The following is a 55,328-nucleotide window of genomic DNA, read 5'->3' on the forward strand; positions in this document are numbered from 1 at the left end:
TTTCGATCATCAGCTGCACTGGCGTGCCGGTGGTCTTGCCCTCAAACACGCCGGACAGGATTTTCACCGCGTCAGGTTCGTTGCGCTGGGTGGTGTTTTTGTTCTGACCGGGGCGGCGTTTGTCCAGCCACACCTGCAGCATTTCGGGGGTTACCGGCACCTCTGGCGGGCAACCGTCCACAGTGGCACCCAGTGCGGGCCCGTGGCTTTCGCCCCAGGTGGTGACACGGAAAAGATGACCGAAAGAATTCATGCTCATGTGGGCGCCCCCTTTGTTCCCATTCCCTTTAGCGGGATTGTCGGGATGGGGAAAGCGTCGGAACGTGAAAAAAGGCCACGCGCAGTTGGGGGCGTGGCCTTTGTGGTGGATTTCGAACCGGCCCTAGCGGCAGCGATCGGGGTAGAGCGTGCAGAAATGCGGTGCGCTAGGGCCCGAGTGCAGACCAGTGATGGCATAGCCGTCCTGAAACCCAGAATGTGGGGTAAACCCGCTGCGATCAAACCGGCCATCGCCCTTTAGCGGCACATGCAGGGTAATCGCAAAGCTGTTGCTTTTGCGGCTGTCGATCTGGTGTTTGCCGATGCTAGCGCGCAGGATAACCGGCACCTGACCATTCGTGCTGACGCGCCAGCCGAGGTTCAGCCCATAGCGCTGCAATTTGGCCAGAGACAGCTTTTCATAGTCGTAGTACGCCCCAAGCATCAACCGATCAGAAACCCCATACTGCGCATCTAGGCCGAAATTATCCGCCTTATCCGCAACACCCAGTTCGTCATAGTCAGATTGCCCCAGATAGCCGCTGACTTGCCATGCGGCGTCACTGTAGCGCGCCTGTAGGCCATAGCTGTTGGTTTTATATCGCCCCAGCCAGTCAAATCGCGCCCAATCCCCGTAGGCGCCAATTTCGATCTTATCCGACACATCAAATGTCAGCGCCGTTGACAGGCGCCTAACATTGTTTGCGCCCCGCAGGCTATCGGATGGGTCGGCCGCACCAGCGCCGAGTTCAAAGCCAAGTCGCCCGACCAATGTGCCCGACGCATCGACGGTCACCTGTTTGTTGTCCAGATAAACGGTGCTGTCGTCCAAACTGTTGCCGTTGATCCGATTGGTGCTGAGGGTCAGGTCCAGCGTTTCCAGTTCAATGCTGTGGCCTGCTGTCGGGGCAATCATCAAACAAAGAAGCGCGGCGGTCTTAAAAAGGTGTTTCATATTGTCTTGATTCATTCCTGATCGCCGCCATTGGCTGCGGTGTCTATTTCGAATGCTGGACGGAATGCTGGGGCATCCCGCAGCGGTGCATGCGGTCTAGGGTTGAATACGTCTATACGGCAAAACCTTTAGGGAAATGTTGAATTATTTTAATAGGATGGCGGTATTTTGTGGTGTTTGCCGTATTTGTCCGGTGTTTCTTGATGGGTGAATTGCATCGTTGCACGGGTCGAATGCGCATTGTCTTTGTCTGGGGTGCGCACTAGGTTTTGCCTACCTCGGGGTGCCTTTGAAACAAGGCTGAGACGCACAATGCGGACCCGTAGAACCTGATCCGGTTAAGACCGGCGGAGGGAAGGTTGGGATCTGGTTTCCCCCCTCTTTGCCTGTCATCGAAATGGAGAGAAACCGATGAAATCCTTCGCCGTAGTTGCTGGCCTGCTGGCAGGCACCGCACTTAGCACAGCCGCCGTTGCCGACACACCTGTGTTGACCGTTTACACCTACGACAGCTTTGTGTCCGACTGGGGCCCCGGCCCGGCGGTAGAAAAAGCGTTCGAAGAGGTCTGCGGTTGTGACCTGCAACTTGTTGGCGCCGGTGATGGCGCGGCCCTGCTTGGTCGGATCAAGCTGGAAGGTGCGCGCACCGAGGCTGACGTTGTTCTGGGGCTGGATACCAACCTGACCGCCGCGGCCGCTGAAACCGGCCTGTTTGCGCCGCATTCGGTGACTGCAGACTACACCCTACCGATCGAATGGAACGATGCGACCTTTGTTCCCTATGACTGGGGTTATTTCGCCTTTGTTCAAAACGCTGATCTGGAAGGGCCTGCCAACTTCAAGGCGCTGGCTGACAGCGATCTGAAAATCGTGATCCAAGATCCCCGTTCCTCGACCCCCGGTCTGGGGCTGCTGATGTGGGTCAAGGCCGCTTATGGCGATGAGGCACCGGCGATCTGGGCAGGCCTGTCCGACAACATTGTCACCGTCACCAAAGGCTGGTCCGAAGCTTACGGCCTGTTCCTGGAAGGTGAGGCAGACATGGTGCTGTCCTACACCACCTCGCCCGCCTATCACCTGATCGCCGAAGAAGACGCCAGCAAATCCGCCGCCGCCTTTGACGAAGGCCACTATATGCAGATCGAAGTGGCAGGCAAAATCGCGGGCACCGATCAGCCGGAACTGGCGGACCAGTTCCTGTCCTTCATGACCTCGGACGCGTTCCAGTCGATCATTCCGACCACCAACTGGATGTATCCCGCCGTGACCCCCGCCGCTGGCCTGCCAGAGGGGTTTGAGACCCTGATCGCGCCGGAAAAGGCACTGATTACCCCCGCCGCGGACGCGCCTGCGGTGCGGGACGCCGCCCTGGCCGAATGGCTGGACGCGTTGAGCAAATGATCCGCAGCTGGCCCGTTTTTTTGGCGGCAGGTCTGGTCCTGCTGTGCCTGATCGGGCCGCTGATTGCGGTGTTTCACCGCGCGGGTGAGGCAGGGCTGACCAGCCTCACCTTCAGCGCCGCCGATGGGGCGGCGCTGCGCTTTTCCCTGCTGCAATCTGTACTGTCGGCCAGCCTGTCGGTGCTGCTGGCGATCCCTGTGTCGCGCGCCTTGGCGCGGCGGCGGTTTCGCGGGCGTGCAGCGCTGATCACGCTGCTGGGTGCGCCGTTTATCCTGCCGGTGATTGTGGCGGTGATGGGCCTGTTGGCGGTGTTTGGCCGCAACGGGTTGATGTCGGACCTCTTGGGCCTGTTCGGCCTGCCACCGGTGCAGATCTATGGCCTGCACGGCGTGGTTCTGGCGCATGTGTTTTTTAACCTGCCCCTAGCGACGCGCATTTTGTTGCAGGCGTGGCAGGATATTCCCGCCGAACGCTTTCGTTTGGCGGCCACGCTGCGCCTACATGGCTGGCAAAGCTTTCGTGTGTTAGAGGCCCCGATGTTGATGCGGGCGCTGCCGGGGGCGTGGCTGGTGATTTTTGCGCTGTGCCTCAGCAGCTTTGCCGTGGTGCTGGTGCTGGGCGGTGGGCCGAAGGCGACGACGCTGGAATTGGCGATCTATCAGGCGTTCCGGTTTGATTTCGATCTGGCCCGCGCGGCGATGCTGGCGCTGGTGCAAACGGTGCTGGTTGGGATCGTGGCGATTGTGGCACTGGGGCAGGACAGCGGGCAGGCGCTGGGCGCGGGGCTGGACCGTGTGGTGCAGCGCTGGGATGCGTCAGGCGTGATGGCCCGTGTGCTGGACGCGCTGGCGCTGGTGCTGGCGACGCTGTTTCTGGTGCTGCCGATTGCGATGCTGGTTTGGGATGGTCTGTGGGGGATTGCCCAACTGCCGCCGCAGGTCTGGCGCGCGCTGTGGGTGTCGTTGATCGTCGCGCTGTCCTCGACCGCGTTGTGCATGGCGCTGGCCTTGCCGATTGCGCTGGCCGCGATCCGCCATCCACGGATTGAGGGGATTGGGCTGATCGGCATCGTCAGTTCCCCCTTGGTGCTGGGCACGGGGCTGTTCCTGATCATCCATCCCTTTGCCAATCCGTTGAAACTGGCCTTTGTCGTCACCGCTTTGGTCAACGCGCTGATGGCGCTGCCCTTTGCGCTGCGCGTTCTGGTCCCCGCCCTACGGGAGGCAGAGGCGGGATATGGCCGTCTGGCCGACGCACTGGGGCTGACGGGCTATGCGCGGTTGCGGTTGTTGTTGTTGCCACGGGCGCGGCGCCCATTGGGGTTCGCTGCGGGTCTGACGGCGGCGCTGTCGATGGGCGATTTGGGGGTGATTGCGCTGTTCGCTGATCCCAACCGCGCCACACTGCCCCTGCAAATGTACCGCCTGATGAGCGCCTACCGGGTTGAGGCGGCGGCAGGGGCGGGATTGCTGTTGCTGGCCAGTTCCCTTGCCCTGTTCTGGATTTTTGACCGAGGAGGTCGCGGCCATGTTGAGGCTTGAGAATCTATCCCTGACCCAAGGAGTCTTTACCATGACCGCTGACATGGCCTTGCCTGCGGGCGCACGGCTGGCACTGATTGGTCCGTCGGGGGCGGGGAAATCGACGCTACTTAACCTGATTGCGGGGTTCACCCCGCCGGATCAGGGGCGCATCACATGGCAGGGCGATGATCTGACAGATGCCGCACCGGGCGCGCGGCCTGTGTCGATCCTGTTTCAGGACAACAACCATTTTCCCCACCTCACCGTGGCGCAAAACGTCGGGCTGGGCCTGCGCCCTGCGTTGAAGCTGACAGCGGCAGAGGCGGCAGAGGTTGACCGCGCCCTAGATCAGGTGGGGCTGGCGGGCATGGGCACCCGCAAACCCGGCACGCTGTCTGGTGGTCAACAAAGCCGCGCCGCGCTGGCCCGTGTTCTGGTGCAAAAGAAACCAATTGTGCTGCTGGATGAACCCTTTGCCGCCCTTGGCCCCGCGCTGAAGGGCGAGATGCTGGATCTGGTTGCCGAGGTGCTGGATCAAACAGGCGCCACGCTGATCATGGTCAGCCACCAACCCGAAGATGCCCGCGCAATTGCGAGCCATGTGTCCGTGGTGGCGGATAGAACAATAACGCCCCCGCAAGAGACGGAGGCGCTGTTTACAAACCCGCCACAGGCGTTGCGGGATTATCTGGGGGGCTAAGGGGCCAGCCCGCGATCAATCGAGCGCGCGTGCCTCATCCACCAGCATGATCGGAATGCCATTGCGGATCGGGAAGGCCAGATTGGCGGGCTTGGAGATCAGCTCTTGCGCCTCGGCGTCATAATCCAGACGGCCGTGGGTCACGGGGCAGATCAGCGCCTCTAGCATACGGCGGTCAAAGCTGTGGGTGTCGTCACTCATCATAGGCCTCATTGCAGGATTTCTTCGTCTTGGCCCCCGCGTAGCGCAAATTCGATCAGGGTGACAAGGGTTTCACGCCGTGTTGGCAGGCTGGGTGCCTCTAGCAGGGCCTGTTTATCCTCAGGGGCGAAATCCAAAATCATCGCCAGCGAGTTGATCAGCAATTCATCATCCGCCTCATCCAGACTGCCCCAATCGGTATCAAGGCCCATCTGGGTCAGGTAGCGTTCAAGTAGGGCCATGAACGATGGGCGATTGAACAGCATATCTTGTTCTTCCGGTCCTTGGTCCGCGGCGAAACTGTCCCAAGAGACCCGTGCCTGACGATAAGGGGTGTCGCATTGGATTTCTTCGCGGATGCGGAAGCGTGACACGCCGGACAGGGTGATCATATAGCGCCCATCCTCGGTCTCTGAGAATTGGCTGATGCGTCCTGCACATCCGATTTGGTGTAGGCGTGTGGGTGTCATGCCATGGTTTTCGCCCGGCCTTTGTTGGCAGGGCTGCACCATGCCAATCAAGCGTGAAGGCGTGGCAAGGCATGCCTCCAACATCGCGATATAGCGGGGTTCAAAGATATGCAGCGGCAGCCGAGCGCGGGGCAGCAACAGAGCCCCGGGCAAGGGAAACACGGGAACCGTGTCGGGGAGAGCGACCTTAAGTTTCATGTCGGTCTAATTAGGCCGCTGAATGCCTTAGGCAAATATCAGCGAGCTCAACTTGCGACGCCCGTTCAGCACAATCGGATCGTTGCCTGCCAGCGCGTCGAAAATGGTGAACAGCTGCTGTTTCGCAGCGCCGTCGTTCCATTCGCGGTCGCGTTTGAAGAGGTCGAGCAGTTGATCCACGGCCTCTTCGACCTGACCAGCGGCATGCAGCGCCTGTGCCAGATCGAAACGGGCCTGATGGTTGTTTTCATCCGCTGCCAGCGCGGCCTTCAATTCATCCAGCGGGCCGGAATTTGCGGCCTGACGGGCCAGTTCTAGCTGCGCGAATGCGGCCTCAATCGGGGCAGCGGTGGAAACCTCGGCGGGTACACCGTTCAACACGGCTTCTGCCTGATCCAGCTCACCGGCAGCGATCTGGCAGCGTGCCATGCCTGCGTAGGCGGCGGCATTTGCGGGGTCTTCGTCAATCACAGCGGCAAAGATCTGTGCGGCATCTTCAAACGCGCCATCGGCCAGCATTTCCTCAGCCGCGGCCAGTGCATCGTCCAAACCGCCAGAGGCATCGCCGCCACCTGCCTCGATCACCTTGGTGATGAAGGCATCCAGCTGCGATTGCGGCACCGCGCCCTGGAACATGTCGATCGGGCGACCTTTGACAAAGGCGACAACCGTGGGCACCGATTGCAGCGGCAAACCCTGCTGGGCCAGCGCGGCGGCAAGCTGTTGGTTCTGATCCACGTCGATCTTGGCCAGTTTCACCGCGCCTTTGGCCTTGGTCACTGCCGCTTCCAGCATCGGGATCAGGGTTTTGCACGGCCCACACCATGTGGCCCAGAAATCAACGATCACCGGCACCTCGTTCGAGGCTTCGACCACATCCGCCATAAAGTTGGCTTCGGTCACGTCATAGATCAGATCGCCCGCAGGGGCCGCGTTTTGTCCAAGTTCCAGCATGGTGCTATCCCGGCTAAATTCGTGTTGTTCCTTATATGAGGGGCGAGGGCACGAAATCAAAGGGGGAAAAGCGCCCGCGCCCCAATGGATCACAGATCAAAAGTCGCAAAGACCGGTGCGTGATCGGATGGTTTTTCCCAACCCCGTGCATCACGCAACACCCGGCTACTGTGCGCGGCACCAGAAATATCAGGTGTGGCCCAGACGTGATCCAACCGGCGGCCCTTGTCAGCAGCGTCCCAATCGCGGGCGCGGTAGGACCACCAGCTGTACAGTAGACCTTCGGGAATGTCCTGACGGGTCACGTCGACCCAATCGCCCGCCTGCATCACCTGCGTCAGGTGATCGACCTCAATCGGGGTGTGGCTGACGATTTTCAGCAGCTTTTTGTGATCCCAAACGTCATCCTCGCGCGGGGCGATGTTCAGGTCGCCGACCAGAATGGATTTTTCCGGCTTATTGGCGGCAAAGAAATCGCGCATCTCGGTCAAGTAGTCCAGTTTCTGACCGAACTTCTCATTGATTTCGCGATCGGGTTTGTCACCACCTGCGGGCACATAGAAATTATGGATCGTCACCCCGTTTTCCAACCGTCCCGCAATGTGGCGAGCATGGCCAAGGTTGGCGAAATCCTCACTCCCCGCCTCTTCAATCGGCAGTTTCGACAGGATGGCCACACCGTTGTAGCCTTTTTGTCCGCGGGCGATCATGTGGTGATACCCCAGCTCACGAAACGCTTCCATCGGGATCTTGTCCACCGGGCTTTTGCACTCTTGTAGGCACAGGACATCTGGCCCCTCTTCTGCCATCAGTTTGCAGACAATCGGTTCACGCAAACGGACCGAGTTGATGTTCCAAGTGGCAAGGGTGAAGGACATGGGCGGCTCCGCTTTCAGGTTCGGGCTGGTGATCTGTTGGATAGGGGTAGCACCCTGAAAAGAGCGTGAACAGGGGGCGGGTGTGCAGATTTTTCTTGCCAGACGGATGCGTTTTGGATCAGCGTGTGCGGACCATTCCATGAAAGGGTTCAGTGTGGCTGTTGTGATTGGGCGCCTGCCAGGGCACCCCTACAAGAAAGTCCATGACTGGTGGCCGCCGCCCGGGGCGTTTGCCGCCTAAATAGGCGTTTTACACCCTTACCTACATTTTGACATGGATGGAGTTTTCCCATGACGCAGGCACACCTCTGCGCCGATACGGCTGCAGTTAACGTAACCTTTGACGATGGTGCAAAGGGCACCTTTCCTTTCCTTTGGTTGCGCGACAATGACCCCACCGGGTTTCACCCCGATACGCAGGAACGGCTGACTGACCTGACGACCATTTCACTGGATACTGCGGTGACCGACGCTGCGGTTGACGGTGACGCGCTGGCGCTGACATTCGATGATGGCGCGGCAGTGCGCTACCAGCTGGATTGGCTGGCGGCGCATCGCCCAGGTCATGCGCTGGCAGATCCCGCAAAAACAGGCATCCGTACATGGCGTGCGGATATGGTGGCCGATGCGGTGCCACGGCTGAAGGCGGCAGATGTCCTGTCCTCTGATGCAGCGCTGAAGGATTGGCTGGTGGCGACGCAAGCCAGCGGGCTGTCCCTGATCGAAGGGCTGCCAGATGATCGTGAGGCGGGGATGGACGTTGCCAAACGGATCGGTTTCCTGCGGGAAACCAATTTTGGCGTGACGTTTGAGGTGAAATCAAAACCGAACCCCAACAATCTGGCCTACACCCCGATCGCGTTGCCGCTGCACACCGACCTCACCAATCAGGAACTGCCGCCCGGTTTCCAGTTCCTGCATTGTCTGGCGAATGAGGCGACGGGGGGCGGATCGCTGTTCAGTGATGGTTTCGCCGTGGCCGAAGACCTGCGCGCTGAGGATCCAGAGGCGTTTGAACTGTTGTCGACCATTTCTGTGCCGTTCCGGTTCCATGATGGGGAATATGACATCCGCTCGCGCAAGAAGGTCATCACACTGGATGAAGATGGCAGCCTGAAAGAGATCTGCTTTAACGCGCATATCGCAGGCATTCTGGACATCGCACCGGAGAAGATGCCCGCCTACTACCGCGCTTACCGCAAGTTCATGTTGATGAGTCGTGCTCCGGCATACCTTGTCACCTTTAAGTTGCAAGCGGGGGAAATGGTGATCTTTGACAACCGCCGCGTGCTGCATGGCCGCGAAGCCTTTGATCCCAATACCGGCGCGCGTCATTTGCGCGGGTGTTATGTCGATCGGGGGGAGTTTGAGAGCCGTTTGCGCGTCCTTGCGCGTTAACCGTTCGATTTTCTCGGGGCGCTGGTGCCGCTGGCGCCCCACATTCTATGGCATTTCCAATTGGCGATTCCCTAGCAAGACGTACTTTTCGCCCTAAAAGGTTAACAAAACCTTCAGAACTCGCGGGAACCGATGCGCGAAGAAATATGAAAGTTTTTTATTATTTTTTATGAAGCAGAGGGGCCGAGGCGATACCAGCGACGCCTTAATGCCCTGAATTCAAGAGGCAAATTTTATCGTTTGATTAATTTGGTGGCATACCTGCCACGAACCACGCTGCGATGCAGCGAATTCATTGCTTGAAATAGACCACAATGTTACCTTACGACCGTGTTGAGTGAAACTTTAGTATATTTTTTGTTTTTTGTTTTCGCGTTCAAGCTCGCACAAGTTGATTTTAGGAGAATGCAATGGATTTGCTTCATATTGCACTATCAGCCTACGTTGTGACGACCATCTTCGCTCTGGCGATGACTTATAAAGAGCAAAAGCAAAGCGGTCATGTGACCCCTGTTTTCGCTCTGATCGGTGCATGTTCCTGTATTATCTGGCCTTTGGTTGGCGCTTTTATGGCGTTCTGGCAATGGACCACGGCACGCAACGTCAGCCGCTTCTAAATTTCTCGTTGTTTTTTATCGCCTGCCGCTGAATTTCGCGAACGGCCAGTTACTGCGCGCCTGTCGTGCTTCGGATGATCAAATGTCCTTTATTGATATTAAAGAAAAACAAATTGATTTGGCTCCGCGCCGCGTTTCAGGGCGCCAGTTGGTTGGTTCTGATGCTGAGCAGTCGGGTGGCGCCGTGCCAAAGAAATCTGCGCAGCCTCAACATGGGATGTATGCTCGCTTTGGAAAACGGGCGCTTGATGTGTTTCTGATCCTGCTGGCCGCGCCTGCGGTGTTGTTGGTCTGCATTCCAATGGCGCTGATGATCATGATGGATGGCGGCAGCCCGTTTTACAAACAGGCGCGTGTCGGTCGGAATGGCAAGCTGTACCAGATGTGGAAATTCCGCACGATGGTGCAGGATGCAGACGTGCAATTGAAACGCTATCTGGAAGAAAATGCCGAAGCCGCCGCTGAATGGCAGCATTATCAAAAACTGCGCAAAGATCCTCGCATTACACCGGTGGGGCGTATCCTGCGCAAAACGTCTTTGGATGAGTTGCCGCAACTGCTGAACGTGTTGGTGGGGGATATGTCATTGGTTGGGCCGCGTCCGATGATGGATGGTCAGCAGGACCTGTATCCCGGTCGCGACTATTATGACCTGCGCCCTGGTATCACGGGACCTTGGCAGGTGTCCGTGCGGAACGAAAGCAGCTTTGCTGATCGTGCGGGGTTTGACAGCGGCTATGCCCGAGAGCAATCTTTGGCAACGGATCTGAAGCTGTTGTTCGCGACCGTGGCTGTGGTTGCCGGTGGATCTGGCCACTGACCTGTTCCTGAAGCGAACTGCAGACCTATATACTAGCTGCCCGGCCCGTTTGGCCGGGTTTTTCTTTGGTGGTGTATCGACATGGTCCCTGTTTCAAAAAGGAACCTATCTCAAAAAAGAACCCGGGCAGTGCCCGGGCTAGTCCAACAGGGAGGTTGCACAGCATAAGCCGGCTGTGCGGCGGCAACCGTGTCAATGGCAGTCATGGAGGGAGGAGAGTGCCATTGAAACTGGGTATTCGATACGCCGGATAAAACTTAGGCTACTAATTTATATCCGCCGGACTCGGCGATGAGAAGACGCGCATTCGTAGGGTCTGGTTCTATCTTTTGACGCAAACGATAGATATGTGTCTCCAAAGTATGGGTTGTGACTCCTGCGTTATAACCCCAGACCTCATGCAGCAGCACATCGCGCGGCACCACACCATCCGCAGAACGGTAGAGGTACTTGAGGATGTTGGTTTCTTTCTCGGTCAGGCGGATCTTGCGATCGTCTTCGGTCACCAACAGCTTCATCGAAGGGCGGAAGGAATACGGGCCCAGCTGGAACACGGCATCTTCGCTCTGCTCATGCTGGCGCAACTGCGCACGGATGCGGGCCAGCAGCACCGGGAAACGGAACGGTTTGGTGACGTAATCGTTGGCGCCTGCGTCCAGACCCAGAATGGTGTCGGCGTCCGAATCGTGGCCGGTCAGCATCAGGATCGGGCTTTTCACGCCCTGTTTGCGCATCAGTTTGCACAATTCGCGACCGTCGGTGTCGGGCAGGCCCACGTCCAGAATGATCAGGTCGTAGAGGCCCTCTTTGACCTTGGCCATGGCTTCGACACCATTGCCGCCTTCAAAGACGTCGAAATCCTCGGTCATGATCAGCTGTTCGCTGAGGGCTTCGCGCAGGTCCTCATCGTCATCGATCAGCAGGATTTTCTTCAACTGTGCCATGAGGTCCTCCGTTCGCCTCTATTGTCTTGCTATTAGACATGCGCTGCCCGGCGCCTCAGGACAAGATTTGCTGCAACTGTCTCACGCGGACGTGTTTTCGTCGCCGTTATTGTTTCAATCTGTTGCAAAAACGGCTAAATCAGGCCCTCAAGAAAGGGAAGATCGCCCATGTCATTTGCCCCGAATGTAACAGAAATCATCGCCCGTGCCCGTGCAGACCTGCGAATGGGGGTGCCTGTTGTCCTGATGTCTGGGGGCAAAGGCGCCATTATGATGGCGGCAGAAACGCTGGAACCGCAGCGGTTGGCGGATTTGCGGGCGCTGGGCGGGCAGCCGATTCTAACGATCACCGCGCGACGGGCTGAAACGTTGAAGGCACGTGCCTATGACGGTGATCTGGCCCGTGTGATGATCCCCGATGATGCGACCTGTGCCTGGGTTCAGTCGATTGCCGATCCCGCTGATGATCTGTCCAACCCGATGAAGGGCCCGCTGCGTACCGAACGTGATGGTGCGGCGGATCTGAACCGTGTGGCGATTGCGCTGGCGAAATCGGCGCGTTTGCTGCCTGCGGCCGTGTTGCTGGATCAGGCCAATCCGGCGGGTTTTGCCGCTGCGAACCTGTTGACCGCGGTGCCGGCCGATCTGGCGGGGCCTATCCTGTTGGCGTCGCCGCAGCCGCATCCCGTGGTCGCCGCCCGCCTGCCGGTAGAGGCCAGCGAGGCCGGACGCCTGCACATCTACCGTCCCGAGGATGGCGGCGAAGAGCATTACGCCTTTGAGGTCGGTGCGCCTGCGCGGGATGAGCCGGTTCTGGCGCGGCTGCATTCGGCCTGTTTCACTGGTGACGTTCTCGGCAGCCTGAAATGTGACTGCGGCCCGCAGCTGCGCGGCGCGCTGGCGCAGATGGGGGATGCGGGGGCCGGTGTCCTCCTCTACCTCAACCAAGAGGGGCGCGGCATTGGTCTGGCCAACAAGATGCGAGCCTATTCCTTGCAGGACCAGGGGTTCGACACGGTGGAGGCCAACCATCGGCTGGGTTTTGAGGATGATGAGCGCGATTTCAAACTGGGGGCAAAGATGCTGCGCTCGATGGGCTTTTCCAAGGTTCGGCTGTTGACCAATAACCCACGCAAGATTGCGATGATGGAAAAGAACGGGATCGAGGTGGTGGATCGCGTGCCGCTGAAGGTGGGCGAAAACCGTTTCAACACCGATTATCTGGCCACCAAGGCGCAGAAGTCAGGACATATGCTGTGACGCCGCAGGATCTGGTGCTGACCCCGCGCGGGGTGCGGTTTCAGGGGCGTTATTATCCGTGTTCCATTGGTAAGGGTGGTCTGCGCGCCGACAAGCGTGAAGGCGATGGCGCGACGCCTGTGGGTGCGCACCGGATTGTCGGGATGCTGTATCGGGCGGATCGCATCGCGGCGCCAAATGGCTGGGCGGAGCCGATTGGGCCAAACGATCTGTGGTCGGATGACTGCGGCGATGAGAATTATAACCTGAAAGTGCGCGCGCCCTACGGGTTCAGTCACGAACGCCTGCGTCGGGCAGATCCCCTGTATGATGTGGTGTGGATCACCGACTGGAATTACCCCTATGCGACGGCGGGGAAGGGATCGGCGATTTTCCTGCATCAGTGGCGCAGACCGCATTATCCGACAGAGGGCTGTATCGCCTTTCGCCGCGATCACCTGCTGGCGTTGTCGCGGCGGGTTGTCTTCGGGACACGGGTGATTGTGGGATGAGTTGAAGCGCGTGTCGTTTCGTTTTTCGCCTTAGTACGGGCGTCAGCCCGGGCCGCGCCCGACCCTCCCCCCGGGAGGGCGTATTGGAGATTTCTTGCACGATAAAGACGTGGTTGTCATTTGTGAGCGTTCTTCTGTCCATTGAAGTAGCGATGCGCCCACCCAGGGTCAGGCGCGGCCCTTATCGCTCAACCTCTCCCCAGAACCCCATCAAGGGCCGTCTGCAACTGATCCTGTTCTGCAATCTGCAAACGCACGGGTACGGTCAGCACCTTCATGCGGAAACTTTCTGGCAAGCGCACGGCGTCCTTTTCCGTCGTGACCATCTGAAGACCTCGCAGCGCTGCCTCTTTCTCCAGCCGCGTCAGCAGCGCGGGCGTCAGGGTTTGGTGATCATCCAGACCCTCGGCGCGCACCAGATCCGCACCAAGCTCGCGTAGGGTGCGAAAGAATTTCTCTGGATGGCCGATCCCAGCGAAGGCCAGAACTGGCATGCCAGCAAAATCAATGCCCATTTGCAACGGTTCCAGCGCGCCAGTCAAATGCGGCAGGTTATGCGCGCGGATCACATTACCCCAGCGGGCGTCAAAATCGGCCTGCGCCGCTGCCCCGCCAATGGACAGCACCAGATCGGCGCGGGCCAGTCCCACGTCCACCGGTTCACGCAAAGGCCCCGCAGGCAGGCAGCGGGCGTTGCCGAAGCCCTTGTGGGCGTCCACCACAATCAGCGACAGATCTTTGTGCAGGTCGGGGTTCTGGAACCCGTCGTCCATCACGATCAGGTCGGCGCCTTCTGCCTCGGCCAGTTTGGCACCCTCGGCGCGGGATTTGGCGACCACCACAGGGGCAAAGGCCGCCATCAACAGCGGTTCATCCCCCACCTCTGCCGCCGTATGGCGCATGGGGTCGACAAGGATCGGACCTTTCGCACTGCCGCCATAGCCGCGTGATACCACAATGGGTTTCACCGCCATGCCCATCAGCTGCATCAGCAACGCGATGGTGGTCGGTGTTTTGCCGGTGCCGCCAGCATTGATGTTGCCAACGCAGATCACCGGCACCTTGGCTTGGTAGGCGCCACCCTTGGCTACCCGTCGCGCGGTCAGATGGGCATACAATGCACCTAGAGGCGCTAGAAAATGCGCCCGAATGCCTGCGGCCTCAGGGGCGTTGTCCCAGAAACGTGGTGGCTGCATTAGCGTATCTCCCCAAGGTCGAGTGCGTCGTGCAGCATTTCGATAACCGCATCGGTGACCTCTGCCCCGACAGAGCTGACATCCCAACCCGCATGTGCCATCGCTGCAGCCTGATCGGCAGACGACAGCACAGCCAGTGCGCTGGCCAGACTGTCCGCATCTTTGACAATCCGCGCGGCCCCTGCGGCCACAAAACGGCTGTAGGCACTAAGGTATCTGCCGACATTTGGGCCATATAGAATGGCGGATCCCAAAGCGGCAGGTTCATAGGGATCACGTCCGCCGAAACCTGGGATGAGTGAGCTGCCCATGAATGTCACTGGTGCCAAACGATACCACAGCCCCATTTCGCCATATGTGTCGGCCAAAAGGACCTGTGTTTCCTCTTCGGGCTGTTGCCCTTTGGACCAGACCGCTGTGCGCCAGCCCCATTTGTTCAGTTTGCGCACCATTTCGGCCCCCTCGTCCGGATTGTCGGGAACAAGGATCAGCAGCTGTCGGTGGGATAGACGCAGCGCGGCCTTGTGGGCCTGACTGATCATGCCCAGTTCATCCAGCTGCGCCATCGCGGCCAGCCAAACAGGGCGGTTGCCCAATTTCTGCGCCAACGCTTCGCGTTTGGTTTCGTCGCAGGGCAGGGCGCGGCCGCCTTCCTGCATCGCGCCCAGGACATCGATATTGGCACGTGACAGACCAATGCGGCCTAATCGCTGTGCCGCCGCCTGATCCACCGCGACAACACGGCCAAAGCGCTGCAAAACGGATCGGCTGATGTCGGGTAGCCACCGGAAACGCGCGTCTTCCAGTGCCTCCGCTTCGGCATCTAGTAAGAGGAGTGGGATATCGCGTCGCGCGGCCAGTTCGATCGCCGCTGGTCGCAGATCACCGCCAGTCCACAGGCCAATGTCGGGTCGCCAGTGGTCAAAAAACTCGGTCATGTCGGCAATGGCGTCTTCTGGGATCACCTGCCAGATCATGTTTGATTTGATGTGATCTGGCTGCGCCACGCCCGGGGCTGTGGTCAACAAAAGGTTCAATCCCGGCCGCTGTGTTGCAAGCAGTGCAAACAGCTGCATAAGAGCGGCAGCTTTTTGCAAGCTGGTCGCGTGCGCCCAGATCAGCTCTCCCTCTGGGCGGGGGAGGTCATATTGGGCCGGCTTGCGGCTGCCGCGCCGTGCAAGAGCCATATAGGCAGCAAGACTTAGGGATCGCGGCATTGCCCGGTTCTTAGCCCAGTTCTTCGGTGGCGGAAATTTCACGTTCTTCATCGCGCAGGCGATGAATGTGGGCGATATAGTAACGCATATGGGCGTTATCTACGGTTTTCTGTGCCTCGGCTTTCCAGGCGTCGTAGGCGGACTGATAGTTGGGGAACATACCGACGATGTGAATGTCATCTACGTCCTTGAACACGTTCTTGGACGGGTCCACCAGTTCACCCCCAAAGACAAGGTGCAGGCGCTGGGCTGTTTTATCACTCATTCGGGTTGCTCCTCCGTTAGTTGGTGGCAACTTAGGCGCAGAGCTGATGCACCGCAAGGGAGCGGCAGCTATCAGGCAGGTCCGGTGGCAAAGGTGTGCCGTCGCTAAATCAAGATGCCTCGTTTTCGGGCCGTGATTGCGCGCTGACCAGTCGTGCGGTCAGGTTTGTGTGCAGCTCAGGACTGGCGGCAACCACGCCTTTGACCTGCGGGTGCGGGTTGTTGAACTGCAGCGCCTGCCCGTGCATGTCGGTCACGGTTGCGCCTGCCTCTGTCAGGATCAGTGCGCCGGCGGCGATGTCCCATTCCCAACTGTCGCGCAAGGTCAGCATCGCATCAAACCGCCCCTGCGCCACAAGGCTGAGGCGGTAGGCCAGCGACGGGCGATAGACCCGTTTCACATCCGGCACATCGCCATCCACCCACTTTTCCGGTGCGTAGTTTGGTTTCGCCGCCACGACGGAGGCACCGGTCAGGCCGGATTGCCCGCTCACCCGAACCGGATCATTGTTCAGTGTCGCGCCTTGACCCTTTGCGGCGGCATAGAGCCTGTTTTTGGCGGGTAGGTAGACCACGGCAGCGGTGACTTGGCCGCCTTCGGCAATGGCGATGGAGTGCGCCCAGCTTTTGGATCCTTCTATGAAGCTGCGGGTGCCATCAATGGGGTCGATGATGAACACACGCTCCTGCGTCAGGCGCGCTGCGCTGTCATCGCTTTCCTCGGATAGCCAGCCATAGTCGGATCGCGCGCTGCGCAATTCACGTTCCAGCACCGCGTTGACGGCCAGATCCGCCTCGGTCACCGGTCCCTGTTCGCCAGGCTTGTCCCAGGATTTGGCATCGGGTCCGTGAAAGGTCAGCGCGGTTTCACCGGCCAGACGGGCGGCGTGGATCAGAAGATCTAGGTCACTTGCCGGCAAGGGTCATCCCCTCCACCAGCAGCGATGGCACCACGCGGCTGAGGTGCGCGCGCGCGTCGTTGGCGGGAATGATCCGTGCCAACATGTCCAGCAGATTGCCCGCGATGGTGCATTCGTTGACGGGATATTGGATTTCACCGTTTTCCACCCAGAACCCGCTGGCGCCGCGTGAATAGTCGCCGGTGTTGGGGTTGATCGTCGATCCGATCATCGAGGTGACCAACAGACCAGTGCCCATCTGTTGCAGCAGATCCTCACGGCTGGCGTTGCCTTGGGTCAGGGCGATGTTCCACGGGCTGGGCACCGGCGGGGCCGATGTGCCACGCACCGCGTTGCCCGTCGACTGCAGGCCCAGTTTGCGCGCGGTGGCCAAATCCAGCGTCCAGCCGGTCAACACGCCGTCATCGACGATCTTGCGTTTATTTGTTGCCAGCCCTTCGGCATCAAAGGGGCGCGAACCAGAGGTGCGCGGACGATGCGGATCCTCTAGCAGGTCGATGCCCTTGGGCAGCACCTGCGTGCCTTCCTTGCCCAGGAGCCACGAAGACCCCCGCGCAATCGCGCTGCCGTTTGCGGCGGCCAGCAGATGGCCGATCAGCGACGAGGAAATCCGTTCATCAAACACCACCGGATAGGTGCCGGTTTGCGGCTTGCGCGCGCCGATGCGTTCAACGCAACGGCGGGCGGCGGTTTCGCCGATCTCTTCGGGGCTGCGCAGATCGGATTGGAAAATGCGCATGTCGCCGTCGTGGTCCCGCTCCATCCCCGTGCCGGTGCCGGCAATGGCGACACAGCTGGTGGCGCGGTCGCTGCGCATGTAGCCACCGCCAAAACCATTGCTGGCGGCCAGATACACCTCGCGCGCGCCATAGGCGGCGGAACTGGACTGTACCTGCGTCACACCCTCAACCGCCTGCGCGGCTGCTTCGGCGCGGCGCGCATCCTCTTCCAGTGCTGCCGGGTTAGGCTCCGGGGTGGGGTCATAGAGTTCCAGCGCATCCACGTCCCAATCACGGGCCAGCTGATCGGGATCAGCCAAACCCACATAAGGATCCTCTGGCGCCTCACGCGCCATCGCAACCGCGCGTTCTGCCATCGCAGCCAGCGTGTCGGGGCGCGTGTCAGAGGCCGATACATTGGCCTGCCGCTGCCCAACAAAGACCCGCAACCCGATGTCTGTCCCTTCCGAGCGTTCCGCCTGTTCCAGCACCCCGCCGCGCACGTCGATATTGATCGATGTGCCCGCCACTGCCATCGCATCTGCTGCATCGGCGCCTGCGTCTTTGGCCGCTTTCAGCAGGGCATGGCTCAGCTCTTTCAGGGATTGGGTCATCGGCTGCCTCTTGTTCTTTTGTCGCTTTGGATCTCTTATCCCCCATGAGGTAGACCGCCGCCCGCCGTTGCGCAAGTTTTGCGTCCCAATTTTGCGTGCCTGTGCACCCCAAAGGCTTCCCTTTTCAATGTTCTAAAAATACTCAGCCCCGCTCAAAGCCACAGGGGGCGCCGCCAGTATGGTGCGCAGATACGAAAAAGGCCGGGGCATGAACCCCGGCCAATTCAGTCTCTATTTCTGCGCATAGTGCCTTATTGCAGGCGCATGCCGTTGGCCAGAACGTGGCCTTCGCTGTTGATTTCCAGCTTGGATTTCAGGCTGTCCTCACCTTCGCCGGGAACGGCGAACATGCCCATCATCATGCGGGCGCCCATCACGTCCTCTTGGCTGACGAAGCCCATCGAAACGATGGTGTCCAGCAACTTGTTCGCGCCGGTCAACGACAGGTCGATTGCACCTTCGGGGCGCGGCATGCCGTCAAAGCTGGTCAGGTCGGTGTTGTCGAAGGTAAATGCGCCGGCGCCGGTCAGTTCTGCGCCAACCGCGCGTACAGTCAGGTTGTTCAGCGCAACAGAATTTAGCTCGCCGGGCATTTCGGCTTCGGCAAGGGTGTCTTCGTTGAAGATATCCGTCAGAACCTTGGCTTTGCCGGTGATGTCAAAGCTGATGGTCGCGGGATCGCGCGGCAGCTGACCGGCCGGATCAAACAGGCCCCACAGCATATCCGCCATGGTGAAATCGCCCAGCGTCATGGCCAGTTTGAAATCCTGCTCTTCGTCGCTCATCCCCAGCGGGACCATCAGGTCCAGCGCGGTTTTCCCCATTTCATAAGAGATGGGGAAAGGCAGGTCAGGCACCTGAACGGTTGCCTTGCTGTCGCTGCCGTTTGCAAAGAGGCGGAACGTTTCGGCATTAAAGGTCAGGCCAAAGTTGCCCATGCCGTAGCTTTGGGTGCCAGCGAGTTTGTCGCCGTCGATGAACATATCATAGTCCATGTCGCCACCGCCGTAGCTGATCGATCCTTCGGCCGCGAAACCGTTTTTCATCGCTGCGGACATGTCGTCGTAATTGATGTCTTTGGGGATCGCAGATGTGCCGCCGATGGTCACGTCGCGCAGGGTGCCGTTCACTTTTACATAGTCGTCGGTCGACCCTTCGGGTGCCTTGGCATCGACCGTGATCAGCATCTGCTCGGCGGTCATCGACTGTTCGGATTTCAGCAACATGGTACCCATGCTGAGCGTTTTGCCTTTGACGTTGATCAGGGTCGCTTTGACGGTGCCCACGTCGATGTCGCCCGTTTCATCCATCAGCTTGTCCAGCGACACTTCGATCGATGCGGCAGATGTGTCGTAGTTGATCGCATCAGGTTCACCCGAAGCGGTGGTCTTCAGGCCAACAGAGCTGTAGTTGACCTGGATATCCCCGCTATCCTCACCATCATCGATTGAAATGGTCATCGGGAACGTGGTGGGCATGATCAAATCAACGGTGCCATTCCCGTTATCGATCAGGTTCAGGTCGGGCATGGTGATTTCAACGCTGCCGTCCTCATTGCCGTCAATCTCAGGCACAGCAATCGTCATCTTCAGGTCTGAAATTTTCAGATCGTTCCCTTGCATCGTCTCAGTGGCCGAGACCGTCATGTCATTGGCCTGCATCTGCTGTGTCCAGTTGGCCCAGACGTCTTTGGGGGTCACGTCCGCAAAGACAGCGGGGGCGCCGATCAGTAGCGCGGCAAGGGCGGTCGAGGACCGTGCGAGGGTATGTTTCATAAAATTTGCCTTCCGTTTGGAAAATGATTTTTCCGATAGCTTCTGCCTTAAAGCGGGGCGGGTCAAGGCGCAGGACTGTAGACCGCAGCACCGGATCCGTTTACCACTTAGGGTCAAGAACGGAGGTAAAGATGCCTGATTTCAATAACAAGACCGTAATGATCACCGGCGCGTCGCGCGGGATTGGTGAGGCGGCTTCTCGCCTATTTGCTGCTGCGGGTGCCAATGTGGTGATGCTGGCACGCAGTGGTGAACGCATTGCCCAGATCGCCGAAGAGATTGGGGCGCTGGCGCTGACGGGCGATGTGGCCTCTTACGCCGATATGCAGGGGGCTGTGGCGCAGACGGTGGAACGGTTTGGTTCCCTCGACATTCTGATCAACAATGCTGGTGTGATCGAACCGATTGGCGCGCTGGGTGATGTCAGTCCCGAAGGCTGGGGGGCGGTAATTGATGTGAACCTTAAGGGCGTTTTCAACGGCATGCATGCGGCCTTGCCGCAGATGGTGGCGGCGGGTGGTGGCACGATCATCACTATTTCCTCCGGCGCGGCCCATCGCGGGTTGGAGGGGTGGAGCGCCTATTGTTCGTCCAAAGCGGGCGCTGCGATGCTGACCGAATGCGCTGATCTGGAATATCGCGGCAAGGGTGTGCGCATCATGGGGCTGTCGCCCGGCACTGTGGCCACCCAGATGCAGCGCGAGATCAAGGCAAGCGGTATCAACCCCGTGGCGCAGCTGTCGTGGGAAGATCACATTCCTGCCGATTGGCCTGCACAGTGTTTGATGTGGATGTGTGGTCCTGCCGGTGATGACCTGACCGGAACCGAGGTCAGCCTGCGTGATGAAGATGTACGCAAAGCGGTAGGACTAGTTTAAAATGATCGAAGTAATTGATCAGGGTGGGTGTCGGATTGTTACCATCAACCGCCCTGAAAAGGCCAATTCCCTAACCGCCGAAATGCTGGAACGCCTGTGTGAAATTGCCGAAGGTGCCGGTGATGTGCAGGTGCTGATCCTGACTGGCGCGGGCAAGGTCTTTTCCGCCGGTGCCGACCTCGAGGCGGCGAAGGCAGGTCTGGCGACCTCGCCCCTGTGGGAACGTCTGTCCGGTGCCATCGCGGCGCTGCCGGGGCTGACCATTGCCGCGCTTAATGGCACGCTGGCGGGGGGCGCCAATGGTATGGCATTGGCCTGTGATCTGCGCATTGCAGTGCCGGGGGCCAAGTTTTTCTATCCGGTGATGAAGCTGGGGTATCTGCCGCAGCCCTCCGATCCGGCACGTATGGCGGCGCTGATTGGTCCCGCACGGACCAAGTTGATTCTGATGGGCGGGCAGAAGATCATGGCCGATGAGGCGCTGCGCTTTGGCCTGATCGACCGGATCGTTGACGGTGATGTGGTGGCGGAGGCGCGCGCCATTGCCGAGGACACACTGAACGCCGATCCCGAGATCGCCCGCGGCATCAAACAGATGTGCGAGGGTAAAGCAGTTCGTGGATGATCGATTGAATGATCAAGACGACTGGCGTGATTGGCAAGACGAAGGCTGGCCGTTTGAAGACGCGCTGGCCGAGGCGATTGCCGCATGGGACGGCAAATCCAAAGCGATGATTGCTGAGGTGCATGATCAATTGGCAGAAGCGGATCGTGATTATCTGCCTCTGCTGATTGACTTCGTGGCCGAGGATGAGTTGTCCGATGGCGCCACATGGCTGCTGAAACATGCGCTGGAAAACGGGGTGAAGGCGAAGGATCTGCCATATATCGCCCCCGCCTTGGTCGCCGCCACGCAATCGGCCCGCTGGCCGACACAGCTACACATGTTGCAGATCCTGCCGATGCTGGACGTTTCGGACGATCTGCGTCCCGCGGTGCAGGGGCTGGTGTTTGGTGCGCTGCCTGCCAAAAGGGCGATGCTGCGCGCCTGGGCCTACGCGGGCGCGGATCAACTGGCGGTGCACCATGCCGATTTGCGTATGCGGGTGATGCAGATCCTTGACCGCGCACGGGAACAGGAAACCGCCGCCTCTGTTCTGGCGCGGCTGAAACACTGCCGGTTTTAACGCTGTCTAGCCTCAAACTGCGTTTGCGGGGAAGGGGGGCGTGTTCTTCCCGCTTGTCCTTGTGGGACTGGCGCGGCATGAGGGTGGTGTATTTCAAACGGCGTCGGGGGCGATTGGCCAATGAATTTTGATATTTCTCAGCAGCCGCAGATCGTGCAGCAGGCCTATGGGCTGGTGATGCAGGTCTGGGAGCTGGCGCAGGGCTGGCTATTGTCGCCCGCCGCATGGTCGCAATTCGGGCTGTTGCTGGTCGCGTGGTTTGCTGCGCGGTTCGCCAATCAGCGCCTGCAACCCTTCCTGAAGAAGTGGCTGACTCCCGAAAGTGCGGCGAGTTATCTGGATCGCGGGCGCCTGTTCGTCGGTCAGTTCCTGCCGCTGTTGCTGCCGCTATTGGCCTATGTGTTTACGGGGATTGGTGAAAGCGTCGTTCGCTCGCTGTTTGACAGTGGGGCGGTGATTGCCTTTGGTAAGCGCATTTTCTTATTCATCGCGGTACGCGCTATGGTGCGCGACATCATCAAGGACCCGCTGTTTGGCCTGATCGGGCGCTACGTGCTGTTGCCGATTGCCGGTGTCTACGTCCTTGGCCTGATGGATTTCGCCACAGCATGGCTGGATGGCGCAGTGGTGCCTTTGGGCAACCTGTCATTTTCACTGCTGGATCTACTGCGGTTTATCGTCGTAGGCGGCATCATCTTCTGGCTGGGGCGCTGGTCGAACGATCAATCCGCCACCCTGATCCAGAAACAAGAGGCGATGCGCCCTGCCACCCGTCAATTGGCGGTAAAGGCGGCGGAAATCGGGATTTTCGGCGTCGCCTTCCTGATCTTCCTCAATATTATGGGAATCCCGCTGACCTCTTTGGCGGTGCTAACCGGTGCCATTGGTGTGGGTCTGGGTTTTGGCCTGCAGAAGATCGCGTCGAACTTCATCTCTGGTGTGATCCTGCTGCTGGAAGGGCAAGCAACCGTAGGGGATTACGTCGAACTGGATGGGGGTGAGGCAGGCACCATCGTGAAAATGACCGCGCGTGCGGCGATTCTGGAAACCTATGATGGGCGCTGGATCGTTGTCCCGAACGAAGATTTCATCACCACCCGCGTCGTGAACTATTCCGATCAAGGCAGCGCCAATCGGTATGAGGCGCCGTTTTCCGTCAGCTATGACACTGACATCAACAAGGTGCCGGCGATTATCGAGGCAGCGGTGGGCAAGCTGGATTTTGTCCTTGATGATCCTGATGGGCCGGATTGCGAACTGCGTGGCTTTGGTGACAGCGGCATTGATTTCGCGGTGGAGTTCTGGGTCAACGGCATCGACGACGGGCGTAACAAATACACGCCGCAGGTGCTGTTTGCCGTATGGAACGCGCTGAAAGATGCAGGGATCGAAATCCCCTATCCGCATCGCGTGGTGGAAATCAAAGGTGGTTCCCTGACATGAGCCGCGCCCTGATTATCGGGGGCGGGCCTGCCGGATTGATGGCGGCGGATCGGCTGGCAGCGGCGGGGCATGCCGTGCTGGTGGTCGATGCGAAGCCGTCGCTGGCGCGCAAATTTCTGATGGCGGGGAAATCCGGCCTGAACCTGACCAAGGAGGAGCCGTTTGAACGGTTCCTCAGCGCGTATGACGAAGCGGCAGAGTGGCTGCGCCCGATGCTAGAGGCGTTTGGCCCTGATGAGGTGCGCGCCTGGGCCGAGGGGCTGGGGCAGGAAATGTTCACCGGATCCTCTGGCCGGGTGTTTCCGACCGTCATGAAGGCATCCCCCCTGTTGCGGGCGTGGTTGGCGCGGCTGGAGGGGTTTGGTGTTGAGGTGCGTACGCGCTGGCGTTGGGTCGGTTGGGATCGTCCGTCGGGTGCGTTCCGCTTTGATACCCCAGAGGGCGCGCAGGATTTGACGGCGGATGTCGTTGTACTGGCCTGTGGTGGCGCCAGTTGGGCGCGGTTGGGATCGGACGGGGCGTGGGCCGACATGGTGCCGGATACTGTGCCATTTCAGCCCGCCAACATGGGGTTTGAGGTCGCGTGGAGCGATCACATGCGCGCCCATTTTGGTCAGCCGCTGAAAAACATCGTGCTGCAGGCCGGTGAAAAGGCAGTACGTGCGGAATGCGTCCTGTCTGAACGCGGGATCGAGGGCGGCGGGATCTACGCCGTGTCCCGCGCCCTGCGCGAGGGGGCGCCGCTGACCCTTGATCTGGTGCCAGATCTGAGCGTGGATCAGCTGCGTGATCGCCTAAATGCCGTCAGCAAGAAGCAAAGCGCCAAGAATCGCCTGCGCAAAGGCGCGCGTCTGGATGATGCGAAACTGGCCCTAGTGATGGAGGTGGCGCGTCCACTGTCTGCCGATCTGGCGCCGCTGTTGAAAAACCTGCCCGTGCCATTGGGACCGCCACGTCCGATGGATGAAGCGATTTCAACCGCAGGCGGGCTGTCACTGGCGGCGCTGGATGCTGGTTTGATGTTGCGCGATGCGCCCGGTGTGTTTGCGGCTGGTGAAATGCTCGACTGGGAGGCGCCTACGGGTGGATACCTACTGACCGCCTGTCTGGCCACAGGGCGCTGGGCCGGTGATGCGGCGGTGAAAGATCTGACGAAATAAGGGAATCACGTGATCAACACGGCAAGCGGCTGAGCAGGTCGCGCAGCGGTTCATTAACGCTAAGTCGATGATAATCAGTGATTTTAGGGATGAAGTGGTGAGCCGTGAAGGATTCGAACCTTCGACCCACTGATTAAAAGTCAGTTGCTCTACCAACTGAGCTAACGGCCCACTCTCTCGTGTGGGGCGCTTCTAGATAGACTGGCGCTGAGGGTCAAGCGGATTCGGGAAATTTTCGGCAAGAAATTTGAATCTTTTTTGAAGGCATCAAAAACACCCTTAAAAACTTGTGTTTTCGGGGTTCGAATAAATTCACGCCTCGAAACAGTTTTTCAGCACGGGGCGTTGCGGGATCTTCATGGGGGCTATGCAAACGTCGTGATGCGCCCATATCTGGATTGATCGGGGAATCAGGCGTATAGGAACGCGATGGAACAGAACCGCCAAACCGCTTTGCCTTTCATGAAAATGCACGGGCTGGGAAACGACTTCGTTGTCGTGGACGCCCGCGCGCGCGCCGTGCCGCTGCCAGAGGCGCTGGTTGTTGCTATTGCCCATCGTCAGATGGGGGTGGGCTATGACCAGCTGGCAGTGATTGAACCGTCTGATAAGGCCGACGCGCATCTGGTGTTTTACAATGCCGACGGTTCGACCTCTGCCGCCTGTGGCAACGCCACCCGCTGCATTGCGCGTCACCTGATGGATGAAAGCGGCAAGACCGCACTGCATCTGACCACCGATCGCGGCGATCTCTATGCAGAGCATGCGGGCAATGGCCTGACGTCTGTGAATATGGGTCACCCGCAGCTTTCGTGGGATGAGGTGCCGCTGGCGCATGAGATGGATACGCTGGAACTGCCGATTGACGGCGCGCCGACCGCGACCGGCATGGGCAACCCGCATTGCACCTTTTTCGTCGCGGATGCAGAGGCGGTGGATCTTGAAGCGCGCGGGGCCGAAATTGAACATCACCCGCTTTATCCGCAGCGCACCAATGTGCAGTTCGCCAGCGTCATCGGTTCCGATCATCTGCGTATGCGGGTGTGGGAACGTGGGGTTGGCGTAACGCTGGCCTCTGGCTCCTCCTCCTGCGCGACGGCGGTGGCGGCGGCGCGCCGTGGTCTGACGGGCCGTAAGGTGCAGATTGAACTGGACGGTGGCACCATCTGGATCGACTGGCGCGAGGATGGCGTTTGGATGACTGCTGCGACGATGCATGTGTTCACCGCTGAATTGACCGCCCAGTTTCTGGAGTCTGCGTCATGAATAAACCCACTGCCGTGAAACCGCCTGTCTTTGCCACCCTCGGCTGTCGCCTCAACGCCTATGAGACGGAGGCGATGAAAGACCTCGCCGCGCAGGCTGGGGTCGAAGGTGCCGTTGTGGTCAACACCTGCGCGGTCACGGCAGAGGCGGTGCGCAAATCCCGCCAAGAGATTCGCAAGCTGCGCAAGGAAAACCCCGATGCGCGGATCATTGTGACGGGCTGTGCGGCGCAGACGGAACCGGACACCTTTGCCAAAATGGGTGAGGTGGATCTGGTCATCGGCAACACCGAAAAGATGCAGCCGGAAACCTGGGCCAATATGGGCCCGAACTTCATTGGCGACACCGAAAAGGTGAAGGTGGACGACATCATGTCCGTTACCGAAACCGCCGGTCACCTGATTGATGGGTTCGGCACCCGGTCGCGCGCCTATGTGCAGGTGCAGAACGGCTGCGATCACCGCTGCACCTTCTGCATTATTCCCTATGGCCGTGGCAATTCGCGGTCTGTCCCTGCCGGTGTGGTTGTCGATCAGATCAAACGGCTGGTGGACAAGGGTTATAACGAGGTGGTGCTGACAGGTGTGGACCTGACCAGCTGGGGCGCCGATCAGCCGATGCAGCCGAAACTGGGCGATCTGGTGATGCGGATCCTGAAACTGGTGCCGGACCTGCCGCGTCTGCGGATCAGCTCGATCGATTCGATTGAGGTGGACGAAAACCTGATGCAGGCCATCGCAACAGAACCACGCTTGATGCCGCATCTGCATCTGTCGCTACAGCATGGCGACGATATGATCCTGAAGCGGATGAAGCGCCGCCATCTGCGCGATGACGCCATCCGTTTCGCCGAAGAGGCGCGCAAACTGCGCCCGGACATGACCTTTGGCGCCGACATCATCGCCGGTTTCCCGACCGAGACCGAGGCGCATTTTGAAAACTCGCTCAAGCTGGTGGAGGAATGCGATCTGACTTGGCTGCATGTCTTCCCCTACTCCAAACGTGAAGGCACGCCAGCGGCCAAGATCCCCAATCAAGTGAACGGCAACGTGATCAAGGAACGCGCCGCCCGTCTGCGCGCCGCAGGGGAAGCACAGGTGGCACGCCATCTGGCGCAGCAGATTGGCCAGACCCATCAGGTGCTTATGGAAAACGCACATATGGGCCGCACCGCACAGTTTACCGAAGTAACCTTTGACCTGCCGCAGGTAGAAGGCCAGATTGTCGAGGCGGTGATCAAGGGCATCAAGGGGCAACAGTTGACGGTATGAGTCGTGTGATCTTCCTCCACGGGGCGTCAAGCGCGGGCAAGACCACGCTGGCACAGGCCATTCGCGCCGCTGCAGAGGATGGGTTCATGCACCTGTCACTGGATCATTTTCGCGATAGCGGGGCTGTGGACCGCACGCATTATCGCGATTGGCCCGCGCAGCGACCCGCGTTTTTTGAGGGCTATCACCGTGCGGTTTGTGGCTTTGCCAAGGCCGGCAATGATCTGATCATTGAACATATTCTGGACGACCCCAATTGGTTGCCTCAGCTGCAGCGCGGGCTGGCGCGGCAGCAGGTGATGTTTGTGGGCCTTCACACCCCGTTGGATGTATTGAACCACCGCGAGGTTGTGCGCGGGGATCGTGCCATCGGATCTGCGGCGCAGGATTTTGCCAATGTGCATCGCGGGCTGCGTTATGATCTGGAACTGGACGGTACAGCCGCCCCTGATCTGAACGCGCTGAAGGTGCTGGCCGCAATGCAGGCACAACGCAAACCATCGGCGCTGTTCGCGTCATGATGCCCGTTCTCTACTCCTTCCGCCGTTGCCCTTATGCGATGCGCGCTCGTTTGGGCGTCGCGGCGGCAGGTCTTTCGGTCGAGTTGCGCGAGATTGTTTTGCGCGACAAAGCGCCAGCGTTTCTTGCTGTCAGCCCCTCTGCCACGGTGCCGTGCCTGGTGACGGAACAGGGTGTGATTGACGAAAGCCTCGACATCATGATCTGGGCATTGTCGCAGAATGATCCTGAGGGTTGGCTGGATATGCCAGCGCTAGGCCATGACTTGATTGCCGAGGCGGACGGCCCGTTCAAAAAGGCGCTGGATCGCACCAAATACACCACCCGCTATCCTGATTGCGATCCGGAGGCGGAGCGGGGCAAGGCGCATGCCTTCCTGCACCGTCTGAACGATCAGATTGGCGATCAGGCGTTTTTGTTTGGTATTAGACCCTCGTTGGCAGATACGGCGATCCTACCGTTTGCGCGCCAGTTTGCCTTCATTGATAAGGCCAGATTTGACGCCGAGGATTGGCCGAACCTATCGCGATGGCTTGAGGATTTCCTGCAATCGCAACGCTTTACCGCGATTATGCCGAAGCTGGCGAAATGGCAGGACGGGGACGATCCGGTGATGTTTCCCTTCGATCAGGGTTGAACTGACGCGTCCGTGCTAGAAAGCTGGCCCCAGCCACGGACAGGAGCCAGCCCCATGCACCCCAACCCCATCTTTCGCACCGCAGAGGCGGCGCAAAACCTGACCTTTGCCGCCGATCAGGGGTTCGGCATGGTGGCGGTCAACGGCGCGGATGGCCTGCCGCATTTGGCCCATGTGCCGTTTCTGATCGAGGGCGACAGGGTATTGTTTCACCTTGTCCGCTCAAACCCCATTGTGCGCGCATTGAAGGATGGTGCGATGCTGCGCCTCGCTGTGCGGGGCGCGCATGGGTATATCTCACCTGATTGGTACGGTGTGCCCGATCAGGTGCCGACGTGGAATTATGTGGCGGTCCAGATCGACGGGCGGGGGCAGATCCTGGATCAGGATCTGTTGCTGGCGCTATTGAATCGGTTGTCAGATCGTTTTGAGGCGGTGCTTGCGCCAAAACCGGTGTGGAAGATGTCCAAAATGGATCCCGATGCACTGGCCCGTATGATGCGGATGATTGTCCCGGTGGAGATGCAGATCACTGACGTGACCGGCACATGGAAATTGTCGCAAAACAAAGATGATGCCGTGCGTTTGGCTGCCGCAGATGGTGTGGCTGAGGCGGCTCTGGATCCCCATGCGGCAGCTTTGGCGGCCTTGATGCGGGATCTGCCGGTGCAGTCCTGAAATCACGGCGTTTTTGGAGGCAGATCATGGACAGCCTGATCCGATCCGCCTAGCGTCAGCGCAACACCGAACCGAAGGGGATCGTTCGATATGAAACTGATTTATGCACCAACCTCACCTTATTCTCGCAAGGTACGGGTGCTGCTGGCAGAGACGGGCCAGAGCGATGATATTGAAATGGCGCAAATTTTCGCCACGCCTGTTGATACCCCAGATGAGGTGCAGGCAGCGAACCCGATGGGGAAAATTCCGTCACTGGTACGCGAAGAGGGTACATCGCTTTATGATAGTCGTGTGATCTGCCAGTTCCTTGATGAGCGCGCGGATGCAGGCCTTTACCCAGCGGGCAGCCGTTGGGAGGTGATGACGCTGGAAGCCACGGCAGATGGTATTTTGGATGCCGCGATTTTGATGGTCTACGAACGCCGCATTCGCCCGCCACAGTTTGTTTATCCAGAATGGGAAGAGGCGCAATGGGTCAAGGTTGCCCGCGCTGTGCAGGCAGTCAATGATCGCTGGATGTCTCATCTGGCAGGGCCGCTGACGATGGGTCATATCGCAGTCGCCTGTGCGCTGGGATATCTGGATTTCCGCCATCCCGACCGAAACTGGCGCAAAGGATGTGATGCGCTGGATGACTGGTATGCGGTCTTTTCCGAGCGCGACAGCATGAAAGCAACCGTTCCACCAGCTTGATTTGCAGAATCATGATACGTGATCGTGTTATGCAAAAGGGCCCCGCGGGGCCCTTTCGTTTATGTTTTCTATGTCTCGCGCCGGGCGAGTAGGTCAGAAGCTATAGCTGACACCAACGTTGACCGAGTTGGTGATGATTCGGGTTTCCAGGTTGCCGCCACCGTCGAGGTCCACTTTGTTGTCAGACCAGGTGAACTGGTATTCGCTGAAAACACTCCAGCGGTCGTTCAGCTCATAAGAGGCGCCAGCGGTCAGACGCGCGGCGGGGCCGGTCAGCTGATAACCGAAGGTACGGGTGCCGCCACCTGCGGGCTGTGCGTCTACGTGGGGCAGTGCGATACCGATACCTGCGCCAACGTAGGGGGTGAACTGATTCCACTGGCCGGGCCAGCGTTTGGTGTAGTTCACGGTGATGATGTTGTGGCCGTCCGAAAACTCCAGCCGATCAAATAGTGCCGTTTCGTCAGCGCCGTAAACCTTGGCGTGGGTCAATTCGACACCCCAACCCCAGTTGTTTTCGCCCCATACAGTGACGCGCGCGCCGTAGTAGGGCGGTGCAGCAAAAGAATCACCGTCCCAGCCGATCAGTTCGCTGAAATCACCGCCACCGGGCAGCGTGCCGTCAATACGGGAGTGGGGCGAGGTTTGGTAACCACCATATGCGCTCACTTCGATTTCGGCGGCTGCGGTGGTGGCAGCACCAGCAGCGATCAAGCCAGCCAGTGCGGTCGACGTCAGTAGCTTTGCGGGCATGACCGTCATCCTTTGTAATGTTCGAACAGGGGTATTTAGTGGCGCAGGATAGTCTGGGTTTTGCTGTGCCTCAACCGCGACACTTAGGCACTTGTGGCCATTGTGCAACCCCTGCGCTGGATTGTCCGCTGGACTGAATTGGATTCGCCCGCTAAACAGCGCCTCGGAAAGGCTGCGTTTTGCGCGGCCCAGAACCGTGTAGGCCCACATTGGGTTGTAGAATGGAGAGAACCTCGTGTCCCACGCAGAAGATCACGAAGGCACCCGCAGGGACTTCCTGTACTATGCCACCGCTGGTGCCGGTGCTGTAGCGACAGGTGCCGTAGTATGGCCGCTGGTCAATCAGATGAACCCCGCCGCCGACGTGCGCGCGCTGGCGTCGATCCGTGTCGACGTTTCCGGCGTAGAGCCCGGCACCCAGCTGACCGTGAAATGGTTGGGTAAACCGGTGTTCATCCGTCGTCGTACCGCTGAAGAAATCGAAGCAGGCCGTGCCGTTTCGGTTGAAGAGCTGACCATCGACAAAGGCGCCCAAAACGCCAACAAACCCGATGCAGATGCGGCCGACGAAAACCGCACACTGGATGAAGCTGGCGAATGGCTGGTGATGATCGGCGTTTGTACTCACCTCGGCTGTGTTCCGATCGGTGATGGCGCAGGCGACTTCGGCGGCTGGTTCTGCCCCTGCCACGGTTCGCACTACGACACCGCTGGCCGTATCCGCAAAGGCCCGGCGCCGCGCAACATGGATGTGCCGGTCGCTGTCTTTGCTGACGAAAACACCATCAAACTGGGTTAAGGAGCGTAGGTATGTCCGGAATTCCCCACGACCATTACGAACCGAAGACCGGTTTCGAAAAATGGATCCACACCCGTCTGCCCGTCGTTGGACTGGTATATGACACCCTGATGATCCCCACCCCGAAAAACCTGAACTGGTGGTGGATCTGGGGCATCGTACTGGCATTCTGCCTGGCGCTGATGATCGCGACCGGCGTTGTCATGGTGATGCACTACACCCCGCACGTTGATCACGCGTTCGCATCCGTTGAACACATCATGCGTGACGTGAACGGCGGTCACATGATCCGCTATATCCACATGAACGGCGCATCGCTGTTCTTTGTTGCGGTTTACATCCACATCTTCCGTGGCCTGTTCTACGGTTCGTACAAGGCGCCCCGCGAAATCACGTGGATCATCGGCATGCTCATCTACCTGATGATGATGGGCACCGCGTTCATGGGCTACGTTCTGCCTTGGGGTCAGATGTCCTTCTGGGGCGCGACCGTGATCACCGGCCTGTTCGGCGCGATTCCCTTCGTTGGTGAACCGATCCAGACTTGGCTGCTGGGCGGCCCGGCCGTGGACAACGCCACGCTGAACCGTTTCTTCTCGCTGCACTACCTGCTGCCGTTCGTAATCGCCGGCCTGGTAATCCTGCACATCTGGGCGTTCCACCACACTGGCAACAACAACCCCACCGGTGTTGAAGTACGTCGTGGTTCCAAAGAAGAAGCTGAAAAAGACACCCTGCCGTTCTGGCCCTACTTCGTGATCAAAGACCTGTTCGCGCTGGCCGTTGTTCTGCTGGTCTTCTTCGCGGTTGTTGGCTTCATGCCCAACTACCTCGGCCACCCCGACAACTACATCGAAGCAAACCCGCTGGCGACGCCTGCACACATCGTTCCGGAATGGTACTTCCTGCCGTTCTACGCGATCCTGCGTGCGTTTGACTCCGAAGTTTGGGTTGTGATGTTTGCAGGCTGGATCACCGGCGGCATCATCGACGCGAAATTCTTCGGCGTACTGGCCATGTTCGGCGCAATCGCTGTGATGGCGCTGGCCCCTTGGCTGGACACCTCGCGCGTGCGTTCGGGGCAGAACCGTCCGATGTTCAAATGGTGGTACCGTCTGCTGGTTCTGGACTTCATCGTTCTGATGTGGGCCGGTGCAATGCCTGCTGAACCGCCGTACTCGACCATCTCGCTGATCGGTGCGACCTACTGGTTCGCCTACTTCCTGGTCGTTCTGCCCATGCTGGGTGTGATCGAAAAGCCGACCGAAGCGCCGGCCACGATCGAAGACGACTTCAAAGCCAAAGTGGCCAAATCGGCCAAAGCCGCCAAGTAAGAGGAAACAGGATAATGCTTAAGAAAATTGCGATCTCCGCAGTTGCGGCCCTGACCCTCTCGGCGGGTGGCGCGCTGGCTGCCGGTGGTGGTGAACAGCATATCGAAGACATCGCCTTCTCGTTCGAAGGCCCCTTCGGTAAGTTCGACCAGATGCAGCTGCAACGCGGCCTGCAGGTTTACACCGAAGTATGTTCGGCCTGTCACGGTCTGAAGTATGTACCGATCCGCACCCTCGCGGACGAAGGCGGCCCGCAGCTGCCCGAAGATCAGGTACGTGCCTACGCCGCTGAAATGTCGATCTATGACGCTGATCTGGATGATGACCGTCCCCGGACCCCGGCGGACAAGTTCCCCGAATCCGGTCTGGAAACCGCCCCTGACCTGAGCCTGATGGCGAAGGCACGTGCTGGCTTCCACGGCCCTGAGGGCACCGGCATCAACCAGCTGGTACGCGGCATGGGTGGCGCGGAATACATCTACTCGATCCTGACCGGCTACACCGGCAAGGAAAAAGAGCAGGCCGGCACCACCTTCTACGAAAACACCGCCTTCCCGGGTGGCTGGATTTCGATGGCACCGCCGCTGGCAGGTGAAGATGTGGAATATGCTGATGGTCACTCCACCAGCCTGCACCACGAAGCAGAAGATGTTTCGGCGTTCCTGATGTGGGCCGCAGAGCCCAAGATGATGGACCGTCAGCATTCTGGTTTCGTTGCGGTTCTGTTCCTGACCCTGCTGTCGGTTCTGCTGTACCTGACCAACAAACGTCTCTGGGCACCGGTCAAACGCGCAGCCAAGGAAGCCGCGAAAGAGGCCTGATCCCTGCGATCACCTAGACATTAAGAAGCCCCGCCTAGATCAGGCGGGGCTTTTTCTATGGGCGCTGTGCAGCGAAAGTTTTCAGGACACCAAAGCCATGCGTGCGCCCAAGGCTGCAATTAGTGCTTTTGCTTCAACGGGCGGGGCCTGCTCAATCCGCCGATAGCCACTGCCATCACGGTTGCGGGTCAGCAGGGTGCAGGAAATCATCGTGCGGCGCAGGGTGGCAGGATCGTTGAATAGGTGCGCTGCGTTGAGGTGGGCGTTGATGGTTTTCTCATCCATCTCCACCTCTGCTGGCAGCCGCGCCCACAGAGCCCAGAGCGCCAGCGTCTGGATGGCGCGTTTGGCGGGCCACTGGATCAGGCGCCCACCCTTATCAAATTGGTGCAGGCAACGTTCGACCGTGCGACTGTCAGCTTGGGTCGCGGCCTGCGGGCGATCCAGACGTTTTTGCGCGGCCTGCGAGGCGCGCATGTGCTGCACGTTTTGAAATCCGGCCGCGCGGGCCAGCATGTTCATCAGGCTGAGGTGAGAGGGGGCGTTTGCGCCCAATTCCTTTGCCAAAGCGCGGGTGAAAGGAGTCAGATCCGCCACCGTCAGGGGGAGAGGGGATTTTGTCATCGTGTTTCCAAACAGGGCGTTTGCACATCCGTTGGTCGCTGACTTGACGAACCGCGCCCTTTGTTCATGAAACGATGGCAAGGTGTCTGGTGGTGTGGCAGGTTTAGCACCCCCAATGGGGGCAGCGACGCCTCGGTGTCTGCCGACCGTGGCCCCAGCCTAGCAAGGCCAGCGTCACGGTGCCAGTAGAATTAGCGCATCAGATCAGGCAGATCGCCGGTCAGCCCCGCCGCTTCGCGCATGAAGTTGCGGCGCAGGCTGGGCATGGCGTTCACCGCGCCCATCCCCAGATCGCGGGCAAATCGCAGCAGCGGATTGTCGTTGGAAAACAGCTTGTTCGTCAGATCGGTGGTCAGTGCCAGCGATGCGGTGTCAAAGCGGCGCCATTCACTGTAGCGGTCCAGAACCAACTCGCTGGCGAAGTCCTCGCCACGCTGGCGGGCCTCGACCAGCACCTGGGTCAGCGCGCCGATGTCGCGCAGACCAGCGTTCAGGCCTTGCCCCGCAATCGGGTGCATGCCGTGGGCCGCATCGCCGATCAGCGCCATACGCTCGCCGGTGATCTGATCGGCCAGCGTCAGGTTCAGCGGGTAGGTAAAGCGTTTGCCGGCAAGTTCGATCCGGCCCAGAAAATTACCGAAGCGCGGGCGCAGCACCTGCATGTATTCTTCGTCGCTCAACGCATGGATCGCGGCGGCGTTATCGTGGGTTTCGGACCAGACGATCGACGACATATTGCCCGGCAGCGGCAGGATCGCCAGCGGCCCCGGCGGCATGAAGAACTGATGCGCGATGCCATTGTTGGGTTTTTCATGCGAAATCGCGCAGACCAGCGCGGTCTGGCCGTAGTCCCAGCCGGTGCGCTTGATCCCTGCGCGTTCTGCGGTGCCGGATTTGCGTCCGTCGGCGCCGATCAGCAGCTTGGCGGTGATGCAGGCGCCAGTGTCCAGCGTTAGGGTGACGCCCTGCGCATCTGCCTGCTGCGCCACAACGGTGGTGCCATCCAGCACGGTGATCCGATCCGACGCCTGCATCGCATCCGACAGCGCGCGGCGCAGATAGCGATCCTCCAGCATGTAGCCCATCGGGCCTTCTTCCAGCTCTGTGTGGTCAAAGTGCAGGAAAAACGGGCTGAGCGGCCCTTCACCCGCGCGGCCATCCGTGACCTTGATATCGCGCATCGCCTGCGCGTTGCCGGCCACCTGATCCCAGATGCCGATCCCCGCCAACAGCCGTTGAGAGGCCAGCGCCAGCGCATAGGCGCGTCCGTCGAAATTATCCGATTGCTGCGCGCTGCGCGCCAAGGCGTCGATCACCGTGACGGTGAAGCCTGCGTTTGCAAGGGCAAGAGCCTGCGCCGGACCGTTCAGCCCGCCGCCAATGATCACAATATCGCTGTCATGTTTCATGCCCTTCAATATGCGTGGGTTCACGGGATTGTCCATGCGCCCCGTGGTCGCTACGGTCCTGAAAACGCGATTTTGGAACACCGCGAGTTGGAGGGTGCGCAATGCAAGAATGGTTGAAATCCAGTGCCGCAGATCTGGGGCGGGGCATTGCGGCGGGGCAGATTGATCCGGTGCCCCTGACGCAGACCTATCTGGACGCCATCGCGGCGCATCCCTTCGCAGATCGCATCTATGCCCGCGTGACCGCAGATCGCGCATTGGCCGAGGCGGAGGCAGCGGCGAAGCGCGCACAGGCCGGTCAGCGCCTGTCGCCTTTGGATGGGGTGCCCATTTCGTGGAAAGACCTGTTTGATTCGGCTGGCGTCGCGACGGAGGCAGGGTCGGCCCTGTTGAAAGGCCGTGTGCCTGCGCAGGATGCGCCTGTGTTGGCAAACGCGACCGCGCAGGGCATGGTCTGTCTGGGCAAAACACATATGAGCGAACTGGCCTTTTCCGGCCTTGGCTTGAACCCCGTGACCGCGACGCCGCCTTGTGTGAATGATCATGATGCGGTGTCGGGCGGATCGTCGTCTGGTGCGGCGACCTCAGTGGCGTTTGATCTGGCGGCCTGCGGCATCGGGTCGGACACAGGCGGGTCGGTGCGGATCCCTGCGGCGTGGAATGATCTGGTGGGGCTGAAAACCACATCGGGTCGTATCCCGCTGGATGGGGTCGTGGAACTGTGTGCGCAGTTTGACACCATTGGGCCGCTTGGCCGCACGGTCGAGGATGCGGCGCTGATGCTGGCGGTGCTGGAGGGTGGCAAGCCCGCCGATCTGCGCGGCGCAACGTTGAAAGGGCGTCGTTTCGCGGTGCTGCAAACCGTAGTGATGGAAGACACCCGCGACGTGCCGATGCAGGCGTTTAACACAGCGGTTGAGAAATTGGCTGCAGCGGGTGCCGAGATAGTGAAGATCGACGCGCCAGAGGTTGCAGAGGCGATGACGCTAACTGGCCCGCTTTATACTGGTGAGGCCTATGGCATCTGGCGCGATGTGATCGAGGCGCAGCCTGATCTGATGTTTGACCGCATCCTAGACCGCTTCCGTGGTGGACGGAACGTCAGCGCGGCGGATTATGTGGCGGCTTGGCGTAAACTGCACGCGCTGCGGGCGCGGTGGTATCAGCGGGTTGCGGGCTATGACGCCGTTCTGTGCCCAACGGCTCCGATTCTGCCGCCTAATGCCGAACGGTTGATGCAGGATGATCAGTATTACGTCACCGAAAACTTGCTGGCGCTGCAAAACACGCGGGTGGGCAATCTGATGGGTAACTGCGGTGTGACCCTACCCACAGGCACGCCCAGCTGTGGTATCCTGCTGAACGGATTGCCCCATCAGGAAGAGCGTTTGCTGCGCATCGCAGCGGCGGCAGAGGCAGCGTTGAACGCGGCCTAACTGTCCGCACCCCTTCGTCAAAAAGGTCACATCAGCCCCCGCGTTCAGGTAAGGGAACTGGACGGCGCGGGGCATTTTCGCTAGTCTCAATCCAAACGGGGCGTGAATGATCCCGATATATTGAGGCAAAATCGGATGTTTCCTGAGCGGTTTTCTAACCTTCCCGCTTATGCGTTCCCGCGTCTGCGCGCTCTGCTTGATGTGCATGAGCCGGGCGGTGAGGTGATGCATATGACGATCGGCGAACCCAAACACGCGTTTCCGGCGTGGGTGGGCGATGTGATTGCCGAAAACGTCGAAGGTTTCGGTAAATATCCTGCAAACGATGGCACACCAGAACTGCTGGGCGCGATTCGCGATTGGGTGCAGCGCCGCTATGGTGTTGGTCTGGATGAGAACCAGATCATGGCGCTCAACGGTACGCGCGAAGGGCTGTATAATGCCTGCATGGCGCTGGTGCCGGAGCAGAAGGGCGGCGGTCAGCCGGTGATCCTGCTGCCGAACCCGTTCTATCAGGTCTATATGATCGGCGCGATTTCGGTGGGGGCAGAACCGATGATGGTGCCTGCGACCGCTGAAACCGGCCATCTGCCCGATTACACCAGCCTTCCGCCCGAGGTGTTGAACCGGGTTGCTGCCGCTTACATCTGTTCGCCCGCTAACCCGCAGGGCGCTGTGGCCAGCCGTGACTATTGGGTGCAGCTGATCAAACTGGCCGAACAGTATGATTTCCGCATCTTCGCGGATGAATGCTATTCCGAGATTTACCGCAACACGCCCCCCGTTGGCGCCCTGCAAGTGGCGCAAGAGGTGGGTGCAGACCCAGAACGGGTGGTGATTTTTCATTCGCTGTCGAAACGGTCGAACCTGCCAGGCCTGCGCTCTGGCTTCGTGGCGGGTGGACCTGACAGCATCCAGCGTATCCGCCAGCTGCGTGCCTATTCCGGTGCGCCGCTGCCGCTGCCCCTACAGGCCGCCGCCGCGAAGGTTTGGGCGGATGAGGCGCATGTGGTGGAAAACCGCACGCTTTATCAGCAGAAGTTTGACATTGCCGACCGTATCCTTGGCGATCTGCCCGGATACCTTAGCCCAGAGGCAGGGTTCTTCCTGTGGCTGCCGGTTGAGGATGGCGAAGAGGCAGCGCTTAAACTGTGGAAAGAAACCGGTGTACGTGTTCTGCCCGGTGCCTATCTGGCACGGGATGTGAACGGCTTTAATCCGGGCAAAGGTTATATTCGGGTGGCTCTCGTCCATCCCAACAACGATGTGGAACGGGCGCTGACGGCGCTGCGCCACACACTCTACCAGTAAGGAAAGAGGGCAGCGATGGCATATCAGGCACGCGGACGCGATCCCCTATTCGGCAGCGACATGCAGGCCGCACTGGAAAAACGCGGCAAGGAACTGATCGGGATCGGGTTGATTCTGGTTGGGTTGCTTTTTGCGGCGATGATCTATTCGCATACGCCCGAAGATCCTTCCTTCCTGTCCGCCACTGACGCACCGGTGCAAAACTGGTTGGGCCGCCCGGGGGCGTCGTTGTCTGCCCTCTTGTCGGTGATTCTTGGCAATGGTGCCTGGGTTCTGCCGCTGACCATTCTTGCCTGGGGTGGTCGGTTGATGATGCATCATGGACTAGACCGTGCGCTGGGACGGCTGATTTTTCTGCCGATTCTGATTGCAGTTGCGTCTGTCTATGCGGCCACTTTGGTTCCCGGCGAAGGCTGGACCATGGGCTATGGTTTGGGGGGGCGTTTTGGCGACGCGATCCTTGGCTTTATTCTGACCATCGTACCGTTTTCGATGGGGTTCGCCCTGAAACTGATGTCCCTGTTGAGCGCGGGCGCGATGATCGCATTGGCGGTTTTCGTGCTGGGCTTCACCTTGCCAGAGGTAAAGCGCGCGGGCCGTTTCCTGATGATGGGATTGGTATTGTCCTATGCTGTTTTGCTGGCGTTGCTGGGCCGTGGTGCCAAGGGGGCATTGGGCGCGGCCCTGACCATGCAGGCGAACCGTGCTGAACGCCGCGCCGAGCGGGTGCGTCAGGCCGAAGAAGACGAATGGCAGGTCACGGACGAAGATGATTTCGATTTCATGACCGAAGAAGAGGCAGCCGCGCAGCACTACGCACCTGATCCTACGCCTGAGCCAGAGGCCAAGCCTAGTCTGTTGAAACGCATGCCCACTTTGATCCGTCGTGCGGAGCCAGTCGAAGATGTTGAAATGCCAGGTCCAGAACTGGTCCCACAGGGCATGGCACCAGATGTTGAAGCACCGGGCGAAGACCGCATCAAATCCAAGATTTCTGACGCGATCAAATCGCGTGTCCGTTCGAACCCTGCCGTTCAGGTAGAGGCGGTTGCACCGCTGACCAAGGGGCGTGGTCGTGGGCCGGATCCATTGGTTCTGAACACCGATCCTCATGCGCAGCCCGCGCAGGCGCATGGTTTGCGCGCAGAACCGCCGCTGACCGCTGGCGCGCGGGTTGAGCCGCCGCTATCTGCCGCGATGCCGTCTGCTGCGCCGATGGCCGCCGTGCCGCCAGTTGCTGCGCCGCATGTTGATCCTGCGCCGCACAACATCTTTGCCGAAGGTGTCCCGCATGAGGGCATGCCTGCGGAGGCGATGATGCAGGCCGCCCCGATGGCTACGCCTGAGTATCCCACCGCGCAGCCTGCCTATGTTGAAACGCCTGTTGCGTCTGAGATCCCTACCGAAGTTCCCGCGGCGATTGCGGAAATCGCAGCCTCCGTCGGGGAAGTGGTTGAAGATGCCCCGCAGGTTGCCGCACCTGAACCCGTTGCACCCGCGCCCCGCGCTATCCCGACGCCGGAGCCGCGCAAAGTGGTGCAGCCGCTCAACCGCAAACCGATCCAGCCTTCGACCCGTGCGAAGGCAGAGGCGCAGCCGGGCCTGCAGTTCGACGATAAAGCCCCCGCCTATGAATTGCCGCCTCTTGGCCTCTTGGCCAATCCGGCCGCGATCCAGCGTCATCATCTGAGTGATGAGGCGTTGGAAGAAAACGCGCGCATGCTGGAAAACGTATTGGATGACTACGGCGTGAAAGGTGAGATCGTCAGCGTTCGCCCCGGTCCTGTTGTCACCATGTACGAACTGGAACCGGCGCCTGGTCTGAAGGCGAGCCGTGTGATCGGCCTGGCAGATGACATCGCGCGGTCCATGTCGGCCCTGTCGGCGCGTGTGTCCACCGTGCCGGGGCGCAGCGTGATCGGTATCGAACTGCCCAATGAAAACCGCGAAAAAGTGGTGCTGCGTGAAATCCTTGCGGCGCGTGACTTTGGCGACGGCAATCAGAAGCTGCCGCTGGCACTGGGTAAGGACATTGGCGGTGACCCTGTGGTCGCCAATCTGGCCAAGATGCCCCACCTGTTGATTGCGGGGACCACCGGTTCCGGTAAATCGGTAGCGATTAACACCATGATCCTCAGCCTGCTGTACAAGCTGACGCCAGAGGAATGCCGCCTGATCATGATTGACCCGAAAATGCTGGAACTGTCGGTTTATGACGGCATCCCGCATCTGTTGTCGCCGGTTGTGACCGATCCGAAGAAGGCAGTTGTCGCGCTGAAATGGACTGTTGGCGAGATGGAAGATCGCTATCGCAAGATGTCCAAAATGGGTGTGCGTAACATCGACGGCTATAACAGCCGAGTCGAGGATGCGCTGGCCAAGGGCGAAACCTTTAGCCGTACCGTGCAGACCGGATTTGATGATGAAACCGGCGAACCCGTGTTCGAGACGGAGGAAATCACCCCCGTCAAAATGCCCTACATCGTCGTTATCGTCGATGAAATGGCTGACCTGATGATGGTCGCGGGGAAAGAGATTGAAGCCTGCATTCAGCGTCTGGCACAGATGGCGCGTGCGTCGGGTATTCACTTGATCATGGCCACGCAGCGTCCGTCGGTTGACGTGATCACCGGTACGATCAAGGCAAACTTCCCGACCCGTATCTCCTTCCAGGTGACGTCGAAAGTGGACAGCCGGACGATCCTTGGCGAAATGGGTGCGGAACAGCTGCTGGGTATGGGCGATATGCTCTACATGGCGGGCGGTGCGAAGATCACCCGTTGCCACGGCCCCTTCGTGAGTGACGAAGAGGTCGAGGAAATCGTTAACCATCTGAAATCCTACGGCCCGCCGGATTACATCGGCGGCGTGGTTGATGGCCCAGAGGATGACAAGGCCGATAATATCGACGCGGTACTGGGTCTGGGTGGGAACACCAACGGCGAAGATGCCCTGTATGATCAGGCGGTTGCGATTGTGGCGAAGGATCGGAAGTGTTCCACCTCCTACATCCAGCGGAAACTGGCGATCGGCTATAACAAAGCTGCCCGACTGGTGGAGCAGATGGAGGATGAAGGCGTCGTCTCAGCCGCTAACCATGTTGGCAAGCGCGAAGTTTTGGTCCCCGAAGTGGGCTAATCCAGCCAAGATTAAGAAAGCGGTCCATTTCCATGGGCCGCTTTTCGCCATTTGACATCTTTGTGAGACAGCCCCACCTGTTGCGGGGCCCAAAAGTGTTTAGGTTTATTGTTATGAAACGACTTTCTTCCTCTTTGGTGGCGGCTGCCACCCTGTGCTTGACGGCATTGCCCGCATTTGCGGAGCAAATACCGCTGAACCGCCTGTCTACATATTTGCAGGATCTGAAAACCGCGCAGGCCGCGTTCACCCAGATCAGTGATGATGGCACCATCATGACCGGACAGCTGATGCTGAAGCGGCCGTGGAAAATCAGGTTCGAGTATGATCAGGACGATACACTTGTTCTGGCCGAGGCCCGCGCGGTAGCTATTTTTGATCCACGTGGGAATCCGCAGCCGGAAACTTATCCGCTGGGCAAGACCCCGTTGAAGTTGATCCTGGATCGCAACATTGATCTGGGCCGCGCGAATATGGTTGTGGGACACAGCTACGATGGTACCTCGACTTCGGTGTTGGCACAGGATCCCGAACACCCCGAATATGGCACGATCGAATTGGTCTTCACTGACAATCCCGTTCAGCTGCGCCAGTGGGTTGTCCGTGATGAGGGCGGCAGCGCAACCACCGTTGTTCTGGGTGAACTGGACGGAACTGTGACCTTGTCCAACCGCCTGTTCGACATTGGCGAAGAGAAGCAACGCCGCAGCCGATAATCGATCCGGAATATTAAAAGCGCCGACATTTCTGTCGGCGCTTTTTTGTTGGCGGTTCTTTTATGCTGATTGTTTAGTAACGCGAGCAGCTGCGCAGCTGTGCCTGATACATGCTGGCGCGCTGGCCGACTTCGCTAGATACGCGCTGCAGCCACGGCTTGCGTTTGTAAGTGCCGCGGCGATAGCCCGTCTGGCCTTCGTGATAGGCAAGGTACTGGTGCTTGGCGTTGTTCAGCGCGATGCCGTTGCGATCGCGTGAATTGTTCATGTACCAGCCCATGAAATCAGCGGCGTCAAAGATGTTGTCGCGCCGTGCGCCATAGCTGCGCGTGGCGCGCTGGTATTCGGCCCAGGTGCCATCCAGCGCCTGACTGTAGCCATAGGCGGAACTGACGCGGCCCATTGGGATCACGCCCAGCACATAGCGATACGGCGTTCGGGCGTTGCCGATGAACTTGCTCTCTTGGTAGATCGTTGCCATCTGCACATGGGTCGGCACGCCCCAACGGCGTTCCGTCGCGCGGAAGGCGCGGGCGTATTTCGGGCGCTGACTGAGGATCGAACAGGCGTTGTCCAGATTGCGCGGGGCTGAATAATTGCCACCACCGCAAGACGCCAGAACCATCATCAGCACCATCAAGCGAAGGAGTCTGCTCATCTGCCTCGTGCTCACTATTTTTATTTTGAGGACAGCTTAACCCAAAGCGCTGCGCCTGCAAACGATGCAGTTGCTGCGGACGGTCACATTTCGCTTATTGGCGGCGGATTGCCCAGCCCCCGTGCGGGGGGGGGGGGATCAGATCAATAGGGCCAGCATGAGGGGCAGGGCGATGATCGACATGACGGTCGATACAACCACCAGACCCGCGACCGAGTCAGAATCAGCGCCATATTTTTCCGCCAGCAGGTAGGACGACACAGCCACAGGCGTGGCGATCTGGATGATCAGCACCGCTGCCGCCACTGGATCCAGCTGGAACGCCTGCGCAATGGCCCAAGCGATGCCGAAGCACAGCGCATATTTCACCGCCGAAATCCACGCAGCCTGCCCGATCTGCCCCGGTGACAGCCGCGCCACCGCAACGCCCAGCGTGATCAGCATCAACGGAATCGCCATTTGCCCGATCAGATCCAGCGTGTTGGTCAGAAACACTGGCGTTTCCCAACCCTGCCACAGGAACAGACCGCCCAGCAGAGTTGCCGCCACCAAGGGTTCGCGCAGAACCTTGCCAAAAGCACCTTCGCCCGCGACCAGCCACACCCCGAAGGTAAAGGACCACACGGCCATCACCGCAAAGACCACCACCGCGTAGCTCAACCCTACCTCACCAAAGGCAAACAGCGCCAAGGGCAGGCCAAGGTTGCCGGTGTTGCCGAAAATAACGGGGGGCAGATAGGTCTGGATGTCCAGTTTCGCGACCTTCACTAGCAGAAATCCCGCCACCGTCATTGCGCCATAGGCCGCGATCGCCGCAAGCGTCAGATCGGCCAGCGCCTGCGGTTCGATCTGGGTTTTCATCAAGGCGGTAAAGATCAGGCATGGGATTGCAAGGTTCATCGCCAGCTGGATCACAAAACGCAGCGGAAACTCCAGCCCTGCCTTGATCCAGATAAATCCGATGGCCGCCAGCAAGAACACGGGCGCTGTGATTTCCAGCACTGTCAGGACAAGGTTCACAGACTGTTTCCTCTCATTTTGGTGTCCAGCAATGGACAACCCCCCCAAGAAAGGTCTATCTCTGAGGTATGGGGGCCGCAAGTTGATGCTACGATCACGCGCAAAATATCATCTGGGACAGGTTGTCCGTCACAAAAAACACCCGTTCCGCGGTGTGGTTTTTGACGTCGATCCAGAGTTTAACAACACCGAGGAATGGTATCGCTCCATCCCCGAGGATAGCCGCCCACGTAAGGAACAGCCGTTTTATCACCTGCTCGCTGAAAACGAGCAGAGCTATTACGTCGCCTATGTGTCAGAGCAGAACCTTGTTGCTGACTATTCTGGTGAACCGGTCAGCCATCCCGACATTCCCGACCTTTTCGGCCCGTTTGAGGATGGGCATTATCCGCTGCACTTCTCGCTGAACTAAGTTTCTAGCCAGTACGACGTATAAGGCCCCGGATTTGGATCCGAGGCCTTTTTTGTTCGTGGTGAGCGGAGTTAATACCCCAGCGCACAGCCGTCCTTGCGCGGGTCTGATGCGCCGATCAGCAGATCATCCTCAATCCGAATGGCCTGTGCGCCACCAATTGGGCCTGCGGGCACCTCAACCTTATGGCCCAGATCGGTCAGTTCCTGACGGACCTCATCGCTATAGCCATGTTCGACCTTCATCACACCGGCGTCGGAAAAACAGCGTGGGGCATCAATGGCGGCCTGCGGGTCCATGCCGAAATCCACCATGTTAGAAACAAAGCGCGCATGCCCGTTCGGTTGATACGCGCCACCCATAACGCCAAAGGGCATCAAGACCTTGCCGTTCTGGCGCAGCATGCCGGGGATGATCGTGTGCATCGGGCGCTTGCCACCCGCCATTTCATTGGGGTGACCTTCCTCTAGGGTGAAGCCGGCGCCGCGGTTTTGCATCAGGATGCCAAACTTGTCCGAGGCGATCCCAGATCCGAACCCGTGGAAGATTGAATAGATCAGCGACACCGCCATGCGGTCGCGGTCCACCACGGTGATGTAAATGGTGTCCTTATGCACCGCCTCTGACAGGGCGGCGGGATCCGCCATGGCGCGTTTGGGGTCGATCAGTGCGGCCAGTTTGGCGGCCGTTTCCGGCGACAGCATGTGACCCAGCATATCGGTCATCGCCGCATCCGCGATAAAGCGGTTGCGGGCGTCATAGGCCAGTTTCGCGGCCTCAGCCTCAATATGCGCGCGGGCAGAGCCGAAGGGATCCATTCCCGCAATGTCGAAGTGTTTAAGGATATTCAGCATCAGGTTCGCCGTGGCACCCTGACCGTTTGGCGGGTGTTCGACCAGATCAACGCCTTTGTAATCACCGCTGACCGGATCGGTGTAATCGCAGCGGTTGGCAGCAAAATCCGCCGCCTCATGCACACCGCCCAGATCACGTAGGCAGGCGATCATATCTTCGGCGACTTCGCCTTCGTAAAATGCGCTGCGGCCATCACGCGCGATGCGGCGCAGCACCTCGGCCTGACCGGGCGCGGCAAAGCGTTGACCAACCTTCGGCACCTCGCCGTTGATCAGGTAGTGGCGGCGACCATGTCCCTGCAGGGTGGCGCCACTTTCGGCCCAGTCAAAGGCGACGCGCGGGGCAACCGGTACACCCTCATCTGCATAGCGGATGGCAGGCGCCAGCAGCGCGTCCAGTCCCAGTTTACCATGATCTTCGCTAAGCGTGCAGAAGGCATCGATGGCGCCTGGTACAGAAACAGCTTCTGGTCCGGTCAGGGGAACCGTAGTCAATCCGCGGTCCCGTAGAGCGCTGGCACTGGCAGCGTTTGGCGCGCGGCCAGATCCGTTTAGGGCTAGAATGTCATTTGATCCGGCAGGCGAAAACAACGCGAACAGATCGCCGCCGATACCTGTCATCTGGGGTTCGCAGATTCCAAGCAGCACCGCGCCTGCAATCGCTGCATCCATCGCGTTGCCGCCACGTTGCAGTATATCCACGGCTGCCTGTGCCGCTAGCGGATGCGACGTCGCGCATATCCCATTGCTAGCGTAGACAGCCGATCGACCCGGCTGATGAAAATTGCGCATCTCGCTTACCCCTTGCTCATCCTCAGGCAACGTAGGGGCAGTCTGGCAGATATCAAAGAGAAAGTTCCTCGATGCCGCACACTGGGTGGGGGCTGTAATGTTGCGGCATCGAGGCAAGCTATATCAGCTACAAGGCCCTGTATGGTGACGATTCTCGGCTGTTTTGCGGGGGAATTGTGACAATTGTTGGGCTGGTGGCGCCGGCCTGTTGTGGATGTGCGGCCAAAAGCCCGGTGATTTTTTGTTTTGAACAGTCGTTCAATTAATGCAGTATGCCAGCCAACAGGGCTGCAGTTTACTGCGTTGGCCACAGATGAGGAGGAATGCCAAATGAAAACCGTTGTGATTGCCGGGGCGGCTCGGACCCCGATGGGGGGATTTCAAGGGGTTTTTGATGGGGTGGAGGCTGCAACACTTGGTGGCGCTGCGATCCGCGCCGCACTATCGGATGCTGGTGCAACGTCCGTGGATGAGGTGTTGATGGGCTGCGTTCTGCCTGCCGGTCAGGGACAGGCACCGGCGCGTCAGGCTGGTTTTGCCGGTGGTCTGGGCGAAGAGGTGCCCGCCACAACACTGAACAAGATGTGCGGTTCGGGCATGAAGGCGACAATGATGGCTTTCGATCAGATAGCGCTGGGCCACGCCGATACGATGATCGCCGGCGGGATGGAGAGCATGTCAAACGCCCCCTATCTGGCACCCAAAATGCGCGCTGGTGCGCGGATTGGTCACCAGCAGATGCTGGATCACATGTTCCTTGATGGCCTGGAAGATGCCTATGACAAAGGCCGCCTGATGGGCACCTTCGCCGAAGACTGCGCTGAGGCGTTTCAGTTCACCCGTGAGGAACAGGATGAATATGCGCTCGGATCGCTCTCTAACGCGTTGGAGGCAGAGAAAACCGGGGCCTTTGAGGGTGAGATTGCACCGGTGACGCTGAAAACCCGTAAGGGTGAACTGGTTGTGACTGCGGATGAACAACCGGCCAAAGCACGGCCCGAAAAGATCCCTCAGCTGAAACCTGCATTCCGCAAGGATGGCACGGTGACCGCGGCAAACTCATCCTCTATTTCTGATGGTGCAGCGGCGCTTGTTGTGGCGTCGGCCGAAGCAGCAGAGGCAAAGGGCCTGCAAGTGCGCGCCCGCATTTTGGGCCATGCCAGCCATGCCCATGCGCCATCCCTTTTCCCGACTGCACCCGTGCCTGCAGCGCAGAAACTGCTGGACCGTCTGGGCTGGTCAGTGGACGACGTGGACCTGTGGGAAGTGAACGAAGCCTTTGCCGTGGTGCCCATGGCCTTCATGCGTGAAATGGGCATTGCGCGGGACAAGGTGAACGTGAACGGCGGCGCCTGCGCATTGGGCCACCCGATCGGTGCGTCTGGCGCACGTATTCTTGTTACCTTGTTGAACGCGATGGAAAAACGTGGTCTGAAACGCGGTGTTGCAGCGATCTGCATTGGCGGTGGCGAAGGCACCGCGATTGCAATCGAACGGGACTGACGCCTTTCCTGATGCAGGACAGGCCGTTTCAGGACAGGTCCTGCGTCAGAACATGTCAGGAGAATAAAGATGCGCGTAAATTACAGCGATCTGACCAAAAGCATTGCTGCCCTCGTAGAAGGCGAAACCGACGAGGTGGCGATCATGGCCACCCTTGCCTGTGAAGTGCATCACAGCGATGACCGGTTCAATTGGACCGGGTTTTACCGCGTGACAGCGCCCGAAATGTTGAAAATTGGGCCGTATCAGGGTGGTCATGGCTGTCTGGTGATCCCCTTCACCCGTGGTGTCTGCGGCGCAGCGGCGCGCACTGGCGAAGTGCAGCTGGTTGCGGATGTCGATGCGTTTCCGGGGCATATCGCCTGCGCCTCTTCCACGCGTTCGGAATTGGTGCTGCCCGTCTGGAATGGGGCGGGGCAGTTGATTGGGGTCTTTGATCTGGACAGTGATCTGCCGAATGCTTTCACGCAGGAAGACGCGGATCATTTGGCGGCAATCCTCAAGGATAGTTTCGCTCACTCAGCGCGTTGAACTCTTGAATTACTGTATGTGAATGCCCCGAACCTTCGCTGGTTCGGGGTATTTCGTATTTTTCAAACGCCTTTTACCAACCCCGCCCTTGTCAACGTGGGCGCGTCACCGCTAATAACTGTTACGTTATTACATAAGCAATGGGGTGCCCTATGAACGCCACACAGCCAAACGACGCGCGTCTGCCTGTTACAGTCCTGTCCGGATTTCTTGGTGCGGGGAAAACCACGCTGTTGAACCGTCTGTTAAACAACCGCACCGGGCTGCGCATTGCGGTGATTGTGAACGATATGTCAGAGGTGAACATCGACGCTGATCTGGTGCGCAGTGACAGCGGTAACCTTAGCCACACCGATGAAACGCTGGTCGAAATGTCGAACGGTTGCATCTGCTGCACCCTGCGCGAAGATCTGCTGATCGAGGTGCGGCAGTTGGCTGAACAGGGGCGCTTTGACTACCTGTTGATCGAATCCTCCGGCATCTCGGAGCCGATTCCCGTCGCCACCTCCTTCGCGTTTGAGGATGAAGAGGGGCGCAGCCTGTCACAGGTGGCGCGGCTGGATACGATGGCAACGGTGGTGGATGCGGTGAACCTGCTGCGGGACTTTTCCAGCCACGACTTTCTGGCGGATCGCGGCGAAACCGCCGGCGAAGATGATGATCGCACGCTAGTGCATCTGCTGACCGATCAGATCGAATTTGCCGATGTCGTCGTCCTGAACAAGGTCAGCGCTGCAGGTCCAGATAAAACACAGGCCGCCCGTCGGATCATTCGCAGCCTCAACGGTGATGCGCGGATTATCGAGGCGGATTATTCCGAGGTCGACCCGCAGGCCCTGCTGAACACCGGTCTTTTTGATTTCGACCGCGCCTATCAGCATCCCCAATGGGCGAAGGAGCTATATGGCCATGCCGATCATGTGCCAGAGACCGAGGAATACGGCGTTGCATCCTACGTCTACCGCGCCCACGCGCCCTTTGATCCGGCCAAAATTCATACGGTTCTGAACGGCCCGTTGCCCGGTGTGATCCGCGCCAAGGGGCATATGTGGTTGGTCACGCGGCCAATGTTTGTGGCGGAATATTCGATGGCTGGGGCGCTGTCGACTGTGGGGCCGATCGGTACGTGGTGGGCATCGGTGCCGCAGGAGCGTTGGCCGGATCATTCGGGCCTACAGGAGTATATGCAGCAACATTGGCGCGAACCGTTCGGGGATCGGCGGCAAGAGCTGGTCTTCATCGGGGCCGGTATCGACTGGCCTGCATTGCGGGCGGAACTGGACGCCTGCCTGTGCGGTGCGGCGACGGCTGACACGTTGGATCAGTTCGCCGATCTGCCCGACCCCTTCCCCCTGTGGCGCCACCCGACACGCAACGCGGAGGTCGCAGAATGAGGGGCACGCGCCGCACCACAAAATCCAAAAACAATCTGGGCCAGACCGGCCTGTCGCGACGCGCACGGCGTGGTGATCCGATGCGGGATTTCGACACCCTGCCCGCGCCATTGAGGGCGTGGGTGCGCGAGGCGGTTCTGCCGTGGTCGCCCCAGTCGTGTCGCCGGATCTGGACCCGCGCTATTGCCAAAGGTGCCAGCGAGGCAGAGGCGCTGGCCCGTCTGGATCGTGCCGAAGCTGCGACGCTGGCGCGCGCACAAACAGCGCGAGTCTGATTGTTGTTTCAAAACAGCCCAAAAACATGTATGGCCGCGCTATCTGAGACGTTGTGCCCGGACCCTGGCACTCGGACATGAAGATAATGGGGTCGGCGGCAATGGGGCCGCCATTTACACAAGGCAGCATCGGGATACGCCTGATCCGCTGCCAACTAGGATACGCATATGCTTGACGTAACGACCAAATCGATGCAGTGGGGCGAAGAGACCCTCACTCTGGAAACGGGCAAGGTAGCCCGTCAGGCCGACGGCACCGTCATCGCCACTCTGGGCGAGACCTCCGTAATGGCCAACGTGACCTTCGCAAAGGCACCGAAACCCGGTCAGGATTTCTTCCCGCTGACCGTACACTATCAGGAAAAATACTACGCTGCGGGTAAAATCCCCGGTGGTTTCTTCAAGCGTGAAGCACGCCCGACCGAAAAAGAGACCCTGACCGCGCGTCTGATCGACCGTCCGATCCGCCCGCTGTTCGTTCCCGGCTTCAAGAACGAAGTTCTGGTGATGTGCACCGTGCTGTCGCACGATCTGGTGAACGATCCCGACGTTGTTGCAATGATCGCCGCCTCCGCCGCGCTGACCATTTCCGGCGCGCCGTTCCGTGGCCCGATCGCTGGTGCCCGCGTTGGTTACGAGGATGGCGAATACATCCTGAACCCGACCGTGGACGACATGGACCAGCTGCGCAACAACCCCGATCAGCGCCTTGATCTGGTTGTGGCCGGCACCAAAGACGCCGTAATGATGGTAGAATCGGAAGCCTACGAGCTGTCCGAGGCAGAAATGCTGGGCGCGGTAAACTTCGCCCATGAGCAGATCCAGCCGGTTATCGACCTGATCATCGATCTGGCCGAAGAAGCCGCGAAAGAGCCGTTTGAATTTGTCGCACCCGACTATTCGGACCTGTACGAAGTGGTGAAAGCCGCTGGTGAAGAGCAGATGCGTGCCGCATACGCCATCACCGACAAGCAGGAACGTGTTGCCGCTGTTGGCGCCGCCCGCGAAGCAATCATCGCCGGTCTGACCGAAGAGCAGCAGGAAGACGCGAACCTCGGTTCCGCGCTGAAGAAGCTGGAATCGGTTGTCCTGCGTGGTTCGGTTGTCAAAGAAGGTAAGCGTATCGACGGTCGTGCACTGGATCAGATCCGTCCGATCGTTGCTGAAACCGGCATGCTGCCGCGGACCCACGGTTCGGCCCTGTTCACCCGCGGCGAAACCCAAGGTCTGGTTGTGACCACCCTGGGCACCGGCGACGACGAACAGATCATCGACGCACTGCACGGCAACTACCGTTCGAACTTCATGCTGCACTACAACTTCCCGCCCTACTCGGTTGGTGAAGTGGGCCGCGTTGGTTCCCCCGGTCGTCGTGAGATCGGCCACGGTAAACTGGCATGGCGTGCGCTGCAGGCTGTTCTGCCCGCCGCAACCGATTTCCCCTACACCGTCCGCGTTGTCTCCGAGATCACCGAATCGAACGGTTCGTCCTCGATGGCGTCGGTCTGTGGTGGCTCGCTGTCCATGATGGACGCAGGTGTTCCGCTGAAATCGGCCGTTGCCGGTGTGGCCATGGGTCTGGTTCTGGAAGAAGACGGTTCCTACGCGATCCTGTCCGACATTCTGGGCGACGAAGATCACCTGGGCGACATGGACTTCAAAGTGGCAGGTACCGAAAACGGCATCACCTCGCTGCAGATGGACATCAAGGTTGCAGGCATCACGCCTGAGATCATGGAAAAAGCTCTGGCACAGGCCAAAGACGGCCGGATGCACATCCTGGGCGAGATGAACAAGGCGCTGTCCGGCACCTCTGACTTCTCGGTCCACGCACCGCGCATCGAAACCATGCAGATCCCCACCGACAAGATCCGCGAAGTGATCGGTTCTGGCGGTAAGGTGATCCGCGAGATCGTTGAAACCTCGGGCGCCAAAGTCGACATCAACGACGACGGCATCATCAAGATCGCTTCGCCCGATGGTGAGTGCATCAAGAAGGCCTATGAGATGATCCACTCGATCGTCGCAGAGCCCGAAGAAGGTGCGATCTACAAAGGTAAAGTTGTGAAGATCGTCGACTTCGGCGCCTTCGTGAACTTCTTTGGCAAGCGTGACGGTCTGGTGCACGTGTCGCAAATCGAAAACCGCCGCCTGAACCACCCCTCCGACGTCCTGAAAGAGGGCCAAGAGGTATGGGTCAAGCTGCTGGGCTTTGATGACCGCGGCAAGGTGCGCCTGTCGATGAAAGTTGTCGATCAGGAAACCGGCGAAGAAGCCAAGAAAGAAGACGCTGAGTAATCCAGCTGATTTTAAGGCCCACTGTTGAAACAGTGGGCCTTTATTTTATTGTTTTGTCATGAAAACATTTATTTTGACGGTAGAGCAGCCACAGGGCGCACGCCGCAGACATAGTATTGCTGAATGCCAGAGATTGGGGTTGGAGCCGGTTTTTGTTTCTGGCTGTACCAAGACCTCTGCAGAGGTTGCTTCTGCGTATTCGCGTATGTTGAATCGTTTGCTTCTGAAACGGGATATGACCGCAGGTGAAATCGCCTGTTACATCGGGCATCGTCGTCTATGGCAGGCGTTTGTCGACAGCGGTGAAGAGATCGCCCTGATATGCGAAGATGACTTTCAATCCGTCGATGATGCTCAGTTCTCTGATGTTCTGGAACAGGCCGCTGATATTCCCGATTGGGGCATTCTGAAACTTTTTGATTTTTCCCCAAAGGAGATCATCCGCCGCCATCAATATGGTTCGTTTGATGTCGTGGATTACAAATACCCTGCGGCAGGGGCCGTAGCCTATCTATTGCGGCGCGAGGCTGCGCTGCGGATGTTGGACCGGAAGTCTATTTTCCGCCCGGTGGATGAAGATTTCCTCTATTGTTGGGAGTTCGGGACAAGGGTGCGCTCGATTTATCCCAACCCGGTTGCTGAGTGTGCCGAGTCGTTTGGCGGATCGCTCCTCGAAGAAGACCGCGCGAGTTTGAAAAAACGAAAAAGCATGAGACGATCACTCTGGGGAATCTTCTTGACGATGCACAAGCAGCTGCGCGCTTCGTTCTATCGCAAGAGATTGTTCTAAGTCTTTTGATGCGTCTACGGACGCAGCGCTTGGGGCGTCAACGGGGACAGGGAATTCTTGCGGGCCAAGGGACACATGGCGACGAATTGCGCCGTAGTTGGCCCATAATTTGCTAGATTAGGTTTTGTGAATGTGGCGCGCCATTGGTGCCGCGCCCCACGGCGGATTTGTGCAGAGTGTTGGCGGTTGAACGCTTATTTGTCTGAGCGTTTAGCGCAACCATTGCTAATCCTGTCACCTATGACGATAAGGGGCTTTCCCTAAGGTACAGGGATAGAATGTGCCGCGCATCCGCTGTCTGCAATAGGCCAACGTCAGCCCCCAAATACCAAGGACGCTACATGAGTATCGCCACTTTTGTTGTCAACTTAGACGCAGATACGGAGCGGCTAGGTGAAACGCGTCGGCAGCTGCAAGCAGCAGGTGTTGAATTTACCCGTATAGCTGCGGTGAACGGAAAGCAGGTTGAAAAAACCTGTGCGCAACCAGCGTTGGAGCAAGCCGGGCGCCAATTGACATGTGGCGAAGTCGGCTGTTTCCTAAGCCATCGGTTGGCGGCACAAGCGTTTCTCGATAGCGATGCAGAAATTGGTCTCGTCCTCGAAGATGATCTTGCGGTGCAGCCACATGCCAAGGCGACGCTAGATGCGCTTGCTCGGGATTGGCGTCGCCAATCGATTTGGGATATCGCCAATCTGGCCCGCCCTGCGAAACACCGGTTCACGCAGCTGCCTGCGTCACAATGGACTGGGCCCAAGCCGATTTTCCGGGCGCATTACATGCCAGTCACAACGGCTGCAATTGCCTGGACCCGTGGCGGGGCGACGGAGTTTCTGCTGCGAACCCAGACGTTTGGTTTGCCTGTCGATGTTTTTATTCAGCGGTGGGTCGCGGAAACCAATCGCGGACTGGCGATGCTAGAGCCGCCGTTTGCCAGCCGCGATGACGATAGTACGATTGGGTACGACGGGCGTCGTCGTCAACCGCCGTTCAGTCGGGCAAGCCGTCAGCGCTTCAAGCGGCTGTTGAGAAATCATGCTGCTGCAGCACGTAATGAGAAAGAAACAAGGAAGCGGGCCAAATGAGCGCAGCACATCGTCCCGAATTTGATCAGCTTGCCGCGCATATCAGGTCTGTGCTGAATGGCCGACCTGCTTTGTTTGTAATCAACCCAGGGAATTGGGGCGATAGTCTGATCAGGGAAGGTGCCGAGGCGTTCTTGCGCCACTATGGCATCCCGTATGTTGGCATCCGGTTCAAAGACCTGATCAAGAAGCGGTTGACCCTAATCGAAGCAAAAGCGCGCACGTTCCACGACGATCCGGTTTTGATCTTTAACGGGAACGGTGCTTTTTGCCCACACTATCAAACCCTTGGCCGTGTGGCGGAGCTGTCGCAAGAATTTAAAACCAGTATTATTTTGCCATCGACCTACGCTGTTGATGTACCTGCGGGGACTTTCGCGCCTGATACGCATCTCTTTGTGCGGGATCGTTTCCAAAGCCAGGATCGTTTGCCAGATGTACCGTTTTGTCACGATATGGCGTTTTTCCTGGAGCTGTCAGATGAGCCCGCCACGCATAATCTGGGGCTGCTTTTTCGTGAAGATGGTGAGGCACCTGAGGGTTTTGAATTGCCAGACGGCAATATCGATGTTTCCAAATTTGGTCGCGCGCATACGCCCATCGATGGCTTTGTGCGGCACATTGCGCAGTATGAACGGATTGAAACAAATCGGCTGCATGTCGGTATTGCAGCCGCGCTGTTGAAGCGAGAGGTGCAAATCTCGTCCAACGACTACTTTAAGATTGGCGCGATCTTCGACAGCTCAATACGGGATTATTTCCCCAATGCGCAGTTTGTCGAACGGGCATAAAAACGCATGGATCCGGGGCAACGCGCACCCCGGATCCACAATCATCTATTACTCAGGGTTTTTGGCAAACCGCAGGTAGGGCAGCTTTTTGTCCAGCGCGCCGTATTTTTCTTCGGCTGCAGCGTCGTCCAGCGCCAGCGCAACGATCACGTCCTGACCGGTTTCCCAGTTGGCAGGGGTTGCCAGCGGCTGACCAAAGGTGCGCTGCAAACCATCCAGTGCGCGCAGCACCTCAGCAAAGTTGCGGCCAACCGACATCGGATAGGTCATGGTCAGCTGCAGCTTTTTGTCCGGGGAGATGATGAAGACAGAACGCACAGTGGCGCTGTCGGCAGGGGTGCGACCGTCGGGCATGTAGGCGTCGGCAGGCAGCATGTCGAAGAGTTTCGATACATTCAGGCCTTCGTCCGCGATGATCGGGAACCCAGCAGGTGCGCCGGCAAAGCTTTCGATGTCGCCCTTCCAGCCTTTGTGCTCTTCTACGCCGTCAACGGATACGCCAATCACCTTGGTGTTGCGCTTGGCCCATTCATCAGCCAGTTGCGCGACGGCACCGAACTCGGTGGTGCAGACGGGGGTGAAATCTTTGGGGTGGGAAAACAGGATCGCCCAGCTGTCGCCGATCCAGTCATGGAACGAAATGGTTCCCTGATCTGTTTCCGCAGTGAAGTTTGGCACGATGTCATTGATGCGCAGGCCCATATCGGTGTCCTTTCAGGTCAATTTTCCGGGTTGCGTGGCACAGAAGAGTCCTGCCGTCACGCGTCCTGTCGCTATCTTCCCCAGTCGCCGCGTTGGCGCAACCGTGAAAATTCGGTATGCGACTATTGATCTTTTGATAATTTGATCAAATTACTGTGGTGGCGCTCACACACGGGCTTGCACGTCCTGAAATCCCCTGACACAGTGCCGGCGAGTCTGACGGAATTACGTGTTTCGGTGTGATCTGTCAGCGAGAATAACCAACGCTTTAGCGTCTCACGGAGGTCATCTTATGATCGAGAAACGTCAGTTCTATATCAACGGCGCCTGGGTGGACCCGATCGAGGGCACAGATCGTCATGTTATTGATCCGT

General features: G+C 59.0%; 56 protein-coding genes, 1 tRNA gene and 1 riboswitch (2 of these 58 only partly in view). Of the genes, 36 read left to right on the forward strand and 21 right to left on the reverse strand.

Annotated features, from left to right (window positions below):
* Together aroC and TM5383_RS11460 are read right to left on the reverse strand one after the other, a co-directional pair.
* A protein-coding gene (aroC, locus tag TM5383_RS11455) for a chorismate synthase (RefSeq protein ID WP_058319178.1) crosses the window boundary here: on the reverse strand, positions 1 to 259 show its 5' portion. It extends 848 nt beyond the left edge of the window; only the first 259 of its 1,107 coding nucleotides appear in the window; the start codon lies at positions 257 to 259; the stop codon falls past the left edge of the window.
* Positions 260 to 382: 123 nt separating this feature from the next.
* The gene (locus TM5383_RS11460; RefSeq protein WP_143570333.1) at positions 383 to 1,213 is read right to left on the reverse strand and encodes a porin family protein; all 831 of its coding nucleotides are present in this window, start codon (positions 1,211 to 1,213) and stop codon (positions 383 to 385) included.
* Positions 1,214 to 1,482: 269 nt separating this feature from the next.
* Positions 1,483 to 1,586: riboswitch (TPP riboswitch) on the forward strand.
* A 38-nt stretch (positions 1,587 to 1,624) separates the two neighbouring features.
* On the opposite strand from TM5383_RS11460, the gene thiB reads away from it, so the two are divergent.
* From thiB to thiQ, 3 genes are read left to right on the forward strand one after another with little or no spacing between them, the layout of a single operon-like run.
* Complete coding sequence (gene thiB / locus TM5383_RS11465) at positions 1,625 to 2,614, forward strand: thiamine ABC transporter substrate binding subunit (protein WP_058319180.1); 990 nt, start codon at positions 1,625 to 1,627, stop codon at positions 2,612 to 2,614.
* On the forward strand, positions 2,590 to 4,155 hold the full coding sequence (locus tag TM5383_RS11470) for an ABC transporter permease family protein (RefSeq protein WP_058319181.1): 1,566 nt from the start codon (positions 2,590 to 2,592) through the stop codon (positions 4,153 to 4,155). The genes thiB and TM5383_RS11470 overlap by 25 nt, the downstream gene beginning before the upstream one ends.
* On the forward strand, positions 4,142 to 4,837 hold the full coding sequence (gene thiQ / locus TM5383_RS11475; RefSeq protein WP_058319182.1) for a thiamine ABC transporter ATP-binding protein: 696 nt from the start codon (positions 4,142 to 4,144) through the stop codon (positions 4,835 to 4,837). Before TM5383_RS11470 ends, thiQ begins: the two co-directional genes overlap by 14 nt.
* A gap of 15 nt (positions 4,838 to 4,852) precedes the next feature.
* Here thiQ and TM5383_RS11480 read toward each other — a convergent pair whose 3' ends face one another.
* The 4 genes from TM5383_RS11480 to TM5383_RS11495 all read right to left on the reverse strand — a co-directional run bounded on the left by TM5383_RS11480 (position 4,853) and on the right by TM5383_RS11495 (position 7,538).
* Positions 4,853 to 5,038, reverse strand: a complete 186-nt coding sequence (locus tag TM5383_RS11480) for a Trm112 family protein (protein ID WP_058319183.1) — start codon at positions 5,036 to 5,038, stop codon at positions 4,853 to 4,855.
* An 8-nt stretch (positions 5,039 to 5,046) separates the two neighbouring features.
* Positions 5,047 to 5,706 carry an LON peptidase substrate-binding domain-containing protein gene (locus TM5383_RS11485; protein WP_058319184.1) on the reverse strand — a complete coding sequence of 220 codons (660 nt, stop codon included), beginning with the start codon at positions 5,704 to 5,706 and terminating at the stop codon, positions 5,047 to 5,049.
* A 27-nt stretch (positions 5,707 to 5,733) separates the two neighbouring features.
* On the reverse strand, positions 5,734 to 6,660 hold the full coding sequence (locus tag TM5383_RS11490; protein WP_058319185.1) for a thioredoxin family protein: 927 nt from the start codon (positions 6,658 to 6,660) through the stop codon (positions 5,734 to 5,736).
* Positions 6,661 to 6,749: 89 nt separating this feature from the next.
* Complete coding sequence (locus TM5383_RS11495) at positions 6,750 to 7,538, reverse strand: exodeoxyribonuclease III (RefSeq protein WP_058319443.1); 789 nt, start codon at positions 7,536 to 7,538, stop codon at positions 6,750 to 6,752.
* 291 nt (positions 7,539 to 7,829) lie between these two features.
* Between TM5383_RS11495 and TM5383_RS11500 the strand changes: the two genes are divergently transcribed.
* From TM5383_RS11500 to TM5383_RS11510, 3 genes are all read left to right on the forward strand, one after another.
* On the forward strand, positions 7,830 to 8,936 hold the full coding sequence (locus TM5383_RS11500) for a TauD/TfdA family dioxygenase (protein ID WP_058319186.1): 1,107 nt from the start codon (positions 7,830 to 7,832) through the stop codon (positions 8,934 to 8,936).
* Positions 8,937 to 9,346: 410 nt separating this feature from the next.
* Complete coding sequence (locus TM5383_RS11505) at positions 9,347 to 9,553, forward strand: hypothetical protein (protein ID WP_058319187.1); 207 nt, start codon at positions 9,347 to 9,349, stop codon at positions 9,551 to 9,553.
* Between the two features lie 217 nt (positions 9,554 to 9,770).
* A complete protein-coding gene (locus TM5383_RS11510) occupies positions 9,771 to 10,373 on the forward strand; it encodes a sugar transferase (protein ID WP_156415731.1) in 603 nt (200 codons plus the stop codon).
* Positions 10,374 to 10,630: 257 nt separating this feature from the next.
* Here the strand turns inward: TM5383_RS11510 and TM5383_RS11515 are convergent, their stop codons facing one another.
* Positions 10,631 to 11,317: a response regulator transcription factor gene (locus TM5383_RS11515; protein WP_058319188.1), complete on the reverse strand. Its 687-nt coding sequence runs from the start codon at positions 11,315 to 11,317 to the stop codon at positions 10,631 to 10,633.
* Between the two features lie 168 nt (positions 11,318 to 11,485).
* Between TM5383_RS11515 and ribA the strand changes: the two genes are divergently transcribed.
* Both ribA and TM5383_RS11525 read left to right on the forward strand, forming a co-directional pair.
* Complete coding sequence (gene ribA, locus TM5383_RS11520; RefSeq protein ID WP_058319189.1) at positions 11,486 to 12,577, forward strand: GTP cyclohydrolase II; 1,092 nt, start codon at positions 11,486 to 11,488, stop codon at positions 12,575 to 12,577.
* Positions 12,574 to 13,068, forward strand: coding sequence for a L,D-transpeptidase family protein (locus tag TM5383_RS11525; RefSeq protein ID WP_058319190.1), 495 nt, complete (start codon positions 12,574 to 12,576; stop codon positions 13,066 to 13,068). The genes ribA and TM5383_RS11525 overlap by 4 nt, the downstream gene beginning before the upstream one ends.
* A 188-nt stretch (positions 13,069 to 13,256) precedes the next feature.
* On the opposite strand, the gene lpxK is transcribed toward TM5383_RS11525, so the two are convergent.
* The 6 genes from lpxK to TM5383_RS11555 form a co-directional block, all read right to left on the reverse strand.
* Positions 13,257 to 14,264: a tetraacyldisaccharide 4'-kinase gene (gene lpxK / locus TM5383_RS11530; protein WP_058319191.1), complete on the reverse strand. Its 1,008-nt coding sequence runs from the start codon at positions 14,262 to 14,264 to the stop codon at positions 13,257 to 13,259.
* On the reverse strand, positions 14,264 to 15,532 hold the full coding sequence (locus TM5383_RS11535; RefSeq protein WP_306345459.1) for a 3-deoxy-D-manno-octulosonic acid transferase: 1,269 nt from the start codon (positions 15,530 to 15,532) through the stop codon (positions 14,264 to 14,266). Before TM5383_RS11535 ends, lpxK begins: the two co-directional genes overlap by 1 nt.
* Positions 15,492 to 15,746 carry a DUF4170 domain-containing protein gene (locus TM5383_RS11540; RefSeq protein WP_058319193.1) on the reverse strand — a complete coding sequence of 85 codons (255 nt, stop codon included), beginning with the start codon at positions 15,744 to 15,746 and terminating at the stop codon, positions 15,492 to 15,494. Before TM5383_RS11540 ends, TM5383_RS11535 begins: the two co-directional genes overlap by 41 nt.
* 109 nt (positions 15,747 to 15,855) lie before the next feature.
* Complete coding sequence (locus tag TM5383_RS11545; RefSeq protein WP_058319194.1) at positions 15,856 to 16,665, reverse strand: 3'(2'),5'-bisphosphate nucleotidase CysQ; 810 nt, start codon at positions 16,663 to 16,665, stop codon at positions 15,856 to 15,858.
* On the reverse strand, positions 16,652 to 17,998 hold the full coding sequence (locus TM5383_RS11550; RefSeq protein ID WP_058319195.1) for a TldD/PmbA family protein: 1,347 nt from the start codon (positions 17,996 to 17,998) through the stop codon (positions 16,652 to 16,654). Before TM5383_RS11550 ends, TM5383_RS11545 begins: the two co-directional genes overlap by 14 nt.
* Positions 17,999 to 18,249: 251 nt before the next feature.
* Entirely contained in the window at positions 18,250 to 19,773 is a 1,524-nt protein-coding gene (locus tag TM5383_RS11555; RefSeq protein ID WP_058319196.1) for a DUF2125 domain-containing protein, read from the reverse strand.
* 131 nt (positions 19,774 to 19,904) lie between these two features.
* On the opposite strand from TM5383_RS11555, the gene TM5383_RS11560 reads away from it, so the two are divergent.
* The 5 genes from TM5383_RS11560 (at position 19,905) to TM5383_RS11580 (ending at position 24,441) form a co-directional block, all read left to right on the forward strand.
* Positions 19,905 to 20,651 carry an SDR family oxidoreductase gene (locus TM5383_RS11560; RefSeq protein WP_058319197.1) on the forward strand — a complete coding sequence of 249 codons (747 nt, stop codon included), beginning with the start codon at positions 19,905 to 19,907 and terminating at the stop codon, positions 20,649 to 20,651.
* A gap of 1 nt (position 20,652) precedes the next feature.
* Positions 20,653 to 21,276 (forward strand): enoyl-CoA hydratase/isomerase family protein, encoded by a 624-nt coding sequence (locus TM5383_RS11565; RefSeq protein WP_058319198.1) that lies wholly within the window; start codon positions 20,653 to 20,655, stop codon positions 21,274 to 21,276.
* Positions 21,277 to 21,280: 4 nt separating this feature from the next.
* Positions 21,281 to 21,838 (forward strand): hypothetical protein, encoded by a 558-nt coding sequence (locus TM5383_RS11570; protein WP_143570245.1) that lies wholly within the window; start codon positions 21,281 to 21,283, stop codon positions 21,836 to 21,838.
* 120 nt (positions 21,839 to 21,958) lie between these two features.
* Positions 21,959 to 23,281, forward strand: a complete 1,323-nt coding sequence (locus tag TM5383_RS11575; RefSeq protein ID WP_058319200.1) for a mechanosensitive ion channel family protein — start codon at positions 21,959 to 21,961, stop codon at positions 23,279 to 23,281.
* Complete coding sequence (locus tag TM5383_RS11580; protein WP_058319201.1) at positions 23,278 to 24,441, forward strand: TIGR03862 family flavoprotein; 1,164 nt, start codon at positions 23,278 to 23,280, stop codon at positions 24,439 to 24,441. Before TM5383_RS11575 ends, TM5383_RS11580 begins: the two co-directional genes overlap by 4 nt.
* Before the next feature lie 95 nt (positions 24,442 to 24,536).
* Here TM5383_RS11580 and TM5383_RS11585 read toward each other — a convergent pair.
* A tRNA-Lys gene (locus TM5383_RS11585) sits at positions 24,537 to 24,612 on the reverse strand.
* A 258-nt stretch (positions 24,613 to 24,870) separates the two neighbouring features.
* Between TM5383_RS11585 and dapF the strand changes: the two genes are divergently transcribed.
* The 6 genes from dapF (at position 24,871) to TM5383_RS11615 (ending at position 29,508) form a co-directional block, all read left to right on the forward strand.
* On the forward strand, positions 24,871 to 25,707 hold the full coding sequence (dapF, locus tag TM5383_RS11590; protein ID WP_058319202.1) for a diaminopimelate epimerase: 837 nt from the start codon (positions 24,871 to 24,873) through the stop codon (positions 25,705 to 25,707).
* Positions 25,704 to 26,978 (forward strand): tRNA (N(6)-L-threonylcarbamoyladenosine(37)-C(2))-methylthiotransferase MtaB, encoded by a 1,275-nt coding sequence (gene mtaB, locus TM5383_RS11595; protein WP_058319203.1) that lies wholly within the window; start codon positions 25,704 to 25,706, stop codon positions 26,976 to 26,978. Before dapF ends, mtaB begins: the two co-directional genes overlap by 4 nt.
* The gene (locus tag TM5383_RS11600; RefSeq protein ID WP_058319204.1) at positions 26,975 to 27,499 is read left to right on the forward strand and encodes a chloramphenicol phosphotransferase CPT family protein; all 525 of its coding nucleotides are present in this window, start codon (positions 26,975 to 26,977) and stop codon (positions 27,497 to 27,499) included. Before mtaB ends, TM5383_RS11600 begins: the two co-directional genes overlap by 4 nt.
* Complete coding sequence (locus tag TM5383_RS11605; protein ID WP_058319205.1) at positions 27,496 to 28,134, forward strand: glutathione S-transferase; 639 nt, start codon at positions 27,496 to 27,498, stop codon at positions 28,132 to 28,134. The genes TM5383_RS11600 and TM5383_RS11605 overlap by 4 nt, the downstream gene beginning before the upstream one ends.
* A 54-nt stretch (positions 28,135 to 28,188) precedes the next feature.
* Complete coding sequence (locus tag TM5383_RS11610; protein WP_058319206.1) at positions 28,189 to 28,812, forward strand: FMN-binding negative transcriptional regulator; 624 nt, start codon at positions 28,189 to 28,191, stop codon at positions 28,810 to 28,812.
* Positions 28,813 to 28,902: 90 nt separating this feature from the next.
* Positions 28,903 to 29,508, forward strand: coding sequence for a glutathione S-transferase (locus TM5383_RS11615; RefSeq protein WP_058319207.1), 606 nt, complete (start codon positions 28,903 to 28,905; stop codon positions 29,506 to 29,508).
* 93 nt (positions 29,509 to 29,601) lie between these two features.
* On the opposite strand, the gene TM5383_RS11620 is transcribed toward TM5383_RS11615, so the two are convergent.
* On the reverse strand, positions 29,602 to 30,261 hold the full coding sequence (locus tag TM5383_RS11620) for an outer membrane protein (protein WP_058319208.1): 660 nt from the start codon (positions 30,259 to 30,261) through the stop codon (positions 29,602 to 29,604).
* A gap of 235 nt (positions 30,262 to 30,496) precedes the next feature.
* On the opposite strand from TM5383_RS11620, the gene petA reads away from it, so the two are divergent.
* The 3 genes from petA to TM5383_RS11635 are packed head-to-tail and all read left to right on the forward strand — an operon-like array spanning position 30,497 to position 33,215.
* A complete protein-coding gene (gene petA / locus TM5383_RS11625) occupies positions 30,497 to 31,060 on the forward strand; it encodes a ubiquinol-cytochrome c reductase iron-sulfur subunit (protein ID WP_058319209.1) in 564 nt (187 codons plus the stop codon).
* 11 nt (positions 31,061 to 31,071) lie between these two features.
* A complete protein-coding gene (locus TM5383_RS11630) occupies positions 31,072 to 32,394 on the forward strand; it encodes a cytochrome b (protein ID WP_058319210.1) in 1,323 nt (440 codons plus the stop codon).
* 14 nt (positions 32,395 to 32,408) lie between these two features.
* The gene (locus TM5383_RS11635) at positions 32,409 to 33,215 is read left to right on the forward strand and encodes a cytochrome c1 (protein WP_058319211.1); all 807 of its coding nucleotides are present in this window, start codon (positions 32,409 to 32,411) and stop codon (positions 33,213 to 33,215) included.
* Between the two features lie 81 nt (positions 33,216 to 33,296).
* Here TM5383_RS11635 and TM5383_RS11640 read toward each other — a convergent pair whose 3' ends face one another.
* On the reverse strand, positions 33,297 to 33,839 hold the full coding sequence (locus TM5383_RS11640) for a DUF2087 domain-containing protein (RefSeq protein ID WP_058319212.1): 543 nt from the start codon (positions 33,837 to 33,839) through the stop codon (positions 33,297 to 33,299).
* A 191-nt stretch (positions 33,840 to 34,030) separates the two neighbouring features.
* Positions 34,031 to 35,248, reverse strand: a complete 1,218-nt coding sequence (locus TM5383_RS11645; RefSeq protein ID WP_058319445.1) for a UbiH/UbiF/VisC/COQ6 family ubiquinone biosynthesis hydroxylase — start codon at positions 35,246 to 35,248, stop codon at positions 34,031 to 34,033.
* A 101-nt stretch (positions 35,249 to 35,349) separates the two neighbouring features.
* Here TM5383_RS11645 and TM5383_RS11650 point away from each other — a divergent pair, with 101 nt between their 5' ends.
* The 4 genes from TM5383_RS11650 to TM5383_RS11665 all read left to right on the forward strand — a co-directional run bounded on the left by TM5383_RS11650 (position 35,350) and on the right by TM5383_RS11665 (position 41,849).
* Positions 35,350 to 36,684: an amidase gene (locus TM5383_RS11650; protein ID WP_058319213.1), complete on the forward strand. Its 1,335-nt coding sequence runs from the start codon at positions 35,350 to 35,352 to the stop codon at positions 36,682 to 36,684.
* A gap of 135 nt (positions 36,685 to 36,819) precedes the next feature.
* On the forward strand, positions 36,820 to 37,995 hold the full coding sequence (locus TM5383_RS11655; RefSeq protein WP_058319214.1) for an aminotransferase class I/II-fold pyridoxal phosphate-dependent enzyme: 1,176 nt from the start codon (positions 36,820 to 36,822) through the stop codon (positions 37,993 to 37,995).
* A gap of 15 nt (positions 37,996 to 38,010) precedes the next feature.
* Positions 38,011 to 41,133 (forward strand): DNA translocase FtsK, encoded by a 3,123-nt coding sequence (locus TM5383_RS11660; protein WP_058319215.1) that lies wholly within the window; start codon positions 38,011 to 38,013, stop codon positions 41,131 to 41,133.
* 113 nt (positions 41,134 to 41,246) lie between these two features.
* A complete protein-coding gene (locus TM5383_RS11665; RefSeq protein WP_058319216.1) occupies positions 41,247 to 41,849 on the forward strand; it encodes a LolA family protein in 603 nt (200 codons plus the stop codon).
* A 73-nt stretch (positions 41,850 to 41,922) separates the two neighbouring features.
* Here the strand turns inward: TM5383_RS11665 and TM5383_RS11670 are convergent, their stop codons facing one another.
* Together TM5383_RS11670 and TM5383_RS11675 are read right to left on the reverse strand one after the other, a co-directional pair.
* Positions 41,923 to 42,507, reverse strand: a complete 585-nt coding sequence (locus TM5383_RS11670) for a transglycosylase SLT domain-containing protein (RefSeq protein WP_058319217.1) — start codon at positions 42,505 to 42,507, stop codon at positions 41,923 to 41,925.
* A gap of 138 nt (positions 42,508 to 42,645) precedes the next feature.
* Complete coding sequence (locus tag TM5383_RS11675; protein WP_058319218.1) at positions 42,646 to 43,527, reverse strand: AEC family transporter; 882 nt, start codon at positions 43,525 to 43,527, stop codon at positions 42,646 to 42,648.
* A gap of 85 nt (positions 43,528 to 43,612) precedes the next feature.
* Here TM5383_RS11675 and hspQ point away from each other — a divergent pair, with 85 nt between their 5' ends.
* Positions 43,613 to 43,939 carry a heat shock protein HspQ gene (gene hspQ, locus TM5383_RS11680; protein ID WP_058319219.1) on the forward strand — a complete coding sequence of 109 codons (327 nt, stop codon included), beginning with the start codon at positions 43,613 to 43,615 and terminating at the stop codon, positions 43,937 to 43,939.
* Between the two features lie 71 nt (positions 43,940 to 44,010).
* Here the strand turns inward: hspQ and TM5383_RS11685 are convergent, their stop codons facing one another.
* Positions 44,011 to 45,585, reverse strand: a complete 1,575-nt coding sequence (locus TM5383_RS11685) for a gamma-glutamyltransferase family protein (RefSeq protein WP_058319220.1) — start codon at positions 45,583 to 45,585, stop codon at positions 44,011 to 44,013.
* Between the two features lie 330 nt (positions 45,586 to 45,915).
* Between TM5383_RS11685 and TM5383_RS11690 the strand changes: the two genes are divergently transcribed.
* From TM5383_RS11690 to TM5383_RS11725, 8 genes are all read left to right on the forward strand, one after another.
* Positions 45,916 to 47,088 carry a thiolase family protein gene (locus TM5383_RS11690; protein WP_058319221.1) on the forward strand — a complete coding sequence of 391 codons (1,173 nt, stop codon included), beginning with the start codon at positions 45,916 to 45,918 and terminating at the stop codon, positions 47,086 to 47,088.
* A gap of 69 nt (positions 47,089 to 47,157) precedes the next feature.
* Positions 47,158 to 47,619, forward strand: coding sequence for a free L-methionine (R)-S-oxide reductase MsrC (gene msrC / locus TM5383_RS11695; RefSeq protein WP_058319222.1), 462 nt, complete (start codon positions 47,158 to 47,160; stop codon positions 47,617 to 47,619).
* Between the two features lie 152 nt (positions 47,620 to 47,771).
* The gene (locus tag TM5383_RS11700) at positions 47,772 to 49,013 is read left to right on the forward strand and encodes a GTP-binding protein (RefSeq protein ID WP_058319223.1); all 1,242 of its coding nucleotides are present in this window, start codon (positions 47,772 to 47,774) and stop codon (positions 49,011 to 49,013) included.
* Entirely contained in the window at positions 49,010 to 49,288 is a 279-nt protein-coding gene (locus TM5383_RS11705) for a DUF6525 family protein (RefSeq protein WP_058319224.1), read from the forward strand. The genes TM5383_RS11700 and TM5383_RS11705 overlap by 4 nt, the downstream gene beginning before the upstream one ends.
* Before the next feature lie 168 nt (positions 49,289 to 49,456).
* Positions 49,457 to 51,586 (forward strand): polyribonucleotide nucleotidyltransferase, encoded by a 2,130-nt coding sequence (gene pnp, locus TM5383_RS11710; RefSeq protein WP_058319225.1) that lies wholly within the window; start codon positions 49,457 to 49,459, stop codon positions 51,584 to 51,586.
* 58 nt (positions 51,587 to 51,644) lie between these two features.
* Complete coding sequence (locus TM5383_RS11715; protein WP_076400077.1) at positions 51,645 to 52,376, forward strand: glycosyltransferase family 25 protein; 732 nt, start codon at positions 51,645 to 51,647, stop codon at positions 52,374 to 52,376.
* A gap of 341 nt (positions 52,377 to 52,717) precedes the next feature.
* Positions 52,718 to 53,461: a glycosyltransferase family 25 protein gene (locus TM5383_RS11720; protein WP_058319227.1), complete on the forward strand. Its 744-nt coding sequence runs from the start codon at positions 52,718 to 52,720 to the stop codon at positions 53,459 to 53,461.
* On the forward strand, positions 53,458 to 54,252 hold the full coding sequence (locus TM5383_RS11725; RefSeq protein ID WP_058319228.1) for a hypothetical protein: 795 nt from the start codon (positions 53,458 to 53,460) through the stop codon (positions 54,250 to 54,252). The genes TM5383_RS11720 and TM5383_RS11725 overlap by 4 nt, the downstream gene beginning before the upstream one ends.
* A 48-nt stretch (positions 54,253 to 54,300) precedes the next feature.
* On the opposite strand, the gene TM5383_RS11730 is transcribed toward TM5383_RS11725, so the two are convergent.
* Entirely contained in the window at positions 54,301 to 54,954 is a 654-nt protein-coding gene (locus TM5383_RS11730; protein WP_058319229.1) for a peroxiredoxin, read from the reverse strand.
* 292 nt (positions 54,955 to 55,246) lie between these two features.
* On the opposite strand from TM5383_RS11730, the gene TM5383_RS11735 reads away from it, so the two are divergent.
* Positions 55,247 to 55,328 carry the 5' portion of an aldehyde dehydrogenase family protein gene (locus TM5383_RS11735; protein WP_058319230.1) on the forward strand. The gene runs 1,358 nt beyond the window's last position, so the window shows 82 of its 1,440 coding nt (coding positions 1-82); the start codon lies at positions 55,247 to 55,249; its stop codon lies off the right edge, out of view.

This window comes from Thalassovita mediterranea (genome assembly GCF_001458435.1).
Classification (GTDB): domain Bacteria; phylum Pseudomonadota; class Alphaproteobacteria; order Rhodobacterales; family Rhodobacteraceae; genus Thalassobius; species Thalassobius mediterraneus.

Excerpts from the sequence above, each read along its gene's own strand:
- TM5383_RS11715 (WP_076400077.1), top strand. The coding sequence starts at position 51,645 with ATGAAAACATTTATTTTGACGGTAGAGCAGCCACAGGGCGCACGCCGC.
- TM5383_RS11480 (WP_058319183.1), bottom strand. The coding sequence starts at position 5,038 with ATGAGTGACGACACCCACAGCTTTGACCGCCGTATGCTAGAGGCGCTG.
- TM5383_RS11500 (WP_058319186.1), top strand. The coding sequence starts at position 7,830 with ATGACGCAGGCACACCTCTGCGCCGATACGGCTGCAGTTAACGTAACC.
- TM5383_RS11515 (WP_058319188.1), bottom strand. The coding sequence starts at position 11,317 with ATGGCACAGTTGAAGAAAATCCTGCTGATCGATGACGATGAGGACCTG.
- TM5383_RS11580 (WP_058319201.1), top strand. The coding sequence starts at position 23,278 with ATGAGCCGCGCCCTGATTATCGGGGGCGGGCCTGCCGGATTGATGGCG.
- ribA (WP_058319189.1), top strand. The coding sequence starts at position 11,486 with ATGTCATTTGCCCCGAATGTAACAGAAATCATCGCCCGTGCCCGTGCA.
- TM5383_RS11685 (WP_058319220.1), bottom strand. The coding sequence starts at position 45,585 with ATGCGCAATTTTCATCAGCCGGGTCGATCGGCTGTCTACGCTAGCAAT.
- TM5383_RS11535 (WP_306345459.1), bottom strand. The coding sequence starts at position 15,532 with ATGAAGAACGTGAAATTTCCGCCACCGAAGAACTGGGCTAAGAACCGG.
- TM5383_RS11600 (WP_058319204.1), top strand. The coding sequence starts at position 26,975 with ATGAGTCGTGTGATCTTCCTCCACGGGGCGTCAAGCGCGGGCAAGACC.
- TM5383_RS11700 (WP_058319223.1), top strand. The coding sequence starts at position 47,772 with ATGAACGCCACACAGCCAAACGACGCGCGTCTGCCTGTTACAGTCCTG.
- TM5383_RS11550 (WP_058319195.1), bottom strand. The coding sequence starts at position 17,998 with ATGACCCAATCCCTGAAAGAGCTGAGCCATGCCCTGCTGAAAGCGGCC.
- TM5383_RS11665 (WP_058319216.1), top strand. The coding sequence starts at position 41,247 with ATGAAACGACTTTCTTCCTCTTTGGTGGCGGCTGCCACCCTGTGCTTG.
- TM5383_RS11635 (WP_058319211.1), top strand. The coding sequence starts at position 32,409 with ATGCTTAAGAAAATTGCGATCTCCGCAGTTGCGGCCCTGACCCTCTCG.
- TM5383_RS11610 (WP_058319206.1), top strand. The coding sequence starts at position 28,189 with ATGCACCCCAACCCCATCTTTCGCACCGCAGAGGCGGCGCAAAACCTG.
- TM5383_RS11640 (WP_058319212.1), bottom strand. The coding sequence starts at position 33,839 with ATGACAAAATCCCCTCTCCCCCTGACGGTGGCGGATCTGACTCCTTTC.
- TM5383_RS11620 (WP_058319208.1), bottom strand. The coding sequence starts at position 30,261 with ATGCCCGCAAAGCTACTGACGTCGACCGCACTGGCTGGCTTGATCGCT.
- TM5383_RS11720 (WP_058319227.1), top strand. The coding sequence starts at position 52,718 with ATGAGTATCGCCACTTTTGTTGTCAACTTAGACGCAGATACGGAGCGG.
- TM5383_RS11660 (WP_058319215.1), top strand. The coding sequence starts at position 38,011 with ATGGCATATCAGGCACGCGGACGCGATCCCCTATTCGGCAGCGACATG.
- TM5383_RS11485 (WP_058319184.1), bottom strand. The coding sequence starts at position 5,706 with ATGAAACTTAAGGTCGCTCTCCCCGACACGGTTCCCGTGTTTCCCTTG.
- TM5383_RS11495 (WP_058319443.1), bottom strand. The coding sequence starts at position 7,538 with ATGTCCTTCACCCTTGCCACTTGGAACATCAACTCGGTCCGTTTGCGT.
- TM5383_RS11725 (WP_058319228.1), top strand. The coding sequence starts at position 53,458 with ATGAGCGCAGCACATCGTCCCGAATTTGATCAGCTTGCCGCGCATATC.
- TM5383_RS11505 (WP_058319187.1), top strand. The coding sequence starts at position 9,347 with ATGGATTTGCTTCATATTGCACTATCAGCCTACGTTGTGACGACCATC.
- mtaB (WP_058319203.1), top strand. The coding sequence starts at position 25,704 with ATGAATAAACCCACTGCCGTGAAACCGCCTGTCTTTGCCACCCTCGGC.
- TM5383_RS11705 (WP_058319224.1), top strand. The coding sequence starts at position 49,010 with ATGAGGGGCACGCGCCGCACCACAAAATCCAAAAACAATCTGGGCCAG.
- TM5383_RS11460 (WP_143570333.1), bottom strand. The coding sequence starts at position 1,213 with ATGAAACACCTTTTTAAGACCGCCGCGCTTCTTTGTTTGATGATTGCC.
- hspQ (WP_058319219.1), top strand. The coding sequence starts at position 43,613 with ATGCTACGATCACGCGCAAAATATCATCTGGGACAGGTTGTCCGTCAC.
- TM5383_RS11670 (WP_058319217.1), bottom strand. The coding sequence starts at position 42,507 with ATGAGCAGACTCCTTCGCTTGATGGTGCTGATGATGGTTCTGGCGTCT.
- TM5383_RS11575 (WP_058319200.1), top strand. The coding sequence starts at position 21,959 with ATGAATTTTGATATTTCTCAGCAGCCGCAGATCGTGCAGCAGGCCTAT.
- TM5383_RS11560 (WP_058319197.1), top strand. The coding sequence starts at position 19,905 with ATGCCTGATTTCAATAACAAGACCGTAATGATCACCGGCGCGTCGCGC.
- TM5383_RS11555 (WP_058319196.1), bottom strand. The coding sequence starts at position 19,773 with ATGAAACATACCCTCGCACGGTCCTCGACCGCCCTTGCCGCGCTACTG.
- TM5383_RS11490 (WP_058319185.1), bottom strand. The coding sequence starts at position 6,660 with ATGCTGGAACTTGGACAAAACGCGGCCCCTGCGGGCGATCTGATCTAT.
- thiB (WP_058319180.1), top strand. The coding sequence starts at position 1,625 with ATGAAATCCTTCGCCGTAGTTGCTGGCCTGCTGGCAGGCACCGCACTT.
- TM5383_RS11540 (WP_058319193.1), bottom strand. The coding sequence starts at position 15,746 with ATGAGTGATAAAACAGCCCAGCGCCTGCACCTTGTCTTTGGGGGTGAA.
- TM5383_RS11565 (WP_058319198.1), top strand. The coding sequence starts at position 20,653 with ATGATCGAAGTAATTGATCAGGGTGGGTGTCGGATTGTTACCATCAAC.
- TM5383_RS11605 (WP_058319205.1), top strand. The coding sequence starts at position 27,496 with ATGATGCCCGTTCTCTACTCCTTCCGCCGTTGCCCTTATGCGATGCGC.
- thiQ (WP_058319182.1), top strand. The coding sequence starts at position 4,142 with ATGTTGAGGCTTGAGAATCTATCCCTGACCCAAGGAGTCTTTACCATG.
- TM5383_RS11650 (WP_058319213.1), top strand. The coding sequence starts at position 35,350 with ATGCAAGAATGGTTGAAATCCAGTGCCGCAGATCTGGGGCGGGGCATT.
- TM5383_RS11645 (WP_058319445.1), bottom strand. The coding sequence starts at position 35,248 with ATGAAACATGACAGCGATATTGTGATCATTGGCGGCGGGCTGAACGGT.
- msrC (WP_058319222.1), top strand. The coding sequence starts at position 47,158 with ATGCGCGTAAATTACAGCGATCTGACCAAAAGCATTGCTGCCCTCGTA.
- dapF (WP_058319202.1), top strand. The coding sequence starts at position 24,871 with ATGGAACAGAACCGCCAAACCGCTTTGCCTTTCATGAAAATGCACGGG.
- TM5383_RS11730 (WP_058319229.1), bottom strand. The coding sequence starts at position 54,954 with ATGGGCCTGCGCATCAATGACATCGTGCCAAACTTCACTGCGGAAACA.
- TM5383_RS11510 (WP_156415731.1), top strand. The coding sequence starts at position 9,771 with ATGTATGCTCGCTTTGGAAAACGGGCGCTTGATGTGTTTCTGATCCTG.
- lpxK (WP_058319191.1), bottom strand. The coding sequence starts at position 14,264 with ATGCAGCCACCACGTTTCTGGGACAACGCCCCTGAGGCCGCAGGCATT.
- TM5383_RS11470 (WP_058319181.1), top strand. The coding sequence starts at position 2,590 with ATGGCTGGACGCGTTGAGCAAATGATCCGCAGCTGGCCCGTTTTTTTG.
- TM5383_RS11655 (WP_058319214.1), top strand. The coding sequence starts at position 36,820 with ATGTTTCCTGAGCGGTTTTCTAACCTTCCCGCTTATGCGTTCCCGCGT.
- TM5383_RS11630 (WP_058319210.1), top strand. The coding sequence starts at position 31,072 with ATGTCCGGAATTCCCCACGACCATTACGAACCGAAGACCGGTTTCGAA.
- TM5383_RS11615 (WP_058319207.1), top strand. The coding sequence starts at position 28,903 with ATGAAACTGATTTATGCACCAACCTCACCTTATTCTCGCAAGGTACGG.
- TM5383_RS11690 (WP_058319221.1), top strand. The coding sequence starts at position 45,916 with ATGAAAACCGTTGTGATTGCCGGGGCGGCTCGGACCCCGATGGGGGGA.
- pnp (WP_058319225.1), top strand. The coding sequence starts at position 49,457 with ATGCTTGACGTAACGACCAAATCGATGCAGTGGGGCGAAGAGACCCTC.